Raw genomic sequence first — 56,588 nt, 5'->3', positions numbered from 1 at the left:
AGGTGTCTGTCGGTGTGCCGGTGCGCACGAACTCGACGAACTCACCGACGGTCAGCACGTCGGCGTCACCGTGGCCGTTCGCGTCACCGACGATCGGATACTGCACGTGGCCCTTCTCCAGGAAGCCGGACCGCTTGTTCCAGACGCGCACCTCGCCACCCTCGCCGTCGCCGAAGTTCTCCAGCCGGCCCTCCGTGCCGATGACCGTGTAATTGCGCCAATAGTCGGGCGTGAAGTGGCACTGCTGGTAGCTGACGAACGCGCCGGAATCAAGTCGCGCCAGCATCATCGAGATGTCCTCGACGTCCACCACCGGGTTGAGTTCGGTCTGCGACAGCGGCGGCCAGTTGTCGGTCGAGTACCAGTCGCGCATCCGCCGATCGCTGTTGTCACGTCGGTCGGTGATCTGCCCATAGATCGCCAGGTCGCCCATCCCGGTGACCTCGCGACTGGACGAACCAGCCAGCCAGTGCATCACGTCGAGATCGTGAGCGCCCTTCTGTAGCAACAGACTTCCCGCGCGGGAGCGATCCGCGTGCCAGTCCTTGAAGTAGAAGTCGCCGCCGGTCCCGACGAAGTGCCGGCACCAGATGGCCTTCACCTCGCCTATCTCGCCGCGGTCGATGATCTCCTTCATCAAGCGCACCACGTGCATGTGCCGCATGTTGTGCCCGACATACAACTTGGTGCCAGTGCGGTGCGCGGCCTCGAGCACCTGGTCGCAGTCCTCGGTGGTGATCGCGAGCGGCTTCTCCAGATAGACCGGCACACCGGCCTCGAGCAGTTGTATGGCGATCGCCGCGTGCGTGTCGTCCGGGCTCGTCACGATGGCGCCGTCCAACTCAGGGAAGTCGCGCAGCAGGGAGGTCACGTCGGGCAGCAGCGGGATGTCGCCGAAGAGGTCGGCGGTCGCGTCGGCGGTTCGCGGGTCCGGATCTACAGCAGCGGCAACGGATCCGCCGAATTCCTCGACGTTCTTGGCGAGGTGGGCTCGGGCGCCGACGCCGATGACGGCGGTGGCGAAGGGTGCGGGCGTGGTGTTGGAGGTTGAAGAAGTCATCGCGACCATTCAAGCCGATCCGCGCCTGCGTGGTCGCCGCGACGCCGTTGGTGCTCGCCTCGACGTGTGGCCCGGTCGTGTCGCTTTCGATCCGGTCGGCATCGGCTCCTGCGGATTGATCGCGCGGCGTCGAGTAAGTCGAAGCGCTGGCCCCGGGGCCGTATCGAAGCCCGCGACGAGCGAGCGGGTGAATCCTGTTGTTCTGGAGAGCTATTCGCCGGGGGTGGTGACGTAGGTGTGGCCTGCGGGGCTGGTCCAGGTGCATACGCCGTCGGGAGTCATGGTGACTGTCCAGCCGTGGGCTTGTTTGGTGCGGTGGTGGTGGCGGCAGAGGGCGTGCAGGTTGTATGCCGCGGTGGGTCCTTGTGGCCAGGGGATGACGTGGTCCAGGTCGCAGCGTGTCGCGGGGTGGCTGCAGCCGGGGAAGCGGCAGTGCTGGTCTCGGGCCCGCACGAAGTGCTGCAACTTCGGGCTGGGCCGGTAGCGGGTTTCGCAGGTCTCCAGGGTGATGCCGGTGTCGGCCTCGATCAGGGCGCGGGTCATCGTCGTGCCGAACGAGCGGGTCATGGCTTGGATCACGGCGGCGGGGATGGCGCCGATGCCGGGCACAGTTGCGTCGCCCAGGTGGGCGGTCGCTGCCCGTGACTGCTGTGACCGGCCTGGTGGTGTCACCCGTGGTTCTTCATCGAAGGTGTCGTCGGGTGTGTCGTTGAGGATGTTGAGCGCGACGCTGCCGAGGTCAGCGGACATCTCTCGCCGACACTTGATGACCCCGCGCGTGCATCGGCCTTCCAGCAGATCAGAGAAGCGGCCGCTCGGCATCATCGAGGTAGCCGCCGGCCTCGCCGCGACCAGTGCTGTGGTGGGTCCGCGAGGCGACGACACCTATCCCGTGCCACGACGGCTGTACGAATCGATGGGCTTCACAACTCTCGCCCGACCGAGGAGCTGGGGTGGAGCTGATAACGGGTCGGCCTCGTGTTCCTCGGTCGATTGCGCGCCTCGCTCGGTCGCCTCGAAGAGCGCTTGACCGCTCGCCACGAACCGGGCGACGAGCGCGACTGGCACGTGCGACGCGCGCCGGAGCTGGAGCGGCTGCTCGACGAAGCGGGCACCGCGGACCTCACAATCGACGTCGGCGACGCAACTCCTGCACAGGTCGCGGCCCGCGTCCTCTCCGAGACCCATTGGGTTGACTGAATCGGCACCGCCACCCGTTTGCACTCCCGGTGGGAGAGTGCCAATAATGGCCTTTAGCACTCTCCTGGTTAGAGTGACAGTTCGGATGTATGGCGAGGGCCGGACCTCGCGAGACTCAGACAGTCTCGGCAGGACCCGGTCCGTCCGTCGCGGGCGCCATACGACTGACACCGCAACAACACGTGAGGATTGGACTGCACATGGCCAAGACCATTGCATTCGACGAGGAGGCCCGGCGCGGGCTCGAGCGGGGAATGAACATCCTTGCCGACGCCGTCAAGGTGACCCTCGGCCCGAAGGGCCGCAACGTCGTTCTGGAGAAGAAGTGGGGCGCACCCACGATCACCAACGACGGTGTGAGCATCGCCAAGGAGATCGAGCTCGACGAGCCCTACGAGAAGATCGGCGCAGAGCTCGTCAAGGAAGTCGCCAAGAAGACCGACGACGTGGCCGGTGACGGCACCACCACGGCGACCGTGCTCGCCCAGGCGATGGTGAAGGAAGGCCTGCGCAACGTTGCCGCGGGCGCCAACCCGATGGCCCTCAAGCGCGGCATCGAGGCTGCTGTGGCCGCGGTGTCCGAGGAGCTGAGCAAGGCTTCCAAGGACGTCGAGACCAAGGAGCAGATCGCGGCGGTTGCCGGGATCTCCGCCGGTGGCGACGCATCCGTCGGCAACCTCATCGCCGAGGCGATGGACAAGGTCGGCAAGGAAGGTGTCATCACCGTCGAGGAGAGCAACACCTTCGGCCTGGAGCTCGAGCTCACCGAGGGCATGCGCTTCGACAAGGGTTACATCTCCGGTTACTTCGTGACCGACACCGAGCGCATGGAGACCGTGCTCGAGGACCCCTACATCCTGATCGTCAACTCCAAGATCGGCAGCATCAAGGACCTGCTGCCGCTGCTGGAGAAGGTCATGCAGTCGGGCAAGCCGCTGGTCATCATCGCCGAAGACGTTGAGGGAGAAGCACTTTCGACCCTCGTCGTCAACAAGATTCGTGGCACGTTCAAGTCGGTTGCCCTCAAGGCGCCCGGCTTCGGCGACCGTCGCAAGGCCATGCTCGGCGACATCGCGATCCTGACCGGTGGTCAGGTCATCTCCGAGGAGGTCGGCCTCAAGCTCGACACCGCGGAGATCGACCTGCTCGGTAAGGCCCGCAAGGTCGTTGTCACCAAGGACGAGACGACCATCGTCGAGGGTGCCGGCGACGCAGACCAGATCGCTGGTCGCGTCAGCCAGATCCGCGCCGAGATCGAGAACTCCGACTCCGACTACGACCGCGAGAAGCTGCAGGAGCGCTTGGCCAAGCTGGCCGGCGGTGTTGCGGTCATCAAGGTCGGCGCGGCCACCGAGGTCGAGCTCAAGGAGCGCAAGCACCGCATCGAGGACGCCGTTCGCGCGGCGAAGGCCTCGGTCGACGAGGGCATCGTCGCCGGTGGCGGCGTCGCACTGCTGCAGGCTGCCAAGCTCGCCTTCGCCTCCCTCAAGCTCGAGGGTGACGAGGCGACCGGCGCCAACATCGTCAATGTCGCCTCCGCGGCTCCGCTGAAGCAGATCGCTGCCAATGCGGGCCTGGAGCCCGGCGTGGTTGCCGCCAAGGTGCAGTCGCTGCCCGTCGGTGAAGGCCTCAACGCCGCCACCGGTGAGTACGTCGACATGCTCGAGGCCGGCATCCCGGACCCGACCAAGGTGACTCGGTCGGCGCTGCAGAACGCAGCCTCCATCGCCGCGTTGTTCCTCACCACCGAGGCGGTCATCGCCGACAAGCCGGAGAAGGCTTCGGCAATGCCGGCCGACCCGTCCGGTGGCATGGGAGACATGGGCTTCTAAGCCAGGCAACGAAGTTCTCGAACTTCACACGGGACGGCCGCTCACCCGCACGGGTGAGCGGCCGTTTCGCATCTTCATAGGGCACAATCTGCGGTTGTGACAACGCCGGCGGCGGCCACAACGCATCGTGGCAAATTGTGGACCTTGACCCTTGGTGCGCTCGGCGTCGTTTTCGGCGACATCGGGACCAGCCCGCTGTATTCGCTGCAGACCATCTTTTCGTTGGACCACAATCGGGTCGCCACGACGCACCAGGATGTGTATGGCGTGATCTCGCTCGTTTTCTGGGCAGTCACCATCGTGGTGAGCATCAAGTATGTCGTCTTCATCCTGCGCGCCGACAACGACGGTGAGGGCGGTGACCTGGCGCTGGCCGCGCTCGCTCGGCGCGCGGTCCCATCGGGCGGCAAACGGTTCGCGCTGGTGATGGTGCTGGGCGTCTTCTCGGCGTCGTTGTTCAGCGGAGACAGCGTGATCACGCCGGCGATCTCGGTGCTGTCCGCGGTTGAAGGTCTCGCGGTTCCGGCGCCACAGCTGCACAACGTCATACTTCCGATCAGCGTGACGATCATCGTCATCTTGTTCATGGTGCAACGCTTCGGGACGTCTGTGGTCGGCAAGCTGTTCGGGCCCGTCATGGTCGTCTGGTTCGTGACCATCGCGGTGCTCGGATTGACCAAGATCGTTCCGAACCCGGCGATCATCCGCGCGTTGTCACCGACTTATGCCCTCCAGTTCTGGTTCGAGCACCCGTTCGTCGCGTTCATCGCGATGGGCGCGGTCGTGCTGTCCATCACCGGGGCCGAGGCGCTGTATGCCGACATGGGTCACTTCGGGCGTTCGCCCATCCGGCGCGCGTGGTTCTTCCTGGTCTTCCCCTGCCTGACCCTCAACTACCTCGGCCAGGGAGCGTTGATCACCGAGACGCCTGGCGCCATACGCAACCCGTTCTTCCTCCTCGGCCCGTCGTGGGCACAATGGCCGATGGTGATCCTGGCGACCATGGCCACCGTCATCGCCTCTCAGGCGGTGATCTCCGGGGCCTTCTCGATGGCCCGGCAGGCCGAGCGGCTCGGCTACCTCCCGCGGCTCACCGTGCTGCACACCTCCGAGCACGAGAGCGGCCAGATCTACATCCCGTCGATCAACTGGGCGCTGTTCGTCGGCGTGCTGGTCCTGATGCTGACCTTCCGCTCGTCTCAACACCTGGCGACGGCATACGGGCTGGCTGTCACCGGCACCCTCGTGCTGAGTTCGACGCTCTTCCTCGTCTACGCGGAGTCCGCGTGGAAATGGCCGAAGTGGCGGCTGATCCTCGTCGGGGTGTTGTTCTACTCGGTCGAGTTGACCTTCCTGGCCGCAAACCTGGCGAAAGTCATCCACGGCGGGTGGCTGCCGCTCTCGATCGCCGCGGTCGTCGCGACCACGATGTTCACCTGGCGCCGGGGTGCCGCAATCGTCTCCGAGTTGCGCCGCGGAAAGGAGGGCCCACTCACGGAGTTCATCGATTACCTGCACGGCTGCGAAGTGACGCGTGTCCCCGGAGTCGCGGTGTTCCTGCATCCGGACAACGAGACCACCCCGCTGGCCTTTCGGGAGAACGTGGCCTTCAACCACGTCACCCACGAGAACGTCTTCATCGTGTCGTCGGTGTCTCGGAACGTGCCGCACGTCGCGCCGGAGGACCAGTTCAAATTCAGCAGCCTCGGCGACCCGTATGACGGCGTGGCCCACATCCAGCTCAACTTCGGCTTCCAGGACGACCAGGACGTCCCGCACGCACTGCGTGCAGCGCGCGAACAGGGAATCAACCTCGATCCGGACGAGGCCTTCTACTTCCTCTCCCGGATCAGCGTGCACCACGGATCACTGCCCGGGCTGAGCAAGTGGCGCAAGCGCCTATTCCTCGGTATGGCGCACAACGCCGCCAACCCCGCGGTCTACTACCGCCTGCCCGAGGATCGGACCGTCGTGATGGGCGCGCAGGTGCATTTCTAGGTACCTCCCTTTCGAGACGTTCGCTCGTGCCTCACGAACTCCTCAAGGATCGGCATTGGCTACTCGCTGGTAACATCGGCGGAACTCCCACTGCGCGAAGGACGGCATACCCGTGGCATTCGACCGATTGCTCGAACCCATCGAGATCGATGGCGTCCCACTGGCCAACCGGGTCCTGATGGGCTCGATGCACACCGGGTTCGAGGACCGCAGCAAGGACTTCGGCCGCTTGGCGGCATACCTCGCCGAGCGCGCGAAGGGTGGCACCGGTTTGATCGTGACCGGTGGCTTCGCACCCAACGTCGAGGGTGGCTGCTGCCGGCGGGTTCGTTGATGACGACCAAGCGGGCGGCCGGCAAGCACCGGGTCATAACCGATGCCGTCCACGCCGAGGGCGGCCGAATCCTGTTGCAGGTGCTGCATTCCGGGCGCTACGGCTATCACCCGTTCATCCGCTCGGCGAGCGGCAAGAAGTCTCCGATCACACCGTTCAAGCCCCGGGCGTTGTCCGGCAAGGGCGTCGAGCGCACCATCGACGCGTTCGTTCGCGCGACGAAACTCGCCAAGCTGGCCGGGTATGACGGCGTCGAGATCATGGGTTCCGAGGGCTACCTGATCAATCAGTTCCTCGTGGCACGCACCAACGACCGCACGGACGGGTGGGGCGGTAACGCCGAGAACCGGATGCGCTTCCCGGTCGAGATCGTCCGCCGAGTGCGCGAAGCCGTTGGCTCGAATTTCATTGTCAACTATCGGATTTCGCTGGTCGACCTGGTGAAGGACGGGCAGACCTGGGACGAGGTCGTCACTCTTGCCGACAAGCTGCAGGACGCCGGAGCGTCGATGTTCGGCACGGGCATCGGCTGGCACGAGGCGCGGGTGCCGACCATCGTCACGTCGGTGCCGCGTGCCGCGTTCGTGGACTGGACCGCGCGGCTGAAGCAGGAGGTCGACATACCGGTCGTCGCCTCCAACCGGATCAACACTCCCGAGGTCGCCGAGGAGATCCTGGCCAGCGGGCAAGCCGACCTGGTGTCGATGGCGCGCCCGCTGCTGGCCGACCCCGAGTTCGTGCGCAAGGCCCGCGAGGGCCGCGCCGACGAGATCAACACCTGCATCGCCTGCAACCAGGCCTGCCTGGACCACACCTTCGCGAACAAGAAGGCCAGCTGCCTGGTCAACCCGCGTGCGGGCCGCGAGACCTCGCTCGTGTTGCTGCCGGTGCCGGCCAAGCGGCGGCGTCGGATCGCCGTGGTTGGTGCAGGTCCCGCGGGGTTGGCTGCGGCGGTCTCGAGTGCCGAACGCGGCCACCACGTCACGCTTTTCGAGCGTCAGCAGCACCTGGGTGGGCAGTTCCGGCTGGCGATGCGGGTGCCCGGCAAGGAGGAGTTCGCCGAGACGCTGCGCTACTACGAGCGTCGGCTCGACGTGCTCGGCGTCGAGGTCCGACTCGGCGTCGGCGCCACCGAGGACGAGCTGAGGGGCTTCGATGACGTCGTGGTCGCGACCGGGGTCCGGCCGCGTGTGCCGCAGATCGAGGGCATCGACCACCCCAGCGTCGTCATGTATGACGAACTGCTGCGCGGCGAGGTCGAGGCCGGCCGTCGCGTCGCGGTGATCGGCGCCGGCGGTATCGGGTATGACGTCAGCGAGTTTTTAACTCGAGGATTCGTTCCTCATCCTCAAGTTAAAGACCGATATCGATCGCCGTCCTCCGGCCGGTCGGTGCTGGAGGACCAGCACAAGAAGCTGCCGGACTGGCAAGCTCAGTGGGGCGTGACCGAGGACCCGACGGCACCGGGGGCTTGACCGCCAAGCGCCCGACCGAGCCTCGTCGGCAGGTCTACCTGCTGCAGCGCAAGCCGGCCCCGCTGGGCAAGGGCCTGGGCAAGACCACCGGCTGGGTGCACCGTGCGGCGCTGAAGGACGCGCAGGTCGAGCTGATCGGTGGGGCGACATACGACCGCATCGACGATGCCGGGCTGCACATCACCGTGCGCGGCAAGGACGGCCAGCCGCAGTCACGCTTGCTCGAGGTCGACACGGTCGTGATCTGCGCCGGCCAGGAGTCGGTGCGTGATCTGGTGCGGGACGACGACGCAGCACGCCACGTGATCGGTGGTGCCGACGTGGCCGCCGAGCTCGACGCCAAGCGTGCGATCGCACAGGCGACGGAGCTGGCGGCCACGGTCTGACCCCACCCCGGGGAACTTTCAGGCCAGCGCCACTCAACACGGGCAGGCGACGTGAGGATGAGGAACGAATCCTCGCGTCAGGCTTGCGTACTGAAGGCTTTGACCACGTCGGTCTCGACCTGCGCGTAGGCGGTGCCGGCGGAGCCGACAGTGTTGCCGATGTCGGCGAGCGCCGTGCGGACCCGCGACTGTGCCTTGGTCCACTCGTGGTTCAGCGAGGCGTACTGGTTGGCGCCCTGCCCCGTCCAGCTGGCCTGCAGCGTGGCGAGCTTGCCCTTCATCACCTGCATCAGTGTGTCGATCTCCTGGCCGATCTGGCCGATGTCGAGACTGTGCTGGCCGAGCTGTGCAGCGTTGACGGCGTAGCCGTCGTTCGGAGTGTGCATGTCTGCCTCCCAAGAAGTCGTCCGCCTGGTGCGGACGTGATGGGGACGACGGTAGGCAAACCGCCCGGTTGCCCGCAGAAGTTATCCACAGGCGCTGGGCCGCGGTCAGTCGGTCGCCGTGAGCTCGTCCGGCAGCGGCCGGGAGTGTATGACGCGCAGCGATGTCACAGCGCGGGTGAGCACCACATAGAGCCGGCGCAGACCGGTCCGCGTGTCCGGCTCCGCGTCGGCGATGTCGCTGGGCTCGAGCACGACGACGTGGTCGAACTCCAAGCCCTTGGCCACCGTGGCGGGCACCAGCTGGACCCGGTGATCGGCGTCGTCACCGGACGCGACGTCGAGCTGCCCGTGCTCGATGTCGTTGTCCTGCAACGACTTCGACACCTTCGTGACGACGGCATCCGGGACAATCACGCCGACCGATCCGATGTCATCCAGCGCCGCGCGGACCGCGTCGACGACGGCAGCCGGCCGCTCCGCCGCACTCGTCGCGACCAGCACCAGCTCACCCGGGTTGTCGCGCACGCTGACCGGCGACCCGAGCCCCGGCGACCCGAGCCCCGGCGCCATCGATGGCAGGAGTCGCGCCGCGAAGTCGATCACCGACGCCGGCACCCGGAAGCCGCGGTCGAGCACCTCCAGGTGGTGCTCAGGCTTGCCGAGATGCCGCATCGCGGTCTCCCAGCTGTCCGTCGCCCACGGCGTCGTGCCCTGCGCGATGTCACCGAGCACGGTCACCGAGCCGGTCGAGCAGCGCCGCCCCACCGCGCGCAGTTGCATGGGAGAGGTCTTGGGCCTCGTCCAACACCACGTGACCCAGGCTGGGGGTCCGGCCGAGCAGATCATGCAATTCGTCCAGCAGGGTGAGATCGGCGGTCGACCACTTGGCGGCGCCTTTGCTGCGAGCCGGCTTGTCCCACAACAAGATTCGCTGCTCATCGGCATCCAGCACGCCGTCCGCCGACGCTTCCAGCCGATTTGGATCGGACCACAGGTCGAAGAGCACCTGCGCGGGGTCCACCGCCGGCCACACGGACGCGGAGTACTTCTTCATCGGAGCGCAGCGCGCCACGGATTCCTGCACCTGGTCGTCGGGGGAGTCGCCCGACCGCTCCATGCGCAGCAGCACTGCGTGCGCCAGCCGGCGCGGCAGCATGTCGCGGGCCGCATTGAACCGCACCCCGCGCGTCGTCAGCTCGTCGACGATCTCCTGCACCTCGTATGCCGGGATCCGCCACTTGCGTGAACCACGTGGCACGACAAGCGCCTCGGTGGGCGCGTTGACTCGGGACCACAGGGCGCGGCGGAGGACCTCCGCCATACGCGAATCGCCTTTGAGGACAGCTGTATCGGTGCTGTCGACGGATCGCACGCGCGCGTGCGCGACCAGGTCGGCGGCCGTCGAGTGCTCGACGCGTACTTCGCCGAGGGCCGGCAGCACCGCACTGATGTGATCGAGGAACGCACCGTTCGGCCCGACCACCAGGACGCCGGAGCGGTCCAGCCGGTCGCGGTGGGTGTAGAGCAGCCACGCAGCGCGGTGCAATCCGACGGCGGTCTTCCCGGTGCCCGGTGCCCCCTGGACGCACACGGACGTCTCGACACCGGCGCGCACGATGAGGTCCTGCTCCGGCTGGATGGTCGCCACGATGTCGCGCATCGGTCCGGTGCGCGGTCGCTCGATCTCTTGCGCGAGAATCTCGCTCTTGCCGGTGGGTTCCTCTGCGGCCAGCAGGTTTTCGTCCTCGATGGCAGTTATCTGGCCCTTGTCGATCCCGAACCGCCGGCGGCGCACGACGCCCATCGGCTCTGTCCGGGACGCCCGGTAGAACGCGGTGGAGACCGGCGCTCGCCAGTCGAGGACCACCGGGTCGCCGTCGGCGTTACTCACGTGCCGCCGACCTATATACCAAACCCCACGAAGTTCTCCCCCGCTGCGCTCCTCCGATACTTCGCGGGGGCCCCGGTCGATGTGCGGTGCCTTGATGAAGTCCAAACGCCCGAAGAAGAGCGTGGTGTGCGGGTCGTCCTGCAACGACGCGACGCGTCGGGCGAGGGTCTTCGCCAGCTCGTATGCCGAGTCGCCGTCGCTGGCCCGGTTGGGGTCGAGCGATTCGGCGCGTTCGCGCATCCGGGTCAGGTCGGCGCGGGCAGCTGCGAGGTAGGCGCGTTCAGGTTCGAGGTCGGTGTCAGTTGCCATGAGCTCCAGGAATTTTCGGACCGGAGGAACCCGGGGTCCCCGCGAAGTATCGGGGGAGCGAAGCGGAGGAGAACTTCGTGGGGTGGGACGAAAGGGCGCCTCTTTCGGGTGGGGGAGGAGCGAGCTTAACGCTCTCTCCTACCCACGACCACCGAAAAAGGCGCCCCTCGCGTGATCCGGCCCCGTCACAAGCCGGATCCACCCCGTCAGGACCTACCGGGCAACGGAGGAAGGGAGAGTGCCCGGGGTCCTTTCGTCACGGTCTAACTGGACGATGCTTCGCCCAGAGTGACCGAGACGTCTTGCTGCTTCCCACCGCGAACGATGGTCAGCGTGACTTTGTCCCCGACGCTGTGCGCTCGGACGTAACCGATGAGCGAATCGGACGGGGGAGATCCAATCTGTTGTCCGTCGAACCTGATGACGTCGTCACCTACCTTCAGTCCGGCCTTGTTCGCAGGTGAGCCGGAGTTGACCTTGACGATCTTTGCAGCCTGCAACGTCGCATTGCCGAGCTTGACGGTCGCCGGCCTCGGATCGACTCCCACACCGATCTGCGGGTGCTTCACCTTGCCGGTGTCCATCAGTTGCGAGGTGATGTTCTTGACGACGGACACAGGGATAGCAAACCCGATCCCGATGTTTCCCGACTGGGAAGAAGCTGAAGATCCGCCGAGAGTCGCGATCGAGGAGTTGATGCCGATCAGCTTTCCGGACCCGGTGACCAAGGCACCGCCAGAGTTGCCGGGGTTGATGGCCGCGCTGGTCTGGATGGCGTTGGTCGTCGAGCAGTTCTTGTCGGTGCACTGCTGCTGTTGTTGCTGATCGAAGGGATTCTGGCTCTGGCTCTGGCTCTCCTGGTGAGTGGTGATCGGGCGGTTGAGCGCGCTCACGATCCCGGTCGTCACAGTGCCGGCGAGACCTAGCGCGTTGCCGACGGCCATGACCGGCTGGCCGACTACCAGCTTGCTGTCGTCGCCGAGGAGATCGGCGCCAGGTCCGTCGGCGGATTCTCCAGCTTGATGACGGCCAGATCCGTGCTCACGTCGGTGCCGACGACCTTGGCGTTGTAGGTGCGGTTGTTGTTCAGCGTCACGGTCACCGTTGGCTTGCTGCCGGCGCCGGTCACCACGTGGTTGTTGGTGACGATGTTGCCGGCCTTGTCGAGGATCACCCCGGAGCCCTGATCGCCCTGGCTGCCTGCGGTCACCGTGATGGACACGACGCTCGGCGAGACCTTGCTCGCGGTTGCCGCCCAGTTGACGTTGCCGGCGTTGCCGAAGTCCGCAGGGTTGGCCTGCATCACCGTCGTGCCCCCGCCGCTGGACGCCGACGAGCCGTTGTCGTTCTTGGTCAGCGCGTACGTGCCGCCACTGGCCAGCGCGGCCGCGAGGATTGCGGCGGCCGGGACCGCGGCCCAGCGCTTGCTGCGCTTGGGGCTACTGCCGCCGGAGCCATCGCCGGGTCCGCCGGCCGGGTTGTAGGGCCCGCCGGGGAAGCCGCCCTGCGGGCCGCCGCCGTTGTTGTATGACGGTGCCGCGTAAGCGCCCTGCACAGGCGCCCCGCCATACGGCTGTTGGGTCTGCTGCTGACCGGAGCCGAACGGGGGCTGGCCGGCGCCGACCGGCGCGGCATACGGGTTCTGCTGCTGGGGCTGCTGCTGCGGTGGCTGTTGTGGTTGCTGCTGGGGCTCGCCGTAGGTCGACTGCGGCCGCGGATGCGCCGGCAGGTGCGCGGTGTGGTCGTCGGACGCGTAGATGCGTCCGGTTGTGTCGTCACCTTGTGTGCCGTCACCTTGCACGTCGTTGCCCCGGCTGTCATCAGCAGGCTGCTGGTCAAACGACATCTCTCGTAACCCCTTGTTGTGGTCGATGCGCCTTCGGCGGGTGGCCCTTCACTGATTCCTACTCAACGCCGTCCGTCTGTTGTGGCGCTTCGTCGAACCTGTGGGCTTCCTGTGGCTCCCTCGTGGCCGGCGGTGCGGTGGTCTCGTTGGCAGTGTCCGTCGGCATCGAGGGTATTTTTGCGACGAAAGTGGCGCCACCACCGGGGGTGTCCTTCACCTCGACCGTGCCCTTGTGGGCCTCGACGAGGGCCGTCACAATCGCCAGGCCCAGCCCACTGCCGCCGTGCTCGCTGTTGCGCGATGCATCGGCGCGGTAGAAGCGCTCGAAGATGCGATCGTGCAGGCTCGCCGGGACACCGTGACCGTGGTCGATCACCTGGACCTGCGCGACGTCGCCGATCGTGCCGACCGCGATCTCGATCGGTGACCCGGCAGGCGTGTAGCGGATCGCGTTGGCCATCAGGTTGCCCAGCACCTGCCGCAGCGCGGCGTCATCGCCGAGCACGACTGTCGGCCGGACCGGTCCGCCCAGCCCACGCAGTCGAACCTTCCGGTCGTGGTCGATCGCCGTCGCGTCCTGGACCGTGTCTGCGGCGAGGACGGTGAGGTCGACCGGAGTGGGCGGGCGCTCGGTGACGTTGTCGTCCTGGTGGCGCCGCTCGAGCCGTGTCAACAGCAGCAGGTCGTCGACCATTGTCGCCATCCGGGTTGCTTCGTCCTCGATCCGGCGCATCGCGGACCGTACCTCTCCCGGCTCGGAGACCGCACCCAGCCGGAAGAGCTCGGCATACCCGCGCACGGTGGCCAGCGGGGTGCGCAACTCGTGCGAGGCGTCTGCGACGAATTGCCGCATGCGGTCCTCGGACGCGCGGCGTACGGCGAAGGAGTCCTCGATGCGGGCAAGCATGATGTTGAGCGACTTGCTGAGGCTGCCGACCTCGTCCTGTGCGCCGGGGACCGGCACGCGTTGCGTCAGGTCGCCGCGCGCGATGCTGCGGGCGGTGTCCTCGATCTTGCGCAGCGGCCGCAGCGCTCGGCGTACGGCGAACCAACCGAGTGCGGCACAGGCGAGCAGCGCGATCAGTCCGACCGAGACGATCACCACCTCGAGCCGCACGATGACGTCGTTGGTGTGGTCCATCGACACCGCGACGGCGTAGACGAGCGTCTCCTTGTCGGTGCGGACGGTGCCCGCGACGACATGCCAGGTGGTGTCGCCGTTCTTGGACCCGACGCTGAAGACGTGTCCGCTACGGACGCGCGAATCAGAGCTGGTCAGACGGGGTATGGCGGGCAGTGGTCCGTCCGTCGAGGAATTGCCCGGGTCGGTGGCCAGGCTGCGTTCGTGGCCGTCGGTGGTCTGCAGCTCGATCGCGTAGGTGTTGGTGGGGACGAAGGCGAAGGCGCGCTGCTCGGACGCAGGGCTCTGCACCGCGCTGTCGACCAGATGGGCACTCGCGGCACGCAATTCGGCGTCCTGCCGGGCGCTCATGAAGCTGCGGACCTGGGTGGTCACGGTGGCGCCGCTCGCCAGCAGGGCGACAGCCAGCAATGCCACCATCAGGACGCTCAGGCGTAACCGGAGGGGCATGGCCGACAGTTCGTGTCCGACACGTCCCCTCAACGAGTTACGCGACGCCGTCACTCGCGCGGAGCGCGCAGGACGTAACCGACCCCACGCTTGGTGTGGATCAACGGCGGCACGTCGCCGACGTCGATCTTGCGGCGCAGGTAGGAGATGTAGCTCTCCACGATGCCCGCCTCACCGCGGAAGTCGTAGTCCCAGACGTGATCCAGGATCTGCGCTTTGGAAAGAACCCGGCCTTGGTTCAGCATGAGGTAACGCAGCAGCTTGAACTCGGTGGGGGACACCTCGATCACCTGGCCGTTGCGGCGCACCTCGTGTGAGTCCTCATCGAGCTCCAGATCGCCGACCTGCACCAGCGACCGCGCGTTGCTCGCCTCCTGGGTGCGGCGCAGCACGGCCCGGATGCGGGCGACGACCTCCTCCAGGCTGAACGGCTTGGTGACGTAATCGTCGCCGCCGACGGTCAGGCCCTTGACCTTGTCCTCGACCGCGTCACGCGCGGTCAGGAAGACGATCGGCAGCTCGATGCCGTTGGCGCGCAGCTTGCGGGTGACGGTGAAGCCGTCCATGTCCGGCAGCATGACGTCGAGGACCGCGAGGTCCAGCGTGTGCTGGCCGGCGACGCTGATCGCGTCGTTGCCGGTCGCTGCTGTGTGCACCTCGAAACCGGCGAACTTGAGGCTCGTTGCGAGCAATTCGCGAATGTTGGTTTCGTCCTCGACCACCAGCAGGCGGGCTTCCGGAGAGCTCATGCCGGTCCCCTCGTTCCTCGGGTGCCGGCATTCGCGCTGGACTCTTTTGGTCGCTCGCTCCGCTCGCTCATGCCAGACACTTTGACCTCCTTCGCTGGGAAGTTCCTGAGAATCCCATGATACGACCTGGCGGCTCGGCTGGGCGGTGGTCGAGTGTTCACCATGACCGAATTTAATTAGCTCGACTAATGAGCTAAGCTAACTAACTGTGACTCCAGCCGAACGCAGACATCTCGCCGTCGACCTCCGGTCGGTCTGCATGCGCATCAGTCGCCGGGTCCGCTTCTCCAACACCGGGCGGAGCACCCTTCGCCCACACCAGGTTTCGGTGCTCGGCAAGCTCGACAAGAACATCCGCACCCCGCGTGAGCTCGCGGAGCTCGAGTGCGTGAGCGCCCCATCGATGACACGGACCGTCAATGCTTTGGTCGAGCAAGGCTTCGTCCGGCGCGACGCAGACCCCGACGACGGCCGGCAGGTTCATCTGCAACTGACGCCTGAGGGTCGCAAGATCCTGAGCACCGTCCGACGTTCGCGTGACGAGTGGGTCTACTCCCGTATGGCGGACCTGACCGACGAGGAGTGTGCCGTGCTGCGGGAGGCCGCGGACATCCTGGAAAGGGTTGTGACCGCTCGATGAGGGAGAGCGCATCGCGCATGAGCAGGAGCCGGACCTTCGCGTCCCTGTCCGTCTACAACTACCGCGTCTACTTTGCCGGCGCACTGGTCTCCAACGTCGGCACCTGGATGGGCCGTACCGCCCAGGACTGGCTGGTCCTGACCCAGCTGACCCCGCACGACGCGACCGCGCTGGGGATCGTCACCGCCCTCCAGTTTGCGCCGGTCGTGCTGCTGGCGCCCTTCGCCGGGGCGATCACCGACCGCTTCCCCAAGCGGCGCATCCTCTTCGGCACCCAGAGTGCGCTGGCGATCACCGCCGCCCTGTTGGCCGTGCTCGTCCTCACCGACGTCGTCACGCTCTGGCAGGTCTACGCGCTGGCGGCGTTGCAGGGCGTCGCGACCGCCTTGGACAACCCCAGCCGACAGGCCTTCGTCTCCGAGATGGTCGAGCCGGGGCTGCTCTCCAACGCGGTCGGGCTCAACGCCACGTCGTTCAATGCCGCCCGGCTGATCGGCCCCGGCATCGCCGGCCTGTGCATCGGACTCATCGGCACCGGACAGACGCTGGTCTTCAACACCTTCTCGTTCATCGCGGTGCTGATCGCGCTCAAGGCGATGCGCCCCGGCGAGCTGATGCCGGCACCCCAAGTCCGCGGTAAGGGCAAGGTCCGTGAGGGGCTGGCCTACGTCCGGCGCCGCCCGGACCTGATGCTCATCATGTTCATGGTCTTCATGCTCGGCACCTTCGGGATGAACTTCCAGCTCACCATCGCGCTGATGGCCACCACTGTCTTCCACCAAGGTGCAGCCGAATACGGCTTGCTCGGCTCGATCATGGCGATCGGATCGCTGGCCGGCGCTCTGATGGCGGCCCGCCGGCAGCGACCGCGGTTGCGGATCGTGCTCTGGTCGCTGACCGGGTTCACGGTGTTCTCCGCCCTCGCGTCACTCGCCCCGTCATACCTGCTCTTCGCGGTGTTCCTGATCCCGACCGGCCTGTGCGCCATCACCACGCTCAACACCGCCAACGCCACGGTGCAGCTGAGCGTCACCCCGGTGATGCGCGGTCGCGTGATGGCGCTCTACATGGCCATCTTCATGGGCGGCACCCCGATCGGTGCGCCGGTCATCGGCTGGATCGGCTCGGAGTTCGGCGCGCGATGGACCATCCTGGTCGGCAGCGTCGCGACAGCGGTTACCGTGGTGACCGCCATGACCTATCTGATGCGACGAGACGATCTGCGGCTGCGCCTTGAAGGGCGACCGATTCCGCATTTCGAAGTGCGGCACCGCGACAACCCCAGCGACGACCTCGCCGGACAGCGCGCCGCATGATGTCGCCACGCTCGCAACGCCTCGTGGTCATCGTCGCGCTGGTCGCCCTCGTCGGCGTCGCAGTGCTCGGGGCACTGCTCGGCTGATCGTCAGCCGACCTGGGCGCGCAGCCGCCGCCGAACGTGATCCAACTGCTCGATCACTATGCGTCGCAACGCAGTCGGGGCATCCTCGTGCTCGTTGAGCCAGGCCTGCGCGGCCTGCACGACCGGATTGTCGATGATGTCTCCGTCGGTGAGGTTGGTCCGGGGGAACAACTCGGTCGCCAATCGAGCCGCCATCGTCATCGTCTGCTGCTGCCACCACGCGCCGACCTGGTCGAAGTAGGTCGGCACGAACTGCGCGGTCTCGCTCTCCGGTCCGGTCACGAAGCCGGCGAGCAGTGCACGCTGCTTGTCGTTGGTCAGCGCGCTGTCCGTGGTCAGCTCGCGCCATACCTGCTGTTTGGTCGCGACTCCTGGCAGCGATGCGAGTGCACGATCCCTGGCGGTCGCGCCGCTCATCGTCGGGTCGGCGGCGTATTCCGCCTGCAGTCGTGCTTCGTCAACGGCGCCGAGCTCGGCCAGCGCGACCAGCAGGTCCCAGCGCAACGACGGGGTGAGCTCGAGTCCGGCCACCCCGCCCTCGAAGGTATGGCGCACCGGCTCTTCGCCGCTGGGGGTGAGCCCGGCGGTCCCGGCGAGTGCATCCGCCCACGCGCGCTGCAGGTCCGATCCCGGCGCCGCCGCGCGCAGCCCTTGTGGATGGCTGCGACGAGTGTTGTTGCCTCGGAGTCGCGTTCGTCGGGATGGAGATAACCGGTGATGGCGGCGGACGCCTGGTGCAGGACCATGGCCAGCAACCCGGCGTCGGTCTCCGTCGCGGCATTGCGCTCGACCGCCACGAGGTAGTGGAAGGGGTGGAGGCGAGCGTCGCGCACGGCGTTCCACAGCGCCGACCAGATGACCGCTCGGGTCAGTGTCGGCTGCACCGAGGACAGCTCGGCCGTGAGCTTGATGACCGACATGTCATCGAGCCGGAGCAGGGCGTAGGTCAGGTCGTCGTCGTTGGCCACGACCACGTCGGCCCGTGTGCCGGCCGGCAACTCCACCAGGACCTTCGGCGCATCGAGAGTGACCTCCAGCCGCGCACTGCGCTCGAATCCGGCGTCGCCCAGTGCAAAGGTGGACACCACGACACGGTGCTTTCGATCGACTTGCTCGCCATTGAGGCGGTCGGCGGAATTCACTGTGACGTAAAGGTTCTCGCCCTCACGGACGACACTGATCGTGGACGGCCCGGTGGTCTCCAGCCACGAAGGCACCCAGTCCGAGAGGTCTGCCTCCGACGTTTCCTGCAGGCAGGTGATCAGGTCCTCGAGGCTCGTGGAGCCGAAGGCGTGGCGCTGGAAGTAGAGCTGAGCCGCCCGGAAGAAGGCGTCGCGGCCGGCATACGCCATCAGCTGCTTGAGGACTGAGGCACCCTTGGCGTAGGTGATGCCGTCGAAGTTCAGCCGGGCCGCTTCGAGATCAGGGATGTCGGCGACGATCGGGTGCGTGGTCGGCAGCTGGTCCTGGGTATAGGCCCACTGCTTGCGGTTCAGCGCGAAAGTGACCCATGAACCCTTGAAGCCGGCGGCTTCGGTGGCTGCGAGGTAGCCCATCAGGTCGGCGAAGGACTCCTTCAGCCAGGTGTCGTCCCACCAGCGCGGCGTCGCGAGGTCGCCGAACCACATGTGCGCCATCTCGTGCATGATCACTTCGGCGCGCGACTCGCGCTGCGCCTCGCTGGGGGTGCCGCGGAAGATGTAGCTGTTCTCGCTGAACGTCACCAGCCCCGGGTGCTCCATCGCCCCGATGTTGTACTCCGGCAGGAAGATCTCGTCGTATTTGCCCCAGGGGTAAGGGAATTGGAAGACCTCGTCGAAGAAGGTCAGCCCCTGTTTGGTGATCGTGAAGATCTCGTCGGCATCGAGGTGCTCGGCCATCGACTTGCGGCAGATGACACCGAGCGGAACCTCCAGGGGGCTGCCGTCGGTGCGGTCGGCTCGCCATACATCGGACACGGAGTGGAACGGGCCGGCGGCCACCGCGGTCAGGTATGACGACAAGGGAAGCGTCGGGGCGAAGGTGACCGTGTGCCGGTCGCCGTCGACCTCGTCCGTGACCACCGACTGGTTGCCGAAGACCAAGGACGACGCAGGCGCGGTCACCACGAAGGAGAAGCGCGCTTTGAGGTCCGGCTGCTCGAAGCACGCGAACGCTCGACGCGCATCGGTGGGCTCGAAATGCGTGTAAACGTAGGTGTTTTGGTCCGCCGGGTCCGTGAAGCGGTGCAGTCCTTCGCCGGTCCTGCTGTAGCGGCAACGTGCCTCGAGCACGACCTCGTTGACGGCGTCGGTCAGCAGGCGCTCGAGTGAGACACGTGCGCCGTCATACGAGTCGGTGGGCTGGGCGGTGCCGTTGACGGTGAGCGCGGTGACCTCGTCGGCGACCAGGTCGAGCCAGGTCGACGTGTCGGTGCTGGTGAAGCGGATCGTCGAGCGCGAGACGAAGGTCGCAATGCCGGCGTTGTCGAGATCGCTCAGGTCCAGTTCGACGCGATGCGTGTCGATGGCCAGCTGACGGCCACGCAGCGCGCAGTCGTCACGAGTGAGATTCAGGTCCGCAATAGTCACGCCGCCAGCATCACAGATGCTCAACGACGTAATCGATGCAGGCGGTCAGCGCGGCGACATCCTCGGGGTCGACAGCGGGGTACATGCCGATGCGCAGCTGGTTGCGGCCCAGCTTGCGGTAAGGCTCGGTGTCGACAATCCCGTTGGCGCGCAACGCCTTTGCGACTGCAGCTGCGTCGACGCCGTCGAAGTCGATGGTGCCGACGACGGGGGAGCGATCGGCCGGGTCCGACACGAACGGGGAGGTGTATGACGTGCGGTCCGCCCAGTCGTAGAGCGTCGTGCTCGACGCAGCACTGCGGCCGGCGGCCCAGGACAGCCCGCCGTTCGCCAGCATCCACTCGACCTGTGCAGCCATCAACGCGAGCGTCGCGACTGCAGGCGTGTTGTAGGTCTGCTCAAGTCGCGAATTGTCCACGCACACCTGCAGATCCAGCGTCGCGGGGGTCCAGCGTTGGGCGCTGAGGGTCTCGATCCGCTCTAGCGCTGCCGGGGACATCGCGGCGAACCAGAGGCCGCCGTCGGAGGCGAAGACCTTCTGCGGAGCGAAGTAGTAGGCGTCGGTCTCGGCGAGGTCGACGGGTATGGCGCCCGCCGCCGACGTCGCGTCGACCAGCATCAGCTCGTCGCCGGAGCCGGGCACCCGCCGGACCGGCGTGGCCACGCCGGTGGACGTTTCGTTCTGGGCCCAGCAGTAGGTGTCGACGCCGTGGCTGGTCTGCAGCTGCACCGAGGTACCCGGCTCGACCTCGGCGACGATCGGGTCGGCAAGGAAGGGTGCACTGCGCGCGACGGTCGCGAACTTCGCACTGAACTCACCGCACACGGCGAAGGCGCCGCGGTCGCGGATCAGCCCGAACGAGGCCGCGTCCCAGAACGCATTGGTGCCGCCCATGCCGACGACGATCTCGTAGCCCTGCGGTGCGCTGAGCAGCTCGGCGAGGCCGGAGCGGACCGCCGCGACGAGGTTCTTGACCGGGGCTTGCCGGTGCGACGTGCCGAGCACCGTGCGACCCTGCGAGAGCAGCGCATCGAGCTGCTCCGGGCGCACTTTGCTCGGCCCGGAGCCGAAGCGGCCGTCGGAGGGTTTCAACGAATCAGGGATGACGAGTTGGTCTGTCACGGCTCCGATTCTGCCAGCGGTACCGTCGAGCACATGCAGCCGATCAAGCGTTGGGACTACGCAGGCGAGGGTTTGGACGAGCACGAACTGCCGCCTGGGCCGTGGAATCTCATCGATCAGTGGGTCGCTGACGCGCGGGCGCGGCAGGACGAGCGCGGCGACGTGCCGGAGCCGGAAGCGATCTCGGTCGCGACCGTCGGCGGCGACGGACAGCCGCACGTGCGGACGGTGCTGATGCGCTATCTCGCGCAGGACGGCCCGGGTTTCTACACCAACTTCGGCAGCCGCAAAGGCCTTGACCTCGCAGCGAATCCGCGCATCGCCGCCGCACTCACCTGGCCGCCGATGTACCGAGCGATCCGCTTCACCGGTATGGCGCAGCGCCTGCCGGAGCAGGTCACGACCGACTACTTCCGCAGCCGCCCCTACGGGTCACGGATCGGCGCCTGGGCCTCGCACCAGTCGCAGCCCACGGCGACACGCGCGCAACTGGAAGAGGCCGTTGCGTCATACGAGGCGAAGTGGCCGGACACCGGCAGCGCGCAGGGCGTGCCGCTGCCGGACTTCTGGGGTGGGTACGTCGTGCACTGCGACGAAGTGGAGTTCTGGGCCGGCCGCAGCAGTCGCCTGCACGACCGGCTGGTCTACGTCCGCACCGGTGACGGCGACCTGGCCGACGGGACCTCCTGGCGGATCGAGCGTCGCCAGCCGTAGGGGTCTCGATACGCGGCTCGTTCCTCGCCGCTACTCGACCACCTTGGGCGGCTCGTTCCTCGCCGCTACTCGACCACCTTGGGGAATGGGACAGCCCGTGGGCTCCGGCTCAATGCCGGGAAGCACGATGGACGAGATCGCGCGCCCACGGGCCGCGGTGGCTGCGTTGGAGTAGCTACCGAACGTCCGTTTCGTCGGTCCACACGGAGGTGGCCGGCGACGAATACGTAGGTTGCGAACTAGCTCGCAACCACCTCACGCGTCCTTTGAGAATTCACTCGTGGACCACCTCCTTTCTCGTGTGCCACCACGCTAAGCCGAAGGGCACGCCACTGGCAATGGATTTAGCCCGCGTGCCCGCAGGAGGTCGGCCGAGAGGCCCGAGATGCAAGAACGGCTGGCGCCCAGGGGAGGTGCGCCAGCCGTCCGAGCTGCACCTTGCGGTGTGCTCACCCCGCCCGTAAAACGAACGGTTCGGGATGCCGTGGGTCAGGGGGAGGAGCCCCACGGCTTCCAAGAACAAGAACGTAGCGTGCCCGGCAAGGATTCCCGATAATATTGACCGAAATTTTTCGGAGAGGGTCCGATGGCACCTGTCACCGCTTAATGGCAGGCTTACGGTGTGAGCGAGCTGATCGACACCACCGAGATGTACCTCCGCACGATCTTCGACCTTGAGGAAGAAGGCATCGTGCCGCTGCGTGCACGCATCGCCGAGCGGCTGGGACACTCCGGACCCACTGTGTCTCAAACTGTTGCCCGAATGGAGCGCGACGGCCTGTTGACCCTGGCCGGCGACCGTCACCTGGAGCTGACCGACCACGGTCGGATGCTCGCGACCCGGGTGATGCGCAAGCACCGGCTCGCTGAGCGGCTTCTCGTGGACATCATCGGCGTCGAGCTCGAGTTCGCGCACGACGAGGCGTGCCGATGGGAGCACGTGATGAGCGAGCGCCTCGAGCGCAAGATCCTCGGCATGCTGGGTGAGCGACACATCTCGCCATACGGCAACCCCATCCCCGGGCTCGAAGAGCTGGGCGAGGAGGAGACGCGGCTGCAGTTCCGTGACGGTGTGCGCCCGATGACCGAGGTCGGCACCGACCTGCCGGCCAGCTTCGTCATCCGCCGCGTCGGTGAGCCCGCACAAGCCGACCAGGAGGCGTTGAGCGTCCTGACCGCTGGCGGCATCACACCCAACGCCAAGGTCGAGATCCATCTCGAGGGCGACCGCGTGCTGGTGCGCGCCGAGGGCGGCGAGGCCGTGTCGCTGCCGCGCGACGTGGCCATGCACGTGTTCGTCGACGCCGACTGAGCGTGTCGCAATCGCCACAACTCAACGTTTTTCAAACTTTTTTCCACCAGATCGTGACCTCGCTGTGACTTTCCCTCCGGGGTTGTGTACCGTTTTCCCCGGCCCGCCAATCGGTGGGTTCCCGTGAGGCAACGCCGAATCCTGCCAGCTGATCGGGTGCAACGATTCCGCACGGCAGGAGCGGGGGACCCAAATTCGGGTGGCGCAAGCCGCCCTAGGGGCGAAGTTTCACCGCGGCACCGCACGGTGCCGCACCGAGACCGAGTATCTCCAACTCGAGCCCGACAGCTGACCTCGTAGGCGACGGAGAGGTAATTCGTGTCCATTCTTGGTACGCGCGGTCGACACCGCGCCCCGAGCAAGTTGTCGTCGACCTTCAACTCGACCGCGCGCGTATCGGCCACTGTTGCCGTCGCCGGTGGACTGGTGGCCTCGATCGCCGCACCGCAGGCCGCACAGGCCACCACGGGTGTCGCGTCGATCACCGGCCCGAGCTCGGTCGACTTTGCCACCCAGGCTTCCCGCGCCCAGGCGCTGGCGCACCCGCTGACTGCGACGAAGGCCGAGCAGCAGCTCAGCGCGGTCCGTGCGCAGGCACAGCTGGCGACCCCCGTCGCAGCCAAGCGCTACGAGGCCCCGAAGAAGGTTGTCCGCCCGCGCGCGACGTCGGTCTCCCGCACCGCGACGCGTCCGACGCAGCCGGTGGCCAACCCGGCCCCGAAGCCGGCACCCGTCACCCAGGCGCCCCCGGCCGCCAGTGGCATCGTCGGCATCGCTGAGCGCTACATCGGCTCGCCCTACGTCTACGGTGGCGCCAGCCCGGCCGGTTTCGACTGCTCCGGCTTCACGTCCTACGTTTACGCGCAGGCCGGCAAGTCGATTCCGCGGACCGCGACCGCGCAGATGCAGATGGCGACCCGAGTCAGCAACCCGCAGCCGGGTGACCTCATCTTCTTCGGCAACGGCAGCTCCGCCTACCACGTGGCCATCTACGTCGGCAACGGCATGATGATCGACGCCAACCACCCGGGTGGCACCGTCGGCGTCCGCGCGATCTACAGTGGTGTGTCCGGCTACGGCCGCATCTGATCGACTGTCTGATCCACCAGCTTCACTGAACGCCGCGTCCGGCCCGCCGGGCGCGGCGTTCGTCATACCCATTGCACCCATCGAAAGGCAGAACGCATGACCTTGTCCGAAACCCTGCTCGCCGCCGACCGTCGCCCGCAGGTCGTGACCGACCTGGCCGCGGTGATCGACGCCGAGGTGAAGGACAAGAAGGGCCTGAGTGGTGCCGCGATCAAGGCCGGGTACGCCGCCGTGCGCAAGTTCAACCCGACGGTCACGACCGACGCGACGAATCGCATGCTGCCGGAGGTCGCGACGGCACTGCAGCCCTTCTGGGAAGATTTCGCCGGCTCGGGCGACTTCGGTGCGTACCTCGCCGGGCGCGGTGACGAGGCGGCCGACGCGCTGCTCGCCGTGACGGACAAGCGGGCCGCTGCCACGGACCGCGAGCCGCTGAGGCGTGCCTACAAGGGCCTGCGCGGCAAGGCCAAGGACAACGTCAAGCAGGCTCTGCCCCGACTCGGCAAGGTCATCCAGCAGTACGCGTCCTGAGATTGTGGGGTTCGTTCCTCACCTCCACATCCTCAGCGCGAACTGTGCTTGTTGGGGCGGCCTGCGGGCCACGCGTCCTGACCGCCGGGTTGCCGCTCAAGTAGGTCTGATAGACCTTCGATATGTCTGATTCGCTGCACGCAACGACCGTGCGTCTCACCGGCTCCGACGGCGCCGAGATCGAGGCCTATCTCGCGACGCCCGACGGTGACCAATCTCGTGGCGGCGTCGTCGTGATCCATCACCTGCCCGGCTACGACCGGGCCACCAAGGAGATGGTCCGCCGCTTCGCCGAGCTGGGCTACGACGCAATCTGTCCGAACCTCTACTCCCGGCAGGCTCCGGGCGCCGACCCCGCCGATGCGGCCGCCACGGTGCGCGCGGCCGGTGGCATCGCCGACGAGCAGCTCGTCGTCGACGCCGAAGCGGCTGCGGCCTACCTGCGAGCGCTGCCGCACTCCAACGGCAGGGTCGGCGTGATCGGCCACTGCTCGGGCGGCCGACACGCCGTCCTGGCCGCGTGCCACGTCGACCTGGACGCGGTGGTGGACTGCTACGGGGCGTTCGTCACCGGCACACCGGCCGAGGGCTACCCGCTCAACGTCACGAACCTGGTGCCGCTCCTGCCGCAGTTGCGCGCGCCGCTGCTCGGCCTCTTCGGCAAGGACGACAAGTTCCCCAGCCCGGAGCAGGTCGCCGAGCTGGACGAGATCCTCACCGCGAACGACAAGCCACACACGTTCTTCTCGTATGACGACGCAGGGCACGCCTTCTTCGCGGTCGACCGACCGTCATACAAGGTGGCCGCCGCGAACGACGGCTGGGAACGCATCGAAACCTTCTTCGGCGAGCAGCTGGGGGCCTGACGCATGTGCACCTACATCACGGTCACGACCGACGTCGAAGGCAGCGCAAAAGGGCCGGGCGGCAAGTGGTTCAAGATCACCGACGCCGCTGCTTACTACGACCACCCGGTCCATGCGATGGCCGAGCACACGCTCAACGTGGACCTGACCGACCCGAGTGCCGGCCCGGGACAGCGCATCGCGCTGGAGCTGACCGCAGCGTCCGCGCAACGGCTCATCGACTCGATCCAGCAGGCACTGGACGCAGCACCGGACGAGCTCAAGGCCGCCGGTTAACGAGCCGCCCCGATCGACCGCGGCGGAGGCGGCGGGACGATGGTGACGGTCTGAGTGACAGTCGTCGTCTGCGGTGGGGGAGCGGAGCCCGTGGCGGTGCTCGTCTCCGTCTTAGTTTCTGTCGCGGTCTGGGTCACGGTGGTGTTCTTGCCCGGCTGCACGACCTGAACGGTCGTGGTCTTGCCCGGCAAGGTCACCGTCGACGTTTCGGTGAATGTGCTGTCGCTCGCCGGGCCGGACGAGGCCCGCTGGGTGACGGTCTGCGTCGGGCCGGGTTGGGTCTCGGTGACCGTTTGCGGGCTGGTGCCGGTGTCTCCACCGCCGCCGCTGCCGGCCAGTAGATAGATGCCGATGGCACACAACGAGGCGATCCCAGCGCCGATGAGCGCACCGGGCAACAAGCCCGGCGCGTCCCGATGCCGCGGCTCGTCATCGCCGTAGTCGTCGTCCGGATCGGCCCATTGGTCCATGAACTCGTCGCTCGCGGACTGCTGTTCGCCGTCACCGCTTGCCTGCGTGCTGTTCGGCATGTCGTCCATGCTACGAGCAGGAGGCTGCTGTTCGGTGCTTCGCCGCCGGGTGCGCGCGTCGATACGGCATGCTGCAGGCATGCACTTCGTCGGTATCGATCTCGCCTGGGGTCTGAAGAATCCCACCGGAGTCGCCGTGCTGGACGAGACGGGGACGCTGTGTCACGCGAGCGCGGTGCGCACCGATGACGAGATCGTCGCCGTGGTCCGAGCGGCCGTTCCCGGCGGCTGTTTGGTCGGCATCGACGCGCCGCTGATCGTGGTCAACCCCAAAGGCAGCCGAGCCGCCGAGCGTGCCCTGGGGCGTGACTTCGCGGCATACGAGGCGGGTGCGCACCCCTCGAACACCGGCAACCCGGCGTTCGCCGACGGGACCCGCGCCGGCCGCATCGCCGGCCTGCTCGACCTCGACATGGACCCCGAATCGCACGGGCCGCGCCGTGCCCTGGAGGTCTATCCGCACGCGGCCACTGTCGCCCTCTTCCGGCTCGGGCGGAGCCTGAAGTACAAGAACAAACCCGGCCGGTCGGTCGATCAGCTGCAGGCCGAGATGCTGACGCTGATCCGGCTGCTGGAGTCGCTCGAGACCGCGAAACCGGCGCTACGGCTGAAGCACAGCGCGCACTGGCAACAGTTGGCCGACAGCGTGCAGTCCGCGACGCAGAAGGCGCAGCTGCGGCGTGCCGAGGATGCGATCGATGCGGTGATCTGTGCGTATGTCGCAATGCTTGCCCACGAGGCGCCAGAGCGGGTCACCAGGTATGGCGACTACGCCACCGGCTACATCGTGACGCCGACGCTGCCGGAGGGTATGCAACCCAGCCGTCGATCTGCCAAGGGGCGAGCCGAGCGGAGGTGGTGAGCGCCGCGCGGCGTGACTATGCCGTGCAGTTCCCCAGTGTCGAGCGGGCAGCGGCCGACGCCGTCGCACTGATCGCCGGGGTGCTCGACGATGCCGGGCTCAACTACTTGTCGGTGGACGGACGGGCCAAGACCGTTGCGTCCTTCGCGGAGAAGGCGATGCGTGAGCAGAACGGCGTCCCGCTCTACCCGGACCCGATGAGCGAGATCGGCGACACCATCGGGGTGCGGGTGATCACCTATGTGCGCCGCGACGTCGACGCCGTCGTGCAGTTGCTCGCCGCCGAGACCGAGGTGCTCGACGACCGCGACCTCGGCCAGGAGACCGCCAGCGAGGGGCGGTTCGGCTACTCCAGCCGGCACCTGCAGATCCGCCTCGTCCCGGAGGACCGCGCCGAGCTGCCGGAGCTCGGCGACCGGCACGTCCAGGTGCAGATCCGCACGGTGCTGCAGCACGCGTGGGCCGAGTTCGAGCACGACATCCGTTACAAGGGAACGATTCCGACCGAGCAGCGCCCCGACTTCGACCGGCGGTTCACACTGGCGGCCGGGCTGCTCGAACTGGCCGACGAGGAGTTCTCAACGATCCGGGACAAGCTGCAATCCGGTGCCGCCGAGGCGGTGCCCAGCGGTTTGGCTGCGGACCAGATCTCCTCGCGCGAGCTGGCCGCCTATCTTGCCGGGCAGTACGCCGAAGCAGCCTGGTCCCGCGCCGACCACTACTCCTGGATCGCGGGGCTGGTGGGCGAGCTCGGCATACAGTCACTGGCGGAGCTGGCCGAGACGTTGCGCACCGACGACTCCGCCACGATCGACGAGCGAATGGCCTACCGCACCCCACCGGGCGCGGTGCGACGGCTGGACGACGCGTTGCTCTACCGGTTCGGTGACGAGTATGTCGCCCTCGAAGGCAACGCACACCGAGTGGAGCGGCTGGAGTCGCGGCTGAGCAAGCTGCGCGGCGCAGGGTCCTGACAGGGATCCCTCAGGTGGATTCGACTGCGGCAGCTAGCTTTTCGAGGGACGCCGACAGCATGTCGGGAGTCGTGGAACGCGCGCGCTCCATGCGGTTCTCATCGGTCAGCTGAGACCAGTCGTAGGTGTGTATGACGCGGGTGTTTCCCTCGCCTTCCGGCTCCAGCGCCCAACGCCATAGGTGTCCGGCCGGTGGCTGGCCTTCGCTGCTGGGGCACCACGCGATGCGCCGGCCTTCCTCGAACTCCACGACCAAGTTGTCGCGGACGTTGCCGTTGTGCAGCGTCATCCGGAAGACGTCTCCGATCGCCTGCACGCGCTGGCCCGCATCGGCGTGGGCGATGTTGTGGTTGCCGTCCCACGCCGGCTGGCGGCTCGGATCGGCGATCAGCTCGAAGATCTGCGCCGCGGGTGCAGCGATGTCGCGGGTGGCGCTGACGACCTTGGTCTCTTCCGGTGTTGTCATAGAACCCATCGTGGCAGCAGAGAGCCCCGTCCGCCGCTGGAGTCGGCGGACGGGGCCTCGCCCGGTGAGAAGCTCAGTGCGAGGCGCTCAGGTCCACGGACTCACCGGTGGTCCCGCTGGTCGCGTTGCCCGCCACAGACTGACCGGTCACCGCGAGCTGCGGGACGTAGCTTCCGGCGGTGACATCGGCATTCGAGATCGTGTGCGTGCCGTACCTGCAGTTGTATGACGCGCCCGGCGCCAGCGAGGAATAGTGGCATCGGGCCAGATTGTCCTGGTTGCCGGTCACCGTCACGTTGGTCAGAATTGTGTTGCCAGTGTTGGTGATTCGCGTGACGTAGGTCGCGACGTCATCGATCGTGCCGCTCCGTCCGCCGGCATCCAGGTGGTCCAGGTACGACTCGATGCCGAGCCTGGGGGTTGCTGGTGCGTCCTCGTTGGCATTGACCGTGACGGTGATTTCGGCATCGGAGGAGTTCCCCGCGGCGACATACCGGACGGACAACTGATGGGCACCGGGCGCGGTGGTGAGTGCTGCCGTGACAGGGACCTGGACGGTGACGCTGCTGTTGGCCGGGATGCGGGGGCCCTGACTTCCGGCACCTGCCAGCCCTCCGGCGTGCTCGCCTGCAACGTTCCGGACCCGAGCTCGTGACCGGTCTGATTGGTGATCGTGAGCGGGACAGTCTGGGTGTCTCCTGCCGTGATGGCGGTCGGCGCCGCGCTGATCGGCGCGCACAGTGCACGCATCGACTTCAGCGAGAACGACGTGTAGGTCATGTGCTGGTAGCCGTCGCGCTCGTAGAACAGGCCGACCCGGTCGGGCGAAACCATCGCCAGCGTGGAGTATGCCGCGCTCTCGGTGTCGATGACCTTCGACGCGGCCCACGTCTTCCCGTCGTCGCACGACAACCGCACGGTCTCGTTGCGTCGGATCGACGGGTCGTCGTTGTTCGCGAACAGCAGCAGGTGCGACGCCGGGTCGCTCGCCGGAGCGTTCGGGGCGACGCGGAGCACCGCGCCGTTGTCGGCAGGGTCCACGAGGGTCGGGTCGGCGACCGGGGTCGAATAGGTCTGGCCGCCGTCGTGCGAGATGGCGACCAGTCGGTGCCCGGACGCGCGGCTGTTGAGCATCACCGTCCCGTCGGCGAGCTGGACGGTCTTGTTCTCGTCCATCCCCGGACCGACGGGTTCGCCCATCTGCCAGGTGTTTCCGTCGTCGTCGCTGTACGCGCTGGCTGCGTAGTTCTGACCACTGATGCGTATGACGTACTGCTGGATGAGCCGTCCGGCATGCGGGCCGGTGGTCAGCTGGATCCCTTGCCCCGATGCGGCGAACATGCCGGCCCACGACGGATCCTTGATCTGCGGCGTGATGCGACGGGAGTGCCAGGTCGCGCCGTCATCGTCGGAGTAGCTGTAGTCGGCCTGCAGCACGTTGGGGTCGTCCGGGTCGTTGCCGGTGCTGGAGCCGCCGAACCCCTGGTTCATGCCTGCTGCGTAGAACAGGAAGATCCGGCCAGTGTGCTGGTCGACCAGCAGGCTCGGGTCGCCGTACCCGTGCGGGGCAGGGTCCCGGCGGACGATCTGCTGCTTCGTCCAGCTCTTGCCGCCGTCGGTGCTACGCCGGATGGCGATGGCGATGTTGCTGGGCAGGTCGCCCATCGTCGGGCGTCCGTCGTATGCCGCGATCAGGGTGCCTTTGGTGGTCTTGGTCAGGGCCGGGATGCGGTATTGCGGAATGCCGTTCGTTCCGCGGGTCGCCAGGTTGATCGAGGCGTCGACCGGCGGTGTGGCGGCAGAGGCACCAGGAAATGCCGTGACAGCGAGTAGGGCGCCGGTGCCGACTCCGGCGAGTGCGTGTGTGAAGCGGGAGTGCGCATGGGGAACGTGTCCTTTCGACATACATCAGACGTCTGATGTTTAAGGACCGTAGCGCCGCGAGAGTGCGCGGTGTGGATTCGGCGTCACCGGTTTCGACAGGCGGTCGACGCCGCTCGGCCGGTCAGCTCCAGAGGCCCTGCAGCCACTCGACGGCGGCGACCTGATCGTCCGCCTCGCCACCCTCGTGGTTGTTGTAGGGGTGGACGTCGACCTGTTTTGGCCCGGCGTAATGGTTGTAGACGCCGAAACCGCCGGACGGTGGGCAGATGGTGTCCATCAGCGCGATCGAGAACTTCGCGGGCGCGGTGGCATGGGCGGCCAGCGTGATGCCATCGACGTAATCCATTGTCCGCAAAGCGGTTTCGGCCTCGGAGCGGTGGGTGCCGAGGAAAGCCAGCAGCTCGAAGTAGGGACGCTCCTCAGTGACGCGCACCGCACGACGCACGTCCGCGAGGAAGGGAACGCCGATAACCGACGCCCGCACCAGGTCGCCGGCCAGAGCAGTGGCCGCCAGTGCGATCGCGCCGCCCTGGCTGGCGCCCGCAACCGCGAGGTGCTCCGGGTCGGTGCCGTCGAGCGTGAGCGCGGCCTCGATAGCCCGGACGGCGTCGGCGAATACGCGCCGGTAGAAGTAGTCGTGCGGGTCGAGGATCCCCTGGGTGAGGAACCCCTCGACGTACGGCGAGTTGCTGCCCGCCGGATCGCCGGTGTTGCCTGCCCGGCGCGCACGGGCGCCCTGGCCGCGGGTGTCCATGACCAGCGTCGCGAAACCCGCGGCCGGCCAGCCGAGCCAGTCCAGGGGAGTGCCACGCCCGTCGCCATACCCGAGGAACTGCACGACGGTGCCCTGCACATCGGCCCGGGGTCGGATGTGCCAGGCGTTGATCCGATGGCCGCCGAAGCCGGCGAACGACATGTCGCTGGTGATGACGTTCGGCAGGTATGCCGCTGCCGGGCGTGACTCGACGGCGAGGTCGTGCGCGCGGGTCTCGGCGAGCGTGATGTCCCAAAAGCTTTGCCAGTCCTGCGGTTCGCGCCTGTCGGGCAGGTAACTCTCGAGTCGGTCGAGTGGCAGGTCGAACTCAGGCACCGGCCGGCTCCTCGGCGGTGGGCAGCGGGTCGGTGTCGGCGGCGAGCGCTGCGAGTTTGACGATCTGTTCCTTGACCGGGGCGTAGTGTTCCTCGATCGCTGTCTGGAGCCGCTCGAGGTCGTGCGCGGCGGCGGCATCGACGATCTCCACGTGGGCGTGTGCAGTGCGCTGCCAACTGCGATCGCTGACGTCGAGGGTCGTTCCGACGCGGGACTGCACCTCCCAGAACGCCCCGGTCAGTTGCACCACGAGATCGTTGCCGATCGGCTGCAGCAACAGCAGGTGGAAGGCGCGGTCCTGCTCGACATACGGCTTGCCGCGATCGGCAAGGACGCACATCTGCTGGGCGAGATCGGCGAGCTTGCCGCGCTGGTCGTCGTCCAGCCCGTCGATGATCATCCCCGCGAAGCCTTGCTCCATCAGCTGCCGGATCGACACGACGTCGGAGAGAACGCGGTAATCGGACGTGGTGCCCAGGAGCGACCGGAAGGCGAGGCTTTCGACCATTGCACTGAGCGACAGGCTGCCCACGAAGGTGCCGTGGCCGTGACGGACCTCGACGATGTCGAGCGCGCTGAGCGTCCGGATCGCCTCGCGGACGCTGGAGCGACTCGCGCCGATGGCGCTCATCAGCTCCGGCTCCGTAGGAAGCGGGTCGCCGGCCCTCAGGCGGCGGTCCTGGATGTAGCTCTTGATCTGCTCCACGACCTGCAACTGGGCAGTCCGTGGTCGCCCGTCAGCGTTGCTCATGTGCGACCTCCCTCAAATTTTCTGCACTGAAGTCACCGTATCTCAACATCAGACGTCTGATGTCTTGTATGGTCCCTTCCATTCACCACTTAGCAACCTGGAGGCCGCCGTGTCCCACAAGAACTCACCGCTCGATCCTGCCGGACTCACCGGCGCTTCGCGGCGGCAATTTTTGAAATACACCAGTGTTCTCGGAGCCGCAGCGGGAATCGCGGCGACGGTCAGCGCCTGCGGGCCGTCCAGTGGAACGTCCGGCAGCGGCGGAGGTGGCGGCAAGGGCGGATCGTCGACCATCGCTGCGACTCTCGCCTTCCAACTGTCCGGCACGCTCGACCCCGCCAATCACTCCAGTGCGGTGGCGACCGCCGCGAACCAGCACGTCTTCGAGGCGCTGATCGACCTCGACCCGGCCTCCCGGCAGCCCTACCTCGCGCTGGCGAAGGCACAGCCCAAGGCAAGCGCCGACGGGCTGACCTGGACCGTGGAACTGCGTGACGGTGCGAAGTTCTCCGATGGCTCCACCGTGACCGGCGAGGACATTGCGTGGTCATTCACCCGCGCGCTGGATCCGACGATGCTGATGTCGCAGTTCATCTCGTTCATCAAGTCGGTGAAGGCCACCGGCACAACGACGGCGGAGTTCACCCTCAAGGAGCCGTTCCCGCTCTTCCCGACCCGCATCTCGGTCATCAAGATCGTGCCCAAGGCCCAAACCAAGACAGCCGCGCAGGCCAAGACGTTCGGCGACAAGCCGATCGGCTCCGGCCCGTGGGTGCTGGACTCGGCCGATCCGAACAGTGGCCTGACCTTCTCGACCAACAAGCACTACAACGGTCAGTACCAGGCCAAGGCTTCCAAGATGGTCTGGCACACGACCACGCAGGATTCCACCCGCATCGCAGACCTGCAGAGCGGCCGCTCCCAGGCGATCGAGGCGGTGCCCTTCGTCAACGTCAAGCAGCTGCAGAAGAGCAAGCAGGTCGAGGCCAAGCAAGCCTTCAACCAGATCTTCCTGATGTTCAACTGCGCGGCAAAACCCTTCGACGACAAGCGAGTTCGGCAGGCGCTGCACTACGCCCTCGACACCGACGCCATCATCAAGACGGCCTTCCAGGGGTACGCCTCGGCCGCCGAGAGCTACCTGGACGAGGGCAACCCGGACTTCCAGAAGGCGTCGACCGTCTACAACCACGACCCGGCGAAGGCCAAGAAGCTGCTCGCGGAGGCCGGCGTGTCGAACCTTTCGATCGAGCTGGTCACCACCGACGCCGGGGCGGTTGCATCGACGGCGCCGCTGATCATCGACGCGTGGAAGCAGGTGGGTGTGTCGGCGAAGCTGAACACGTCGCCGTCCTCCGCGGTATACGCACCGGCGCCCGACGGACTGGTCTCCAAGTCCAACTTCCAGGTCTTGCTGGCCTCGGGTGACCCGACCGTGTATGGCGTGGACGTCGACCTCTTGCTGCGCTGGTTCTACTACGGCGCGACCTGGCCCACCGAGCGCTTCCGCTGGTCGAAGGCGTCGGCGCAGAAGGTGGCCGGATGGCTGGACGAGGCCGCCAAGGAGTCCGACAAGACCAAGCAGAAAGCGTTGTGGCAGCAGGCGATCGACTTCATCGCCGACGACGTGCCGCTCTACCCGGTGGTGCACACCAAGATGGTCACCGGGTGGGACGACAAGAAGCTGACCGACTTCGAACCGGTCGCCACCACGGGCCTGTACTTCCTCAAGGCCAAGCCGGCCTGAGGCACCGTCCATCATTCCTGACCAGGTCCCACTCGAGGAGGTGTTCGCATGGCTCGCGTCCTGAGCCTGATCTTCCGGCGAATACTGACGCTGATCCCGCTACTGCTCGGCATCGCACTGTTCGTCTTCGTCATCATGCGGTTGTCGCCGGTGAATTCCGCGGTCTCCGCGCTCGGCGACGGCGCGAGTAAGCAGCAGATTGCGCAGTACAACCACGAACACGGTCTCGACAAGTCGCCGCCGGTGCAGTTCGTCCACTTCATCGGCGACCTGCTGACCGGCAACCTGGGTACGACGCAGTCGCTGAACAAGTCGGTGTCGGGCCTGGTCGGGGAGGCGTTGCCGGTCACCCTCGAGCTGACGGCGCTGGGTGTGCTCCTGGCATTCGTCCTCGCGATGGTGCTCGGCATCGCCGCGGCCCTCTACCGCGACAAGTGGCCTGACCACGCAGTGCGCGTCATCTCGATGGCAGGCATCTCGATCCCGTCATTCTGGTTGGCACTGTTGTTGATTCAGCAGTTCGCGATCAGCCGGTCCTGGCTCCCGAACGCCGGGTACGTCAACCCCGGTGACGACTTCGGCGGCTTCCTGAAAGCCATGGCGATGCCGGCGGTGTCGCTGGCGTTGCCCGTCGGATGCTCGCTCGCCCGGATCGTGCGGACCTCGATGGTGGAGGAACTGGACAAGGACTACGTGCGCACGGCATACGGCGCGGGTCTGCCGCCATACGTCGTGGTCGGGCGGAACGTGCTGCGCAACGCGCTGGTCAACCCGCTGACGGTCCTCGGACTGCGGGTGGGCTACCTGCTCGGCGGCACCATCATCATCGAGGCGATCTTCCAGTTGCCGGGCATGGGAACGCTGGTCATGCAGGCGGTGACGACGAACGACACGTCCCTGGCGCAGGGCACCATCCTGGTCATCGCCGGCTGCTTCGTCGTCATCAATCTGGTCGTCGACCTGCTCTACATGGTCGCCAACCCGAGACTGCGAGGAGGCCACTGATGGCTGGATATCGCGCGGGCCTGACCCGCAAGCTGTCGGACAACCCGGGCACCCGGTCCATGAGCCTGTCCCGCCTCGGCATTCCGTCCCGCATCGCGCTCTGCTTCGTGGGTTTGCTGATCCTGGTGGCGATCTTCAGCGGGTTGCTCACGCCGCACGACCCGACGCAGACCGGACTCGATGCCGTGGGCACCGGCCCGAACGGTGACTACTGGTTCGGTCTCGACGCGTCCGGCCGAGACATCTTCTCCCGATTGATCGCCGGCACCCGACGCTCGCTCGAGGTCGGCTTCGGGGCAGCTGCGTTCGCCCTCATCTTCGGGTCGCTGCTCGGCGCGGTCGCTGCGACCAGCCGCAAGGTGGTCGACGAGATCATCATGCGGCTGCTGGACATCGTGATGGCCTTTCCGGCGATCGCGCTGGCGGCGGTGCTCGTCGTCGCCTACGGCAAGGACAAGTTGTCGGTGTTGATCCTGGCGATCGGTTTCGTCTTCACACCGTCCATCGCCCGGGTGGTTCGGGCCAACGTGCTCTCGCAGTACGGCGAGGACTACGTGGCCGCGGAGCAGGTCATCGGTGCCCGCCGCTTCCACATCCTGCGGCGGCACGTGATGCGCAACTGCGCGGCACCGGTCATGGTGTTCACCACGGTGATGGTCGCCGACTCGATCATCTTCGAGGCATCGCTGTCCTTCATCGGTGGTGGCCTGCCCGGTCAGGCGGCGCAGTCGTCGTGGGGCTCGGTCATCGCCTACGGCCAGCAGATCCTGCAGGCCGGTGGCTGGTGGGCGACGTTCTTCCCCGGACTTCTCATCCTGGTGACCGTGCTGTGCCTCAACGTGTTGTCCGAAGGCATCTCGGACGCCTGGGCGGCGCCCGCGGCTCGCGGAAGTGCATCGACCGGACCGGCCGAGATCGAGGCCGAGGAAAGCGCCGCCGGTGGCGGCGCTCCCGCGGAGGCGCTGCCGGGACTGGCGATCGCCGCCGAGCGGCTGCGTGCGAGCGCCCGTCCGCGGCCGGAGGCCGAGCCGATCCTGACGGTGCGCGATCTGCGCATCGACTTCCCCGAGCGGCATCGCGGGGTGGCCATCGTGGACGGTGTCGATCTCGCGGTGCGGCCCGGCGAAGTGCTCGGCCTGGTCGGCGAGTCCGGCAGCGGAAAGTCGTTGACCTCACTCGCGATCATGGGTCTGTTGCCCAAGGGCGCGCACGTCACCGGTTCGATGGCCTTCGACGGCAAGGAACTGGTCGGCATGAAGCCGGGTCGACGTCGTGCTCTGATGGGCCGCGACATCGCGATGGTCTATCAGGACGCGCTCTCGGCGCTGAACCCCGCGATGACCGTCAAAGCCCAACTGCGACAAATCATTCGGCGTGACGGCACGCGGTCCGCCGAGGAGCTGATGGGCCTGGTCGGGCTGGACGCGCAGCGGACGCTGTCGTCATACCCGCACGAACTGTCGGGTGGTCAGCGGCAGCGCGTCGTCATCGCGATGGCGTTGGCCCGTGACGCCAAGCTGATCATCGCCGACGAGCCGACCACCGCGCTCGACGTCACCGTGCAAGCACAGGTCATCGAGCTGCTGCTCCGGTTGCGCGCGGAATACGGCTTCGCGCTCATCCTGGTCAGCCACGACCTGGCGCTGGTCAGCGAGGTGTGCGACCGCGTCGCCGTCATGTATGGCGGCCGGATCGTCGAGGACGGCGTCGCCGCCGACGTGGTGGAGCAGCCTCAACACCACTACTCCCGCGGGTTGCTGGGCTCGGTGCTGTCCCTGGAGGCGGGTGCCGAACGGCTCACCCAGATTCGCGGGACGGTGCCGTCGCCGGCCGATTTCCCGGCGGGCTGCCGGTTCGCGGACCGTTGTCCGGCGGCGACCTCGATCTGTCACGACGAGGTGCCGGACATGCTGGTCCACGGCGTCAACCCGGACAGTCACCGGTCCGCGTGTCATCACGCGGTGACCGAGCAGGTCTCCACTCCCGATCTGGTGAAGGCGGCATCTCATGAATGACTCCCCGCTGCTCGAGGGCAAGGACCTGCACGTCGTGCACCGGATCCGCAGTGGCGGCTTCTTCGGCAGCGGTCACGTCTACGCGCTGACCGGTGCCGACATCTCGATCGAAGCGGGTACCACGGTCGGCATTGTCGGCGAATCCGGTTGCGGCAAATCGACACTCGCGAGGGTCCTCGTCGGGCTGCAGCGCCCCACCGACGGTGCGCTCTTGTGGGAGGGCAAGGACGTCTGGTCGATGTCGACCCGCGAACGGCGGGCCGTGCTCGGGCGAGGTGTCGGCATGATCTTCCAGGATCCGTCCGGGTCGCTGAACCGACGTATGCCGGTGTCGGAGATCATCCGGGATCCGCTGGACGTGCACCGCTGGAAGTCCTCGGCGGAGCGGGCCGTGCGGGTGCGGGAGCTGATGGATCTCGTCGGCCTGCCGAGCTCGCTCGCAGATGCGTTGCCGACGTCGCTCTCCGGCGGTCAGCGCCAGCGCGTCTCGATCGCACGGGCACTGGCACTCGACCCCTCGCTCGTCGTGGCCGACGAGCCGACGAGCGCGCTGGACGTGTCGGTCCGGGCCCAGATCCTGAACCTGTTGCTCGACCTCAAGCGTGAGCTCAACCTGGCAATGGTCTTCGTGTCACACGACATTCAGACCGTGAAGCGGGTGAGTGACCGGGTCATCAGCATGTATCTGGGGCGCATCGTCGAGCAGGCTCCCGCAGCTGGGCTCCCCGACGACGGACGGCACCCCTACACGCGGGCGCTTTTCTCGGCAGCACCGAGCCTGCTGCACCCCACGGACCCGATCCCGCTGGGCGGGTCCGTTCCGTCAGCGTCGGCACCACCGAGTGGCTGCCCGTTCCGCACCCGCTGCTGGCGGGCGGATGACGTCTGCGCCACCACGATGCCGGCGTATGACGAGGTCGCCGACAACCACTCGATCCGCTGCTATCACCCGATCGAATCAACAACCACCACAACAGAATTGCTGCGCGAGGCTACCGCCGACAACCGCGGGGCAACTGCGCAAGGAGCGTAAATCGTGTCCACCTACACCGGTGTCATCCCGCCCGTCGTCACCCCGCTGACCGAGGACGGACAGGTTGACCGGAGCTCGCTCGAGCGGCTCGTCCAGTACCTGCTCGACGGTGGTGTCGACGGTCTCTTCGCGCTCGGCAGCTCCGGCGAGACGGTCTTCCTCACCGATGCGCAGCGCGATATGGCGCTGGACGTCATCGTGCGCACCGCGGCCGGTGCCGTGCCCGTCATGGCCGGCTGCATCGAGCCGGCCACCCCGCGGGTGCTGGACCGGGTGCGCGCGGCCGAACGACTCGGTGCGGACGCGACAGTGGTCACCGCACCGTTCTACGTGATCGTCGGACCGTACGAGATCGAGCGGCACCTGCGCGCGGTATCGGCGGCATCCTCGCTTCCCGTGCTGGCCTACGACATCCCGGTGTGCGTCGGCCGCAAGCTGCCGCTGGACATGCTGCTGCGGCTGGCTGCCGAGGGCGTGCTGGCCGGGGTCAAGGACTCCAGCGGCGACGATGTCGCCTTCCGGCAGCTGCGGATCGGACTGGACGACCAGCAGGACGCCGGCTTCTCGCTGTTGACCGGGCACGAGTTGGTCGTCGACGGAATGCTGCTCGCCGGCGCGTCGGGGTCCGTGCCCGGGCTGGGCAACGTCGACCCGGCCGGCTACGTCCGCCTGCATTCGTATGCCGACAAACAGGACTGGGCCGGCGCACGAACCGAGCAGGAACGGCTCGGCCGGCTCTTCAGGATCGTCGATGCGCCGGACCCGGCGACGACAGCGGGCGCCACCCGTGGCGTCGGTGCCTTCAAGACCGCGCTGCACCTGTTGGGAGTCATCGACTCGCCGACCGTCTCCCTGCCGATGCGAACCTTCGACGACGCCGAAACCGGCCGCGTGCGTGAGCAATTGGAGCTTGCCGGACTCGACGTCCGGCGATGAGGACTCACCGGTCGGGCGTCGCGGTCGGTGTCGACATCGGTGGGACCAAGACCGTTGCCGCGCTGGTCGACACCGATGGGCAGGTGATCGGTCGGGCCACCGAAGGGACGCCTGGATCCGACGGACCCGACGCAATTCTGGCGACAGTGCTCAGACTGATCAACGTTGTCGCGGACGGCACTCGGCCGCTCGGCGTGGGCGTCGGGTCGGCCGGGGTGATCGATCATCGGTCGGGAGTGGCGCGATCGGCCACGAAGGTGCTGCACGACTGGGCCGGAACGCCTGTGCGAGAGCGGATCTCGGACGCGACCGGGTTGCCCGTGCGCGTGGTGAATGACGTGCACGCGCATGCGCTGGGCGAGGCCTGGATCGGTGCCGGCGCCGATGCGGAATCACTGCTGATGGTGGCGGTGGGCACCGGCGTCGGTGCGTCGTTCCTCCGCGGGGGCGACGTGCTGTTCGGCGCGCACGAGGTGGCGGGCCACCTCGGGCACATCCCGGCGGCCGCGGCCGAGGGTCGCCCGTGCGTTTGCGGCCGCGTGGGTCACCTGGAGGCGATCGCAGCGGGGCCGGCACTGGCGGCGTCATACAGCGAACGGATCGGGCGACAGGTGCGTACGGTGCAGCAGATCGTGCAGGACGCCGACGCCGGATCCACTTGTGCACGAGAGGTGCTCACCCAGGGGCCGAGGCGCTCGGCGCCGCGGTCGGTGGAACGGTGAATCTCCTGGACCCTGACACAGTAGTGATCGGCGGGGGAGTCGTCGGAGCCGGCGAGCAGTGGTGGGGTCCGATGGAGCGGGCGCTGCACGAGCAGTTGTTGCCGGCGACCGAAGACGTGCGGGTGTCCCGCAGCCAACTCGGGGTGACGCCGCCCTTGCGGGCGCAGCGAGCCTGATCCTGAACACTGACCCCGTGCGGAAGGAATGCCGTTGAGCAACAACGTGATCGAGAGTCTGCGCGGCAGGTTGATCGTGTCGTGTCAGGCATACCCGGGCGAGCCGATGCGCGATCCGCGGACGATGGCCCGGGTGGCGCTGTCCGCTGCGCGCGGAGGTGCCGCCGCCATACGAGCGCAGGGGCTGGACGACCTGCGACTGATCCATCAGCAGGTCGACCTGCCGGTGATCGGTCTCTGGAAGGACGGTGACGCGCCGGTCTACATCACTCCGACGCTGGAGCACGCGCTGGCCGTCGCGGAGACGGGGGTCGAGATCGTCGCCATCGACGGCACGGCACAGGAGCGCCCCGATGGTAGAACCGTTGCCGAGATAATCAGCGAATTACACCGGCGCACAGGCGTTTTGGTGATGGCGGACTGCTCCACGCTGGACGAGGGGCGCGCCGCCGCTGACGCCGGCGCGGATCTGGTCGGGACAACGCTGGCGGGTTACACGCCATACACGACCAAGACCGAGGGCCCGAACCTGCAGCTCGTCGAGCAGTTGGCGTCGGCGCTCGAGGTGCCGGTGGTCTGTGAGGGGCGCGTACACACCCCGGCGCAAGCTCGCGCCGCGATCGATGCCGGTGCTTTCACGGTGGTGGTCGGCACCGCGATCACGCATCCGGCCACCATCACCGGGTGGTTCGCCGGTGCCTTACCTCGCGGGTAGGAGAGTCGCGGGTAAACGGTCGTGCACGCTACTGCGGCTACACCGTGTTCGGCCCACACCGGAGCATCTTGCAGGAAATATCTGTTGCAGCCAGACGGTACTAGCGAAGTGGGCGCGTGCCGAACCATTGGAACCTAATGTTCATCGCGCCCCGCGACACAAGCCGCCGGTCACTCCTTTCAGTAGCTGGGGACTTCCATGAATAAGCGTTCGACTCATCGGTTTCGTTGGCGCAGTGGGCATTTCCGCGGCACTCGTGGCCGCCGCGTCCTCAGGCACCGGGGCCGATTTGACCGACAGCGCCAGTGGCAACCTCTCGGGTTCGTCCGGAAGCCTGCCGCTGTACCACGGTTCGACGACGATAGATTTCACTGGGTTGAACCCCCTGGGTCGACAGCCAACGCCACCGTCACGTTCGGCATCACCCGTAGGGCGCATCACCGGTAGGGCAACGACGCAGAATGTGCCGTGGGCGAACGTCGGGTTCAAGATCGTCGCGACCCAGCCGGGTATCGCGCCCGGAGCAACCTGGTAACCGCACCCGTCTCCAACGGGTTGGTGGGACGGACGCGGCTCGTCCCACCAACGCGTACCCGAACGTGAGGAGTCACCTGTGCACATCCGCCGCCGCATCGCCTGGGCGTCCGTTGCGCTGCTCTTCCTCGGGGTCATTGCGGTCGGGGTCGCCCGCTGGCAGCAGGGATACCGGGCGTACGTCATACACACGGGCTCGATGACACCTACGCTCGTGCCCGGTGATCTGATCATCGACCGGCCCGCGGCGCCGCACCACTTCCCGACGGGCGACATCATCACCTTCCGGCACTCCGCCAGACCTGACCTGGTGACCCACCGGATCACCAGCGTCGCCGACACCGGCATACACGCCAAGGGCGACGGCAACCGCACGGCAGACGTGTGGACCATCTCGCCGCGCATGGTGCAGGGCGTCGAACAGACCCGGCTGCCGCTGCTCGGTTACCTCGCGGTGTATCTCAAGCAGCCGACCGGGATCGCGTCGCTGGCCACCTCGGTACTCGGGCTCTTCCCGCTGTGGCGGCTGTTCTTCCCGCCTGAGGACCCACGAACCGCGGCATGATGCGTGCTCTGTGGAAATACAGTGCCCCCGGCATGATTCGAACATGCGACACCCGCTTTAGGAGAGCGGTGCTCTATCCCCTGAGCTACGGGGGCAAGGACCGGAACGAACAGCAGCAGCAAGATCACCAGATTGGGTGAGTTGCTGCACCGTCACGCCGTGCCCGGAGTGCCAGCGCCCGATCGACCGGATGACCGTTCGAAGTAGGAGCCCGCACTGGAAGCATGCTACCGGAGCGCTGCACGTCCGCTCGCAGGTCGGGTGCGAGGTGCGGTCAGCCCGGTCGTTCGGACCGTGCTTCGGCATCGCGTTGACCAGGGCGGATCCCGCGGCGTACCAGGGGGATGAGCGCCTCCGGCGAGCGTGCGGCGAGGGCGCCCCACCAGAGGCCCAGCCCGTAGGCGAGATCGTCGAGCGTACGGAGCGCGATGAAGCGCACCGGGTCCAGCGCGGGTCGCTTGCGTCGGTGGGCGACGAGACCGGCCAGGACCGCGGAGGCCACATACGCCCGGCGGGCTCGCTTGGAGAAGGGTACGAGCCCCAGCGTCAGCGGCACGTAGTGCCGGGTGACGATCGTCGCGGTCTGTTCGAGGCTGGAACGCATCGCGACCTTCGTCAGGGCGGTGGCAGAGCCTGCAGGATCGTCGGCGGTGGCGAAGCGCTGCCTCAGCCCGCGCCACAAGGCAGCCGTTGCGCCCGCGACCAGCAGGGGACTCCATCGGCGCTGGGCGAGGAGGGCGACAGTCACCGCGGCAGTCCACGGCGTCAGCACTGCCGGCGCGACGGCTGATCCGTGTCGTATGGCGAGTGGTGCGGCGCCCGTGCCGTAGAGCAGCTTGCGTCCGAACCACTCACGGAACCGGGCCCGGTGTTCGTGTCGGACCTGCGCGTTCGGCTCGTAGCGCACTGACCATCGAGAGGCCATCCGCCATACCAGATCGACGTCCTCGGCCACCTGCATCGACTCGTCGAAACCGTTGCCCAGTGCGGACTTTCGCGCCAGCATCGCCGCACTGGGGACGTAGGAGACCCTCGCATGCGGACGGACGAGCGCCGGCTGATCGCCGAGGTCGAGGGACGAGCACGCCGCCTCGTAGCGGTGCAGGGCACTGCCGCCCTCGACCAGTCCGAGGATCCTCGGCGCCACCAGTCCGACCTTCGGATCGGTGAAATGTCGTCGCAACACGGCGAGCGTGCCCGCGTCCAGCACCACGTCGGAGTCGACGAACGCGACCAACTCCGTGTGCACCTGGCCAAGGCCGGTGTTGCGAGCCGCGGCCGGGCCGCGCGACTGTGTGTGCCGCATGTAGCGCGCGCCGTGTCGTTCACACACCGCGTTCAGTTCGTCCGGGTCGAGCGAGCCGTCATCGACGACGACGGCGCGGACCCCGTCGCAGTTCGCCAGCAACCGATCCACCGCAGCCGCCCGGTCACGCACCGGTATGACGAGCGTGATGTCGTCCGTGCGGAAGGGCGGCACCGAGTCGGGCCATCGCGGCTCGGCCATCCCGCGGTCCAGGAGGAGTCTTGCCAGCGTGCGGGACGTCGGGTCCTCGACACGCACAACACCGTTGGCATCGATGCGCTCGACCGCCGCCGGGCGTAGCCGGAGGAGGGTACCGGCGTCGCCGTACAACGTGCGGCCGTCGGTGCACCGATGGGTCCAGGCACCGAGCTTGACCTCGAAACCATCTGGCAATCGGTCGGATTCAGACACGACCGAATCCTGCATCGGCCGGCAGGATCGCCCCGTGCAGCACCGGCCCGGCGCCGAGCGCGAACACCACGACGTGCGCCAGTTCCTCGGGTCGGAGCGGCCGCTTTCCGTGCTGGTGCTGCACCAGATCGTGCACGTCGGTCAGCCCGTATGCCGCCGCGGTCTGCCGCAGCATCGTCGTGTCGGTGGAGCCCGGTGCGACACCACACGCGGTCACGGACGTTCCGACCAGGTCCGCGGCGAGCGCTCGGACGATCCCGGCCGTCGCGTGCTTCGCAACGACGTATGGCGCCAACCCGTAGAGGCCCTTCTCGCCGGCAACGCTGGTCAGCGCCACGAAGGTGGGCAAGGCCTCTGCCGGTCGGGACAAGAGGTGTGGCACGACCGCTCGCGCCAGGTGCCAGGTCGTGAGGGTGTTGAACGCGATCGACTTCTCCAGCGTCTCCTCGTCCGTCTCCCACAACGGTTGACCTCCGGTCACGGCCCCGGCGAACGCGACCGCCGCATCGACGTGACCATGACGCTGGATCACCGACCTGACCGCGGCGATCGTCGCTGCGCCGTCACGCAGGTCCACCGACATCGTCTCGATACCGGAAATGCTTTGCAGCGCAACACGATCCGCCTCATCGGCCAACGGATAGAAATCGTCCACCGTGTCGAAGGCGTCCAGCACGACGACCCGGTCGCCACGCTCGGCGAGCAACCGTGCAGTCGCCGCGCCCATGCCCCGGCCGCCACCGCCGAGGAGCACCATCCGCGTCATCGGACGGCCGTCGACGCGCGCAGGAACGAGCCGCTCTCGGCGACCGCGCCGTCCTGGATCTGGTCGGCGATGCGAGCGGCGAGTGCGCCGAGCATGCGCTCACCGTCCATCGCCGTCGCGTTGCGCGGATCGCCCAGGACACCATTGGGCGAAACTGCCTCAATTCCAGAGGATTTCATCCTCGGCCACAGTTCGGCCGCAGGAGTGGTGTTGCCGACTGCGGCTCGCTCCAGCTGAACGGACCCTGGCTCGATCGCCAACATCATCGAGGTCTCGGCGTGGCCGGCGTGTGCGTCGAAGTCCTGCTCGGCACACGTCGTCCACGCGACCGTTGGCGCCTCGAACCGCAGCAACCGGACGGCTTCGGCCAGCGCACCGACGTTGCCGCCGTGGCCGGACACCAGCACGATCCGGTCGGCCCATCGCCGGGCAGAGCGCACCAGCTCGACGAGGACGTGACGCAACGCGTCCCCGCCGATCGATATCGTCCCCGCGAAGCCTTCGTGCTCACCGCTTGATCCGTACTCCAGGCACGGCGCCACCGTCGCCGAAACACCTTGCTCGACAAGCTGTTCCGCCACCCGCTGGCACACCTCTCGGGCAATGTGGGAGTCCGTCGACAGCGGCAGGTGTGGCCCGTGCTGCTCCACGCTGCCGAGCGGCACCAGCACCACGCCGGCCCGCGCGGCACCGGCACTCGTCGCATCACCGAGATCGGTCATCCCACCACGAAGTCCCCTGGGTTCACCGGGCTTTCGTCGCACATCGTCGTCGGCGGGCGTCGCCCGATCTTCACGGGCACGGGCGCGTTACGGACCGTGCCCTTGTGTGAGTGATCCTGCGAGGGTGCCGGTCGCTCCCCGACGGTCACGAACTCGGCGTTGCCCTTGACGCACTCCGGATCCGGCCCGTCGAGCGGCATACCCGTGAAGAACTTGGCCGCCATACAGCCACCGCGGCACGAGTCGTATGCCGAGCACGAGGCACACGCACCGCCGGTCTGCGGCTCGCGCAGCGACCGGAAGAGCTCGGCCTCGCGCCATACGTGCTGGAAACCGGCATCGCGGACCGACCCCGCCAGAAAATTCTCGTGTATGGCGAACGGGCACGCATAGACGTCCCCGACCGGGTCGACCAGGCACACCACCCGACCCGCACCGCACAGGTTCAGCCCGGGCAGTGCGTCGCCGAACGCGGACAGGTGGAAGAAGGAGTCGCCGGTCAGAACGTTCTCGCCATTGGCAACCAGCCAGTCGTAGAGCTCCCGCTGCTGGTGGGGCAACGGGTGCAGGTCCTGCCAGACGTCCGCTCCACGCCCTGCCGGACGTAGCCGCGTCAGGCGCAACTGTGCACCGTGGTCATCGGCGATGGCTTTGAATTCGTCGAGCTGCGAGATGTTTTCACGAGTGCAGACCACGGACAGCTTGAAGTCCTTCATGCCGGCGTCGCGCAGGTTGTCCATCGCGCGGATCGCCGCGTCATACGTCCCGGCGCCGCGGATCGGGTCGTTGACCTCCGGCGTTGCGCCGTCCAGCGACACCTGGACATCGACGTAGTCGGTGGCTGCGAGGCGTTCGGCGCGTTCCTTGGTGATGCGAAAACCGTTGGTGGAGAACTTGACTCCGACGTGATGCGCGACGGCATAGTCGAGCAACTCCCAGAAGTCCGGCCGCACCGTGGGCTCGCCGCCGCCAATGTTGATGTAGAAGATCTGCATCCGTTCGAATTCGTCGATCAGTGCCTTGCACTCATCGGTCGTGAGTTCCCGCGGATCACGACGCCCGGACGACGAGAGGCAGTGCACACACGCCAGGTTGCAGGCGTAGGTCAGCTCCCAGGTCAGACAGATCGGTGCGTCGAGCCCGTACTCGAAGTGGTCCACCAGGCGGGTCGGTGCCGGGCGCTCGGCGACTGCAGTCATGCGGATTGCCTCTTCACGATGAGATGTTGGTCGGCGAGTCGCTCGAGAGCGGCGTGGAATCGCGGGCGGTCTTCGTCCGAAACTCCAACACTGTCAAGCACTTCCGTGATATTCGGGTGTTCACTCAGGTGACGAACCACGTCCACCAGAGCGGGGTCCTTCAGGAACGACAGGCGTCGCGTCGTGAAGTCGTAGGCCAGGGCGCCGAACGACTCGGGACGCAGCGCCACCGAACCGTTCAGCTCCCATGCCTGAGCCGAAAAGTCGTCCCTCATCTTCGACTCAGCCGCTGCTCTTCTCGGCCGGCCTTCGGCCGGGCAGCCTCCTCCAACATCAGTAGACGCCGCACATTCCGTCGATCGACACGTCCTCGACCAGGTCGTCGGCGACGACCTCGTTCACATCCAACTCGACGTTCGCGTCGGCCCGCTCCACGGTGTTGCGCTCAAGTTCCTCGATGGCCATGGCTGGCTCCTTTCGTCGCAGGTATGACGCTGCCGGCCGGTGCCGGTGCGCGAGCGCCGGTTCGGCGCCTCGTCTCACGGTAGGAAGTCGCGCGCTCACCACGCACTCACCGCCCGGGCGGCGTACACCTACCGGATCGGGTAGCCCTGCCCGATCCGGTAGGACACGGCCTCCTCGGAAGGTGAGCGAGTGCGGACCGAAAGGCCGGTGACGAGACCTGGGTCACATTCCTACCGTCGAAAGGTGTCGGCACACGCCCGATTGCGCTCCCGCGCCCATCCCTCACCGAGGAGGACCCATGCAAGTTGATGAGTTGCTGAAACCGTTCCCGATCAAGGAGTTTCATCCCTTCCCCAGGGCACTGATGGGCCCCGGCGCGCACGAGATGATCGGTCCGGAGGCACTGAAGGCCGGTTTCAAGAAGACCCTGGTGATGACCTCCGGGCTACGCGGCACGGATGTCGTGCACAAGATCGTGGAGTCGATGAAGTATCACGGCCTGGAAGTCGTCGTCTACGACAAGGTCGAGTCCAATCCCAAGGACTACAACGTCATGGACGCCGTGTCGCTCTACCAGGACAACAAGTGTGACTCGTTCGTCTCCATCGGAGGCGGTTCGTCGCACGACGCCTGCAAGGGTGCACGCATCTCGGTTGCCCACGACGGCCGCAACGTCAACGAATTCGAGGGTTTCAACAAGAGCGAGAACCCCAAGAACCCTCCGCACATCGCCGTGTCGACCACCGCCGGCACCGGCTCGGAGACGTCGTGGGCGTACGTCATCACCGACACCACGACCGACCCGAAGCAGCCGCACAAGTACGTGGCCTTCGACGACGCCTCGGTCACGACCCTGGCGATCGACGACCCGGTCCTCTACTACGACCTGCCCACCGACTACACCGCACAGTGTGGCTTCGACGTCCTCGCGCACGCGAGCGAGCCCTACGTCTCCCGCCTCAACTTCGAGCCGTCGCTCGGTAACGCCCTGCGCGCCGTACAGCTCACCGCCCAGCACCTGCGGCAGGCGACCTGGAACGGACAGGACCTGGCGGGCCGCGAGGGCATGATGTATGCGCAGTACATCGCAGCGCAGGCGTTCAACTCCGGCGGTCTCGGCATCATCCACTCGATCTCGCACGCGATCAGCGCGTTCTACGACACCCATCACGGCCTGAACAACGCGATCGCGCTGCCGCGCGTCTGGGCGTTCAACATGCCGACCCACTACAAGCGATTCGCCGACATGGCCTCCGTCATGGGCGTCGACACCTACGGTATGTCGGACGTGCAGGCCGCCGACGCCGCGCTCGAGGCCGCGATCCGGCTGCTGCGGGACGTCGGCATCACCGAGAAGTTCACCGACGTCACCAAGGACAGCTACTCCAAGAATCGCCTCGGTGAAGGCCCGACGAAGTACTACGAGGAGCGCGGGGTCATCAAGGGCAACAAGACGGACATCGACAACGTGACCAACCACGTCCTCGGCGACGCGTGCACGCCCGGCAACGCCAAGGAGTGCACGTTCGAGACGGTGCGCCCTGTTGTCGAGCACTGTTTCAACGGCGACCTCGACGACCTGCTCAGCTGAGAGCAGGTACGCCGCACACGCTGCCCGCGACCGAGCATCTTGCCGGTCGCGGGCGGCGCACCATCCGACGCAGAGCCCGAGGAGCAGCCCGTGACGACACCCACAACCCGTCAGCCCAGCCATGTCGACCGCAGCGACCCGAAAGACCCGAATCCCGACTTCGCCTCAGTCGACGATGCCCGCGAACGCCTGCACGCTGTCGGCTATCTCACCGACGACCGGCTGGCGACGACGGCATTCCTGCAGAGCGCATTGGGCAAACCCTTGCTGCTCGAAGGCCCCGCGGGCGTCGGCAAGACACAGCTGGCGCAGAGTGTCGCCCTCGCGACCGGCCGGCGACTGCTGCGACTGCAGTGCTACGAGGGTCAGGACGAGACCAAGGCGCTGTACGAGTGGGACTACGGCAAGCAACTGCTCTACACACAGATGTTGCGGGAGAAGATCGGCGACATCATCGCCGACACCGTGGGCCTGGACGCCGCGATCGAGAAGATCGCCGCGCAGGACAACGTCTTCTTCTCCGAGCGATTCCTCGCTCCACGGCCGTTGCTCGAGGCGGTGCAGTCCACCGAGCCGGTCGTCCTGCTAGTGGACGAGGTCGACCGCGCCGACGAGGCACTGGAGGCCGTCCTGTTGGAGTTGCTCGCCGAGTACCAGGTGTCCGTGCCGGAGATCGGAACCTTCGTCGCCCGGACGACCCCGATCGTCATACTCACCTCCAACAACACTCGGGACCTTTCGGCCGCTTTGAAGCGTCGCTGCCTGCATCTCTTCCTCAACTATCCCGACGCCGAGCGGGAGCTGGCGATCATCCGGTCCAAGGAGACCGGGTTGGCCGGTGCCGTCGCCGATCAGCTCGTCGAGGTCGTCCGGCACCTGCGCACCCTCGACCTGCGCAAGTCACCGAGCATCTCCGAAACCATCGACTGGGCAAGGACACTCGCGGTCCTCGGCGTCGAGGAGCTCTCGCCGGCGATTCTCGCCGACACGATGAACGTCGTGATGAAGTACGAACGCGACCTGGCACTGGCGACCCAGCAGATCCCTCGGCTGCTGGACCCGAACACCGAAGTGCCCGAGTCACTTTCGCACGGGCACGGGCACGGGCACGGGCACGGACACGACCACGACCACAGCCACGATTCCACGCAGGACGCGGATGCCGAGGGCCGACAGGCGCGAGCCGACAAGGACAAACCCGGCCGGCATGACGACGCCTATTACGGCTCACCCACTGCGAAGGCAGCACCACCGCGCGCGGTGAAGCCTGGCCAGGGCAGCCGCTCCTTCGCCCGTGGCTCCGCCCGCAAGCGCCCGGTCTGAGGGAGGACGTCCAGTGGACGGCACACTGCACCGGTTCATCCGGTTCCTGCGGTTGCACGGCCTACGGATCAGCGTCGCGGAGGCACTCGATGCGGTGGCGGCCGTGTCGCGACCCGGAATCGTGACGGACCGTGAGGTCCTGCGGTCGGCGCTCGCGGTCTCACTGGTCAAGGACCGACGGGACCTGGAGATCTTCGACGACGTCTTCGACCGGTTCTTCCGCTTGCAGGCCGTCGTCACCACGCCCGAGGAGCACGGGCACGCGCACGACGACCTCAGTGACGAGGGCGACCTGCAGGAGTTCACCCTGTCCGACGAGCTCTCGGACACACCACAGGACGGCCACTCCCACGATGCACCCAAGGACATCAAGGACTACTTCAAACCCGAGGACCTCGCGCAGCAGTACAACCTCCACCAGGAGGCCAACAAGCTCGACATGGCATCGATGACCGACGAGATCATCGTGTCCAAGGACGGCAAGGTGTCCGCGGGCGAGGCGGCGCGGGTGCAGATCAGCACCAACCGGTTGCACAATCCCGGCACCCCCGGCCGGCTCACCAAGAGTCCCGGCCTGCAGATCGACGCCGAGCTGTCCGTGGCCGAGGAGATGGCCCTGCTCAACTGGCTCGGTGAGCCGGACGAGGACGGCGACGAACCGGACGTCGATCCGGATCTGGCCGCCCTGCGCGAACGTCTCGCGCCGCTCCTGGCGGCCCTGCCGGAGCAGCTACGGCAGCATCTGGAGGGGCTGCTCAGCGAGCAACAGGAGGTCGAGGAACGCGAGATTCGGGCGTCCCGGGCGGACGTCATCGAGGAGTCCGAACGCATCGCGTTCGAGGACGCATTGCGACGGCTCTTGCACAGCTTGCGCGGGGCGCCTCGACCGCGGCGGCACGTCTCGGGCACAGGGGTGATCGACAGTCGCCGGACCATGCGCACCAACATGCGGTATGACGGAGTGCCGTTCCGCCCGGTGCTCGTCAGCAGACGTGAGGATCGGCCCCGGCTCGTCATACTCTGCGACGTCTCGCTGTCGGTGCGCGCGACCTCGGCGTTCGCGCTGCACCTCGTGCACAGCCTGCAGTCGATCGCCTCGCAGGTACGGTCATTCGCGTTCGTCGACGAATGTGCCGAGATCACATCGCTTTTCGCCGATCACCACGTGCAGCAGGCGCTGTCCCGGATCATGGCCGGCAAGTCCGACGGCGGAAAGATCGAGGTCGATGCCGACTCCGACTACGGCTCGTCGCTGCGCGGGTTCCTCGACGAGTACGGCTCTTCGCTCAACCACCGCACGACCGTCATCGTGGTCGGCGACGGACGCGGCAACGGCAAGGATCCCGCGATCGAGACGTTCGCCGAGATCGCCCGGCGCGCCCGCTCGGTGGTCTGGCTGACGCCGGAGCCGCGTTACTCGTGGCAGCTGGGACGGTGCGACCTGCCGCTGTATGCCGAGCACTGTGACAAGGTCGAGGTCGTGCGAAACCTGCGTCAGCTCCGCGAGTTCTCGCACACCATGGCCGAGGGGGCGCAGTGAGCGAGCGCAGCGAGCGACCAAGGACGCAGGCGAACGCCGGGACCCGACGGAGTCGGGGACCGGCGTGAGCGGTGTCGACGAGATGGAGTTGGACGCCTATCGACCGTGCCCCGGCGGTGTCTATCGAACGGGGACAGTCACCGTCAGGCGCCGGCCCCTGAAGGACCGGCGCCGACTCGGCATCGCCCGAACCGCGCATTTCGATGTCGGACGGGTCGGCACCGGATTACTGCTCGAACACGACCTGGCACCGGAGGACGTCAATGACGACATCTCCGGATACCTCAGCGAGGAGCTCTTCGACGCCGGGTGGGTCCGTGGTCCGGAACTCTTCGAGGAACTACTGGTCGGCATCGTCCTGACGTGTGCGGAGGCTCCGCAACAGGCGTGGTTGAACTTCTACCGCAACACGATTCGCCGCATCGACGACGAGATCGCAGCGCCCAGCGGACGTGGGTCGATCACGGCATACGCACCCGTCCACGCGCATGTCCAGCAGGTGGTGCGTGGCACCTCCGTGCACGAACTCGGGACCTGTTTCGGCTTCCAGGCCCTGCGCCTCGCCCGGTCCGGACTCGAAGTCACCGCCAGCGACCTGTCCGAGGGATCGGTGCACCTGCTGCGGGACATGAGCAACCTGCTCGACCTACCGGTGCACACGCTCGTCGCCGATGCGGCGCGGGTCACCACACCCGGAGACAGTTGCGACACGGTGCTCGCCATACACCTGCTGGAGCACGTGCCGGACGACACGGCGACAGAGATCATCCAGGAGGCCTGCCGAGTCGCCCGCAAGCGGGTCGTCATCGCGGTGCCGTTCGAGGAGGAGCCAGCACAGCAGTTCGGGCACCTGCGCAGTCTCACACTCGACGACCTGCGCGCGTGGGCGCGCGTTGCCGTCCAGGACTGGAACTGGCAGGTCTACGAACACCACGGTGGTTGGCTCATTCTCGATAGGACTGAATAACGCGCATTCACAGCAGCTTTCGCTTGCTGGCCTCGTAGACGGCTTCTGCTCGGCTGGACACCTCGAGTTTGCGCAGGATGTTGCCGACGTGGAATTTCGCGGTCGTCTCGCCGACGTAGAGCCGCTTGCCGATCTCCTTGTTGGACAGTCCTCTTGCCAGATGTCGCAGGACCTCCAACTCTCGCGGCGACAGGCCGGGCGTGGTCTCGGGTGCCGGCGCCTGCATGCTGCGGACCATCGCGGCGGCGCTGCGTGCGTCGAACGCCGACTCACCCCTGCTCACGTCGTGTATGGCGCGCATCAGTGCATCGGTGTCCACGTCCTTGACGACATACCCCTTCGCGCCGGCCTGAACGGCCTGCTTCACCAGGTCCTCGTTGAGGAATGTTGTCAACACCAGGATGGCTACCTTCGGGTGCCGATCGGCGATCTCGCGCGCCAGATCCAGACCCTCGGTGTCACTCGAGGTCGACAACTTGAGGTCGAGCAGGAGCACATCGGGGGTCGCCCGGTCCATCAGCGCGAGGCATTCGCCACTGGATGCTGCCTCAGCGATCACCTTGATCTGGGCGTCCCGCTCCAGGATGGAGCGCAGGCCCTGCCGGACGATCGCATGGTCGTCGACGAGCATGACTTGGATCTGCCAGTCTGCTGCGGTCATGGCATCTCCTGCGACTGGGTGGGCACCGGGAGCGGCAGGTGCAGCACGATGCGTACGCCGCCCAGGCGTGATCGCCGGAAGGTGAGCGTGCCGCCGAGCGAGTGGATCCGGTCGTCCATGTTCGCCAGCCCACGGTGCCGGCCGTCGCCGACCGCACGTTGCTCGAGCCGGAGCATACGGCGCAACGCCTTCGGGTCGCCGCACCCGTCGTCGGAGACCGAAACGGTCAAAGACGTTGGACGGTAACGCAATCGGACGACCACTCGGGTGGCACGAGCGTGCGCCGCGATGTTGAAGAGAGCCTCGCCGACAGACCGCGCCAGATCCAGACCGGCCGCTGCCGAAATGTCCGTCACCGGGCCTTCCGCAATGACCCGGACATCCAGCGTCGGTCGGTGGTGCGCGACAACCTGTCCGATCAGTTCCTCCAACGACGCAGCTGCCTCGCCGATGGGCTGGTCGAGTGCGTAGATCGCGGTCCGCAGCTGCTGCACCGCCGTCTGGGTGAAGGCCTTGGCGCGCGCCAGCCGCTCGACCATCTCACCCAGCTCGCGATCCTCCGCCTCCCCGCGGGCAACCTCGACCGCCATACCCGCGGAGAGGACGTATTGGGTGACGCTGTCGTGGAGTTCGCGTGCGATGCGGTGGCGTTCGCCGCCGACGATCTCGCGCTGTGTGGCGACCGCCAGCTGCTTCTCAGCCTCCTGCAGCTGGGCCGTGCGCGCGGCCAGATCGCGTGCCTGGAGCTCGGCCGCCCGGTTGAGTCGCTGCGCGCGCCGGTGCAGGGTCACGCCGGCCTGGTACTGCTCGGAGGTGTGCAGCGAAACCGCCGCCTGATTCGCCAGGATGCGCAGGACGGCAAGATCCTCGGGCTCGGGCTCCTCGCCGAGCCCCGGTCGCACCGACAGCGCACCGATCTGGCGACCCTCGAGATTCATCGGCGCGCGGAGCCAGCCGTCTTGCAGGGCGCCTATCGACCGCTCGCCGGATCGTATGACGAGTAGTTCCGCGGCAACGTCTTCCGGTAGGTCGGCGGACTTGTCATGGCTCCTCCCACCGGGCCCGATCGCCACGAACCGCGGTCGAGCGCCGCGCAGGTGCTCGTCGCTCAGTGCGAGCAGGGCCCAGCGCGCCTCCAGGTGACCAGCCGCGGCCCGGCCCACCTCCTCGAGCACGCCACGAGGCCCCTCGACCGTACGGACCACCACGCTGGAGATGCGATCCATCGCCCGGACCGTGCGTTGCATTCGGCGGCTGGATCGCACGAACGCCGGGTAGTACGAGTTCTTCCCGGTGCGGACGCCGGTCAGCCGGGAGAAGTCGTCGGTCGGGTCGGTGCTCATGGACTCTGACCAGCGCAAACTCTGCGGTGTGCGGACGAGGAACGAACCATCTGGCTCACAAGGCCTCGCGGAAGATGCGGGCGATGTCGGCTGCCTCCGAATGCCTCGGATTGGTGGTGATGCAGGCGTCGTCGAGCGAGTTGCGGGACAGCAGGTCGACGTCGCTCTCAGTCATCCCGATCGCACTGAGCGACCGCGGCACACCGACCGCGTCGGCCAGCTCGCGGACCCGCTCGGCAAGTCGGTCGGCCACTTGATCGCCTGGCTCGTCCGCGGCGGCTTCGATGCCGAATCGTGCTGCTATCTCGATGAATCGGTCGGGTGAGCTCTTCGCGTTGTAGCGAATCACGTGCGGCAGGAGGATGCCGTTGATGACACCGTGCGGGGCGTCGAGGAGACCGCCGACTTGGTGACTCATCGCATGTGTCGCGCCGAGGATGGCGTTGCTGAAGGCAAGGCCGGCGTTGAGGCTCGCCTGCGCCATACCGACCCGGGACGCGTCGTCGGCCGGATCGTGCACGGTGTGGGTCAGGTGCTGGTTGACCAGTCCGACCGCGCTGAGGGCGTGGACGTCGGCCAGTGGGTTGTGGGCGCGAGACACGAACGCTTCGATCCCGTGTGTCAGCGCGTCCAAACCCGTTGCGGCGTTGAGCCACTCGGGCATCGTGACAAGGAGTCGCGGGTCGGTGATCGAGATGTCCGGCACCAGTGCGCGGCCCATGATCGTCACCTTCACGTGTCGGGTGGTGTCCGTCACGATGCAGAACTGGCTGACGTCGGCCCCGGTGCCCGATGTCGTGGGGACCATCAGCATCGGCGGAATGCGCTCCTGCACCTGATCGACGCCGCCGTAATCGAGAATCCGGCCGCCGTTGCCGGCCAGGATCGCCACGCCTTTCGCGGCGTCCATGGCCGAGCCGCCACCGATCGCGACGACGACATCGCAGGCCTCTTCGACATACCGGGTGTATGCCGCGGCGACCTCGTGTTCCTTCGGGTTGGGTGTGACGCCGGACACCACGATCGGCGTCAGGCCGGCTTCGTGCAGATGGGTCACGAGGGCGGAAGCCCAGCCGACCTCGATGATGCCTTCGTCGGTGACCACCATTGGGCGACGTGCGCCGAGTCGCAACGCGCAGTAGCCGGCTTCAGCGAGCGCTCCGGGACCGAAGACGATCTCGGGCGCTTGGAATTTGACCAGGCCGGCGGCGGTCCCGGACACCGGCACATCGGCGAAGCTAGCGGTTGTCATGCCCGGCCTCCGTCCTGCGTTGCCGACGATGGCGCCCGTGCCATCCGGAACAGTCAACTCTAGTGGGGTGCGGTGCATTGTTGCTGGACAACCGCTGGGCGTCGGGGTCCTCACACGGAGGCAAGGGATGCAGCGACTGCACGGTCGAATCCGTCCGGGATCAGCAGGTGCTCCGGCCGCAGTTCGTCGATCGACGCGAGACCCAGGCCGAGCAGCGCCGAGTCGATGCCACTGCGCAGCACGTCCAGCACGTTCTCGACACCCGCCTGACCATTGGCCGCCAAGCCCCACAGGTAGGCGCGGCCGATGAGGACTGCATCGGCGCCGAGTGCAAGAGCCTTCACCACGTCGGAGCCCCGCCGGATGCCGCCGTCCAGCAGCACGGTGATCTGGCCACCCACTGCGTCGCTGACCGGTCGAACCGCCCGGATCGTCGCCGGAGTGCCGTCCAGGTTGTTGCCGCCATGGTTCGACACCGAGATGCCGTCGACGCCGGCATCGACAGCGCGGCGGGCGTCGTCGACTCGGTAGACGCCCTTGAGAATGAAGGGTTTTCCGCTGAGTTGCTTCCACTGAGCAGCCATCCAGGCGACGTCCTCCCACGTCGGGGGCGGCGTCGTCATCCATTCGTAGTAGGCGCCGAAGAAGGTGGGCGCCTCGCCACCCGGCGCCTGCAGATTCGGCGTCGTGAGATCGGGGATCGTGCCGGTCCTGCCGAATTCCCAGAGCCAGCGCGGCTTGGTGGCAACCTTCGGCGCGAAGCGGACCATGGTCTTCAGGTCCACCTTCTCCGGGATCTCCGGGCTGCCCCAGTCACGGCCCATCGAGAACGACCAGTCCAGGGTGGCGATGAGGCCCTGTGCGCCTGCGGCGTGGGCACGTTGCATCCGCTGGATCATCACGTCGCGCTGACCGGTCCAGTACATCTGGAAGAAGGTCGGTGCGCCGGTCGCCGTCACTTCTTCCACCGACTTGCTCGCGAAGTTGGACAGCCCCATGACCGTGCCGCGGCTGGCCGCCGCCTTCGCGACAGCGACCTCGCCCTCGGGGTGGACGGCCTGCACCCCGGTGGGGCTGATCAGGACCGGGAGCGATACTTCTTGGCCGAGCACTGTGCGGCCCATCAAGCGCTCCGGCCGGTGACCGGCGACATGCGGCGCGAACCCGAGCTCGGTGAAAGCCCGTTGATTGTCCTCAACGGTCTGGCCACGCTCGGACCCGGCGATCAGGGCGCCATACACGGGAGCGGGCAGCCTCTTGCGTGCGCGTTCCTGTGCCACGGCGACCGTTTCGAACCAGGGGTTCTGCTTCCAGGGGTTCGCGAGTTTCATCGGTTCATCCTTCGTCGGCGTGCCACGTCGTTCCTCGAATGTGATCGGGACCACAATAATGGCACTCAGGGTCAAAATGGAAGAGATGGGGTACTTTGGCAGCCATGACCACGACGTCGCCGCGCC

The 56,588-nt window shown here is 67.1% G+C and carries 53 protein-coding genes, 1 tRNA gene, 3 pseudogenes and 1 riboswitch (2 of these 58 only partly in view); of the genes and pseudogenes, 28 read left to right on the top strand and 29 right to left on the bottom strand.

All coding sequences use genetic code 11. The annotated features are described in order from the left end of the window. On the bottom strand, window positions 1–1,060 hold the 5' portion of the coding sequence (locus ACFQDH_RS01070; RefSeq protein ID WP_382397655.1) for a Gfo/Idh/MocA family protein. Its footprint begins 140 nt before the window's first position; only the first 1,060 of its 1,200 coding nucleotides appear in the window; it begins with the start codon at window positions 1,058–1,060; its stop codon lies off the left edge, out of view. Window positions 1,061–1,270: 210 nt separating this feature from the next. After that, window positions 1,271–1,810: an HNH endonuclease signature motif containing protein gene (locus ACFQDH_RS01065; RefSeq protein WP_382397653.1), complete on the bottom strand. Its 540-nt coding sequence runs from the start codon at window positions 1,808–1,810 to the stop codon at window positions 1,271–1,273. 228 nt (window positions 1,811–2,038) lie between these two features. Between ACFQDH_RS01065 and ACFQDH_RS01060 the strand changes: the two genes are divergently transcribed. The 4 genes and pseudogenes from ACFQDH_RS01060 (at window position 2,039) to ACFQDH_RS01040 (ending at window position 8,285) form a co-directional block, all read left to right on the top strand. After that, complete coding sequence (locus ACFQDH_RS01060; RefSeq protein WP_382397651.1) at window positions 2,039–2,260, top strand: hypothetical protein; 222 nt, start codon at window positions 2,039–2,041, stop codon at window positions 2,258–2,260. A gap of 200 nt (window positions 2,261–2,460) precedes the next feature. Next, entirely contained in the window at window positions 2,461–4,092 is a 1,632-nt protein-coding gene (gene groL, locus ACFQDH_RS01055) for a chaperonin GroEL (RefSeq protein WP_382397649.1), read from the top strand. 96 nt (window positions 4,093–4,188) lie between these two features. Further along, complete coding sequence (locus ACFQDH_RS01050) at window positions 4,189–6,090, top strand: potassium transporter Kup (RefSeq protein ID WP_382397647.1); 1,902 nt, start codon at window positions 4,189–4,191, stop codon at window positions 6,088–6,090. A 112-nt stretch (window positions 6,091–6,202) separates the two neighbouring features. After that, window positions 6,203–8,285 (top strand): annotated as a pseudogene (locus ACFQDH_RS01040) (oxidoreductase). A gap of 77 nt (window positions 8,286–8,362) precedes the next feature. On the opposite strand, the gene ACFQDH_RS01030 reads toward ACFQDH_RS01040, so the two are convergent. The 7 genes and pseudogenes from ACFQDH_RS01030 to ACFQDH_RS01000 form a co-directional block, all read right to left on the bottom strand. After that, a complete protein-coding gene (locus ACFQDH_RS01030; RefSeq protein WP_382397640.1) occupies window positions 8,363–8,671 on the bottom strand; it encodes a WXG100 family type VII secretion target in 309 nt (102 codons plus the stop codon). A gap of 105 nt (window positions 8,672–8,776) precedes the next feature. After that, the gene (locus ACFQDH_RS01025) at window positions 8,777–9,451 is read right to left on the bottom strand and encodes a helicase domain-containing protein (protein WP_382397638.1); all 675 of its coding nucleotides are present in this window, start codon (window positions 9,449–9,451) and stop codon (window positions 8,777–8,779) included. Further along, the gene (locus ACFQDH_RS01020; protein WP_382397636.1) at window positions 9,393–10,871 is read right to left on the bottom strand and encodes a HelD family protein; all 1,479 of its coding nucleotides are present in this window, start codon (window positions 10,869–10,871) and stop codon (window positions 9,393–9,395) included. Before ACFQDH_RS01020 ends, ACFQDH_RS01025 begins: the two co-directional genes overlap by 59 nt. A gap of 263 nt (window positions 10,872–11,134) precedes the next feature. Then, a complete protein-coding gene (locus ACFQDH_RS01015) occupies window positions 11,135–11,455 on the bottom strand; it encodes a S1C family serine protease (RefSeq protein ID WP_382404782.1) in 321 nt (106 codons plus the stop codon). Between the two features lie 75 nt (window positions 11,456–11,530). Continuing rightward, window positions 11,531–12,174, bottom strand: a pseudogene (locus ACFQDH_RS01010) (S1C family serine protease); the annotation flags it as partial. A 601-nt stretch (window positions 12,175–12,775) separates the two neighbouring features. Then, window positions 12,776–14,308, bottom strand: a complete 1,533-nt coding sequence (locus ACFQDH_RS01005; protein ID WP_382397634.1) for a sensor histidine kinase — start codon at window positions 14,306–14,308, stop codon at window positions 12,776–12,778. A 50-nt stretch (window positions 14,309–14,358) separates the two neighbouring features. Continuing rightward, entirely contained in the window at window positions 14,359–15,057 is a 699-nt protein-coding gene (locus tag ACFQDH_RS01000) for a response regulator transcription factor (RefSeq protein ID WP_382397632.1), read from the bottom strand. 208 nt (window positions 15,058–15,265) lie between these two features. Between ACFQDH_RS01000 and ACFQDH_RS00995 the strand changes: the two genes are divergently transcribed. Continuing rightward, window positions 15,266–15,697, top strand: a complete 432-nt coding sequence (locus tag ACFQDH_RS00995; protein WP_382397630.1) for a MarR family transcriptional regulator — start codon at window positions 15,266–15,268, stop codon at window positions 15,695–15,697. A 17-nt stretch (window positions 15,698–15,714) separates the two neighbouring features. Beyond that, complete coding sequence (locus ACFQDH_RS00990; protein ID WP_382397628.1) at window positions 15,715–17,013, top strand: MFS transporter; 1,299 nt, start codon at window positions 15,715–15,717, stop codon at window positions 17,011–17,013. An 89-nt stretch (window positions 17,014–17,102) separates the two neighbouring features. Here the strand turns inward: ACFQDH_RS00990 and ACFQDH_RS00985 are convergent, their stop codons facing one another. From ACFQDH_RS00985 to serC, 3 genes and pseudogenes are all read right to left on the bottom strand, one after another. Beyond that, window positions 17,103–17,720, bottom strand: a complete 618-nt coding sequence (locus ACFQDH_RS00985; protein WP_382404781.1) for an ERAP1-like C-terminal domain-containing protein — start codon at window positions 17,718–17,720, stop codon at window positions 17,103–17,105. A gap of 14 nt (window positions 17,721–17,734) precedes the next feature. Continuing rightward, window positions 17,735–19,669, bottom strand: a pseudogene (gene pepN / locus ACFQDH_RS00980) (aminopeptidase N); the annotation flags it as partial. A gap of 10 nt (window positions 19,670–19,679) precedes the next feature. Further along, on the bottom strand, window positions 19,680–20,792 hold the full coding sequence (gene serC / locus ACFQDH_RS00975; protein WP_382397626.1) for a phosphoserine transaminase: 1,113 nt from the start codon (window positions 20,790–20,792) through the stop codon (window positions 19,680–19,682). 33 nt (window positions 20,793–20,825) lie between these two features. Here serC and pdxH point away from each other — a divergent pair, with 33 nt between their 5' ends. The 6 genes from pdxH (at window position 20,826) to ACFQDH_RS00945 (ending at window position 25,580) form a co-directional block, all read left to right on the top strand. Continuing rightward, window positions 20,826–21,506, top strand: coding sequence for a pyridoxamine 5'-phosphate oxidase (gene pdxH / locus ACFQDH_RS00970; protein ID WP_382397624.1), 681 nt, complete (start codon window positions 20,826–20,828; stop codon window positions 21,504–21,506). Window positions 21,507–22,128: 622 nt separating this feature from the next. Then, the gene (locus ACFQDH_RS00965; RefSeq protein WP_382397622.1) at window positions 22,129–22,818 is read left to right on the top strand and encodes a metal-dependent transcriptional regulator; all 690 of its coding nucleotides are present in this window, start codon (window positions 22,129–22,131) and stop codon (window positions 22,816–22,818) included. Window positions 22,819–22,940: 122 nt separating this feature from the next. Further along, a riboswitch (cyclic di-AMP (ydaO/yuaA leader) is annotated at window positions 22,941–23,136 on the top strand. Continuing rightward, window positions 23,137–23,907, top strand: coding sequence for a C40 family peptidase (locus ACFQDH_RS00960; protein WP_382397620.1), 771 nt, complete (start codon window positions 23,137–23,139; stop codon window positions 23,905–23,907). 96 nt (window positions 23,908–24,003) lie between these two features. Continuing rightward, window positions 24,004–24,438, top strand: coding sequence for a DUF6918 family protein (locus tag ACFQDH_RS00955; RefSeq protein WP_382397618.1), 435 nt, complete (start codon window positions 24,004–24,006; stop codon window positions 24,436–24,438). Between the two features lie 122 nt (window positions 24,439–24,560). Then, the gene (locus ACFQDH_RS00950) at window positions 24,561–25,304 is read left to right on the top strand and encodes a dienelactone hydrolase family protein (RefSeq protein ID WP_382397616.1); all 744 of its coding nucleotides are present in this window, start codon (window positions 24,561–24,563) and stop codon (window positions 25,302–25,304) included. A 3-nt stretch (window positions 25,305–25,307) separates the two neighbouring features. After that, on the top strand, window positions 25,308–25,580 hold the full coding sequence (locus ACFQDH_RS00945) for a DUF6295 family protein (protein WP_382397614.1): 273 nt from the start codon (window positions 25,308–25,310) through the stop codon (window positions 25,578–25,580). On the opposite strand, the gene ACFQDH_RS00940 is transcribed toward ACFQDH_RS00945, so the two are convergent. Continuing rightward, window positions 25,577–26,110: a hypothetical protein gene (locus tag ACFQDH_RS00940; protein WP_382397612.1), complete on the bottom strand. Its 534-nt coding sequence runs from the start codon at window positions 26,108–26,110 to the stop codon at window positions 25,577–25,579. The genes ACFQDH_RS00945 and ACFQDH_RS00940 overlap by 4 nt on opposite strands. A gap of 79 nt (window positions 26,111–26,189) precedes the next feature. On the opposite strand from ACFQDH_RS00940, the gene ACFQDH_RS00935 reads away from it, so the two are divergent. Next, on the top strand, window positions 26,190–26,972 hold the full coding sequence (locus ACFQDH_RS00935) for a DUF429 domain-containing protein (protein WP_382397610.1): 783 nt from the start codon (window positions 26,190–26,192) through the stop codon (window positions 26,970–26,972). Continuing rightward, window positions 26,969–27,946, top strand: a complete 978-nt coding sequence (locus ACFQDH_RS00930; RefSeq protein ID WP_382397608.1) for a GTP pyrophosphokinase — start codon at window positions 26,969–26,971, stop codon at window positions 27,944–27,946. The genes ACFQDH_RS00935 and ACFQDH_RS00930 overlap by 4 nt, the downstream gene beginning before the upstream one ends. A 10-nt stretch (window positions 27,947–27,956) precedes the next feature. On the opposite strand, the gene ACFQDH_RS00925 is transcribed toward ACFQDH_RS00930, so the two are convergent. From ACFQDH_RS00925 to ACFQDH_RS00905, 5 genes are all read right to left on the bottom strand, one after another. Next, window positions 27,957–28,412, bottom strand: a complete 456-nt coding sequence (locus ACFQDH_RS00925) for an SRPBCC family protein (protein WP_382397606.1) — start codon at window positions 28,410–28,412, stop codon at window positions 27,957–27,959. Between the two features lie 73 nt (window positions 28,413–28,485). Continuing rightward, window positions 28,486–28,716 carry a hypothetical protein gene (locus ACFQDH_RS00920; RefSeq protein ID WP_465253888.1) on the bottom strand — a complete coding sequence of 77 codons (231 nt, stop codon included), beginning with the start codon at window positions 28,714–28,716 and terminating at the stop codon, window positions 28,486–28,488. After that, window positions 28,713–30,317 (bottom strand): sialidase family protein, encoded by a 1,605-nt coding sequence (locus ACFQDH_RS00915; protein WP_382397602.1) that lies wholly within the window; start codon window positions 30,315–30,317, stop codon window positions 28,713–28,715. Before ACFQDH_RS00915 ends, ACFQDH_RS00920 begins: the two co-directional genes overlap by 4 nt. Window positions 30,318–30,417: 100 nt before the next feature. Beyond that, entirely contained in the window at window positions 30,418–31,386 is a 969-nt protein-coding gene (locus tag ACFQDH_RS00910) for an acetylxylan esterase (RefSeq protein ID WP_382397600.1), read from the bottom strand. Beyond that, window positions 31,379–32,137 carry a FadR/GntR family transcriptional regulator gene (locus ACFQDH_RS00905; protein WP_382397598.1) on the bottom strand — a complete coding sequence of 253 codons (759 nt, stop codon included), beginning with the start codon at window positions 32,135–32,137 and terminating at the stop codon, window positions 31,379–31,381. Before ACFQDH_RS00905 ends, ACFQDH_RS00910 begins: the two co-directional genes overlap by 8 nt. Before the next feature lie 109 nt (window positions 32,138–32,246). Between ACFQDH_RS00905 and ACFQDH_RS00900 the strand changes: the two genes are divergently transcribed. The 9 genes from ACFQDH_RS00900 (at window position 32,247) to ACFQDH_RS00860 (ending at window position 41,585) form a co-directional block, all read left to right on the top strand. Then, window positions 32,247–33,884 carry an ABC transporter substrate-binding protein gene (locus ACFQDH_RS00900; RefSeq protein ID WP_382397596.1) on the top strand — a complete coding sequence of 546 codons (1,638 nt, stop codon included), beginning with the start codon at window positions 32,247–32,249 and terminating at the stop codon, window positions 33,882–33,884. A 48-nt stretch (window positions 33,885–33,932) separates the two neighbouring features. Next, window positions 33,933–34,889: an ABC transporter permease gene (locus ACFQDH_RS00895; protein WP_382397594.1), complete on the top strand. Its 957-nt coding sequence runs from the start codon at window positions 33,933–33,935 to the stop codon at window positions 34,887–34,889. Next, a complete protein-coding gene (locus ACFQDH_RS00890) occupies window positions 34,889–36,904 on the top strand; it encodes a dipeptide/oligopeptide/nickel ABC transporter permease/ATP-binding protein (protein WP_382397592.1) in 2,016 nt (671 codons plus the stop codon). Before ACFQDH_RS00895 ends, ACFQDH_RS00890 begins: the two co-directional genes overlap by 1 nt. Then, entirely contained in the window at window positions 36,897–37,937 is a 1,041-nt protein-coding gene (locus tag ACFQDH_RS00885) for an ABC transporter ATP-binding protein (RefSeq protein ID WP_382397590.1), read from the top strand. The genes ACFQDH_RS00890 and ACFQDH_RS00885 overlap by 8 nt, the downstream gene beginning before the upstream one ends. A gap of 3 nt (window positions 37,938–37,940) precedes the next feature. After that, window positions 37,941–38,873 carry a dihydrodipicolinate synthase family protein gene (locus tag ACFQDH_RS00880; protein WP_382397588.1) on the top strand — a complete coding sequence of 311 codons (933 nt, stop codon included), beginning with the start codon at window positions 37,941–37,943 and terminating at the stop codon, window positions 38,871–38,873. Further along, window positions 38,870–39,595, top strand: coding sequence for an ROK family protein (locus ACFQDH_RS00875; RefSeq protein ID WP_382397586.1), 726 nt, complete (start codon window positions 38,870–38,872; stop codon window positions 39,593–39,595). The genes ACFQDH_RS00880 and ACFQDH_RS00875 overlap by 4 nt, the downstream gene beginning before the upstream one ends. Beyond that, window positions 39,592–39,771, top strand: a complete 180-nt coding sequence (locus tag ACFQDH_RS00870) for a hypothetical protein (RefSeq protein ID WP_382397584.1) — start codon at window positions 39,592–39,594, stop codon at window positions 39,769–39,771. Before ACFQDH_RS00875 ends, ACFQDH_RS00870 begins: the two co-directional genes overlap by 4 nt. Window positions 39,772–39,799: 28 nt before the next feature. Beyond that, the gene (locus ACFQDH_RS00865) at window positions 39,800–40,486 is read left to right on the top strand and encodes an N-acetylmannosamine-6-phosphate 2-epimerase (protein WP_382397582.1); all 687 of its coding nucleotides are present in this window, start codon (window positions 39,800–39,802) and stop codon (window positions 40,484–40,486) included. 613 nt (window positions 40,487–41,099) lie between these two features. Next, window positions 41,100–41,585 (top strand): signal peptidase I, encoded by a 486-nt coding sequence (locus ACFQDH_RS00860; protein WP_382397580.1) that lies wholly within the window; start codon window positions 41,100–41,102, stop codon window positions 41,583–41,585. Window positions 41,586–41,607: 22 nt separating this feature from the next. Here the strand turns inward: ACFQDH_RS00860 and ACFQDH_RS00855 are convergent. The 7 genes from ACFQDH_RS00855 to mftA form a co-directional block, all read right to left on the bottom strand. Then, window positions 41,608–41,680 (bottom strand) — tRNA-Arg (locus ACFQDH_RS00855). A 179-nt stretch (window positions 41,681–41,859) separates the two neighbouring features. After that, window positions 41,860–43,302, bottom strand: coding sequence for a mycofactocin biosynthesis glycosyltransferase MftF (gene mftF / locus ACFQDH_RS00850; RefSeq protein ID WP_382397578.1), 1,443 nt, complete (start codon window positions 43,300–43,302; stop codon window positions 41,860–41,862). Continuing rightward, window positions 43,295–44,068, bottom strand: coding sequence for a mycofactocin-coupled SDR family oxidoreductase (locus ACFQDH_RS00845; protein WP_382397576.1), 774 nt, complete (start codon window positions 44,066–44,068; stop codon window positions 43,295–43,297). Before ACFQDH_RS00845 ends, mftF begins: the two co-directional genes overlap by 8 nt. Further along, entirely contained in the window at window positions 44,065–44,790 is a 726-nt protein-coding gene (gene mftE / locus ACFQDH_RS00840; protein ID WP_382397574.1) for a mycofactocin biosynthesis peptidyl-dipeptidase MftE, read from the bottom strand. Before mftE ends, ACFQDH_RS00845 begins: the two co-directional genes overlap by 4 nt. After that, the gene (gene mftC / locus ACFQDH_RS00835; protein WP_382397572.1) at window positions 44,787–45,989 is read right to left on the bottom strand and encodes a mycofactocin radical SAM maturase; all 1,203 of its coding nucleotides are present in this window, start codon (window positions 45,987–45,989) and stop codon (window positions 44,787–44,789) included. Before mftC ends, mftE begins: the two co-directional genes overlap by 4 nt. After that, on the bottom strand, window positions 45,986–46,264 hold the full coding sequence (gene mftB, locus ACFQDH_RS00830; RefSeq protein ID WP_382397570.1) for a mycofactocin biosynthesis chaperone MftB: 279 nt from the start codon (window positions 46,262–46,264) through the stop codon (window positions 45,986–45,988). Before mftB ends, mftC begins: the two co-directional genes overlap by 4 nt. A 58-nt stretch (window positions 46,265–46,322) precedes the next feature. Beyond that, window positions 46,323–46,454 (bottom strand): mycofactocin precursor MftA, encoded by a 132-nt coding sequence (gene mftA / locus ACFQDH_RS00825; RefSeq protein ID WP_382397568.1) that lies wholly within the window; start codon window positions 46,452–46,454, stop codon window positions 46,323–46,325. Between the two features lie 298 nt (window positions 46,455–46,752). Here mftA and mdo point away from each other — a divergent pair, with 298 nt between their 5' ends. The 4 genes from mdo to mftM all read left to right on the top strand — a co-directional run bounded on the left by mdo (window position 46,753) and on the right by mftM (window position 51,875). Then, on the top strand, window positions 46,753–48,045 hold the full coding sequence (gene mdo / locus ACFQDH_RS00820; protein ID WP_382397566.1) for an NDMA-dependent methanol dehydrogenase: 1,293 nt from the start codon (window positions 46,753–46,755) through the stop codon (window positions 48,043–48,045). Window positions 48,046–48,135: 90 nt separating this feature from the next. Beyond that, window positions 48,136–49,368, top strand: a complete 1,233-nt coding sequence (locus ACFQDH_RS00815) for an AAA family ATPase (protein ID WP_382397564.1) — start codon at window positions 48,136–48,138, stop codon at window positions 49,366–49,368. Between the two features lie 13 nt (window positions 49,369–49,381). Then, window positions 49,382–50,908: a VWA domain-containing protein gene (locus tag ACFQDH_RS00810; protein WP_382397562.1), complete on the top strand. Its 1,527-nt coding sequence runs from the start codon at window positions 49,382–49,384 to the stop codon at window positions 50,906–50,908. A 64-nt stretch (window positions 50,909–50,972) separates the two neighbouring features. Next, window positions 50,973–51,875 (top strand): mycofactocin oligosaccharide methyltransferase MftM, encoded by a 903-nt coding sequence (gene mftM / locus ACFQDH_RS00805; protein WP_382397560.1) that lies wholly within the window; start codon window positions 50,973–50,975, stop codon window positions 51,873–51,875. 7 nt (window positions 51,876–51,882) lie between these two features. Here mftM and ACFQDH_RS00800 read toward each other — a convergent pair whose 3' ends face one another. The 4 genes from ACFQDH_RS00800 to mftD form a co-directional block, all read right to left on the bottom strand. Then, a complete protein-coding gene (locus ACFQDH_RS00800; RefSeq protein WP_382397558.1) occupies window positions 51,883–52,536 on the bottom strand; it encodes a MadR family response regulator transcription factor in 654 nt (217 codons plus the stop codon). Then, the gene (locus ACFQDH_RS00795) at window positions 52,533–53,879 is read right to left on the bottom strand and encodes a MadS family sensor histidine kinase (RefSeq protein ID WP_382397556.1); all 1,347 of its coding nucleotides are present in this window, start codon (window positions 53,877–53,879) and stop codon (window positions 52,533–52,535) included. The genes ACFQDH_RS00800 and ACFQDH_RS00795 overlap by 4 nt, the downstream gene beginning before the upstream one ends. Before the next feature lie 55 nt (window positions 53,880–53,934). Continuing rightward, window positions 53,935–55,131: an iron-containing alcohol dehydrogenase gene (locus tag ACFQDH_RS00790; protein WP_382397554.1), complete on the bottom strand. Its 1,197-nt coding sequence runs from the start codon at window positions 55,129–55,131 to the stop codon at window positions 53,935–53,937. Between the two features lie 110 nt (window positions 55,132–55,241). Continuing rightward, window positions 55,242–56,462, bottom strand: a complete 1,221-nt coding sequence (mftD, locus tag ACFQDH_RS00785; protein WP_382397552.1) for a pre-mycofactocin synthase MftD — start codon at window positions 56,460–56,462, stop codon at window positions 55,242–55,244. A 104-nt stretch (window positions 56,463–56,566) separates the two neighbouring features. On the opposite strand from mftD, the gene mftR reads away from it, so the two are divergent. Further along, window positions 56,567–56,588, top strand: the 5' end (the start) of a protein-coding gene (mftR, locus tag ACFQDH_RS00780; protein ID WP_382397550.1) for a mycofactocin system transcriptional regulator. It continues 572 nt past the right edge of the window; 22 of the gene's 594 nt are visible here — the first part of the coding sequence; it begins with the start codon at window positions 56,567–56,569; its stop codon lies beyond the right edge, outside the window.

The organism is Flexivirga alba, from assembly GCF_042661025.1.
Taxonomy (GTDB): domain Bacteria; phylum Actinomycetota; class Actinomycetes; order Actinomycetales; family Dermatophilaceae; genus Flexivirga; species Flexivirga alba.
Note: the sequence above shows the minus strand (reverse complement) of the source record. Positions and strands in the feature narration are given on the sequence as shown.

Bases quoted from the DNA above. Each gene is read 5' to 3' on its own strand.
- ACFQDH_RS01065 (WP_382397653.1), bottom strand. From the start codon at position 1,810: ATGTCCGCTGACCTCGGCAGCGTCGCGCTCAACATCCTCAACGACACA.
- groL (WP_382397649.1), top strand. From the start codon at position 2,461: ATGGCCAAGACCATTGCATTCGACGAGGAGGCCCGGCGCGGGCTCGAG.
- ACFQDH_RS01030 (WP_382397640.1), bottom strand. From the start codon at position 8,671: ATGCACACTCCGAACGACGGCTACGCCGTCAACGCTGCACAGCTCGGC.
- ACFQDH_RS01025 (WP_382397638.1), bottom strand. From the start codon at position 9,451: ATGCAACTGCGCGCGGTGGGGCGGCGCTGCTCGACCGGCTCGGTGACC.
- ACFQDH_RS01020 (WP_382397636.1), bottom strand. From the start codon at position 10,871: ATGGCAACTGACACCGACCTCGAACCTGAACGCGCCTACCTCGCAGCT.
- ACFQDH_RS01015 (WP_382404782.1), bottom strand. From the start codon at position 11,455: ATGGACACCGGCAAGGTGAAGCACCCGCAGATCGGTGTGGGAGTCGAT.
- ACFQDH_RS01005 (WP_382397634.1), bottom strand. From the start codon at position 14,308: ATGCCCCTCCGGTTACGCCTGAGCGTCCTGATGGTGGCATTGCTGGCT.
- ACFQDH_RS01000 (WP_382397632.1), bottom strand. From the start codon at position 15,057: ATGAGCTCTCCGGAAGCCCGCCTGCTGGTGGTCGAGGACGAAACCAAC.
- ACFQDH_RS00990 (WP_382397628.1), top strand. From the start codon at position 15,715: ATGAGCAGGAGCCGGACCTTCGCGTCCCTGTCCGTCTACAACTACCGC.
- pdxH (WP_382397624.1), top strand. From the start codon at position 20,826: ATGCAGCCGATCAAGCGTTGGGACTACGCAGGCGAGGGTTTGGACGAG.
- ACFQDH_RS00955 (WP_382397618.1), top strand. From the start codon at position 24,004: ATGACCTTGTCCGAAACCCTGCTCGCCGCCGACCGTCGCCCGCAGGTC.
- ACFQDH_RS00950 (WP_382397616.1), top strand. From the start codon at position 24,561: ATGTCTGATTCGCTGCACGCAACGACCGTGCGTCTCACCGGCTCCGAC.
- ACFQDH_RS00945 (WP_382397614.1), top strand. From the start codon at position 25,308: ATGTGCACCTACATCACGGTCACGACCGACGTCGAAGGCAGCGCAAAA.
- ACFQDH_RS00940 (WP_382397612.1), bottom strand. From the start codon at position 26,110: ATGCCGAACAGCACGCAGGCAAGCGGTGACGGCGAACAGCAGTCCGCG.
- ACFQDH_RS00935 (WP_382397610.1), top strand. From the start codon at position 26,190: ATGCACTTCGTCGGTATCGATCTCGCCTGGGGTCTGAAGAATCCCACC.
- ACFQDH_RS00925 (WP_382397606.1), bottom strand. From the start codon at position 28,412: ATGACAACACCGGAAGAGACCAAGGTCGTCAGCGCCACCCGCGACATC.
- ACFQDH_RS00915 (WP_382397602.1), bottom strand. From the start codon at position 30,317: ATGTCGAAAGGACACGTTCCCCATGCGCACTCCCGCTTCACACACGCA.
- ACFQDH_RS00905 (WP_382397598.1), bottom strand. From the start codon at position 32,137: ATGAGCAACGCTGACGGGCGACCACGGACTGCCCAGTTGCAGGTCGTG.
- ACFQDH_RS00895 (WP_382397594.1), top strand. From the start codon at position 33,933: ATGGCTCGCGTCCTGAGCCTGATCTTCCGGCGAATACTGACGCTGATC.
- ACFQDH_RS00890 (WP_382397592.1), top strand. From the start codon at position 34,889: ATGGCTGGATATCGCGCGGGCCTGACCCGCAAGCTGTCGGACAACCCG.
- ACFQDH_RS00885 (WP_382397590.1), top strand. From the start codon at position 36,897: ATGAATGACTCCCCGCTGCTCGAGGGCAAGGACCTGCACGTCGTGCAC.
- ACFQDH_RS00875 (WP_382397586.1), top strand. From the start codon at position 38,870: ATGAGGACTCACCGGTCGGGCGTCGCGGTCGGTGTCGACATCGGTGGG.
- ACFQDH_RS00865 (WP_382397582.1), top strand. From the start codon at position 39,800: ATGCCGTTGAGCAACAACGTGATCGAGAGTCTGCGCGGCAGGTTGATC.
- ACFQDH_RS00845 (WP_382397576.1), bottom strand. From the start codon at position 44,068: ATGACGCGGATGGTGCTCCTCGGCGGTGGCGGCCGGGGCATGGGCGCG.
- mftE (WP_382397574.1), bottom strand. From the start codon at position 44,790: ATGACCGATCTCGGTGATGCGACGAGTGCCGGTGCCGCGCGGGCCGGC.
- mftC (WP_382397572.1), bottom strand. From the start codon at position 45,989: ATGACTGCAGTCGCCGAGCGCCCGGCACCGACCCGCCTGGTGGACCAC.
- mftB (WP_382397570.1), bottom strand. From the start codon at position 46,264: ATGAGGGACGACTTTTCGGCTCAGGCATGGGAGCTGAACGGTTCGGTG.
- mftA (WP_382397568.1), bottom strand. From the start codon at position 46,454: ATGGCCATCGAGGAACTTGAGCGCAACACCGTGGAGCGGGCCGACGCG.
- mdo (WP_382397566.1), top strand. From the start codon at position 46,753: ATGCAAGTTGATGAGTTGCTGAAACCGTTCCCGATCAAGGAGTTTCAT.
- ACFQDH_RS00800 (WP_382397558.1), bottom strand. From the start codon at position 52,536: ATGACCGCAGCAGACTGGCAGATCCAAGTCATGCTCGTCGACGACCAT.
- ACFQDH_RS00795 (WP_382397556.1), bottom strand. From the start codon at position 53,879: ATGAGCACCGACCCGACCGACGACTTCTCCCGGCTGACCGGCGTCCGC.
- ACFQDH_RS00790 (WP_382397554.1), bottom strand. From the start codon at position 55,131: ATGACAACCGCTAGCTTCGCCGATGTGCCGGTGTCCGGGACCGCCGCC.
- mftD (WP_382397552.1), bottom strand. From the start codon at position 56,462: ATGAAACTCGCGAACCCCTGGAAGCAGAACCCCTGGTTCGAAACGGTC.